Source organism: Nocardia sp. NPDC046763 (assembly GCF_040645495.1).
Lineage (GTDB): Bacteria > Actinomycetota > Actinomycetes > Mycobacteriales > Mycobacteriaceae > Nocardia.
The window spans coordinates 1-57671 of record NZ_JBEYYI010000011.1 but is presented as its reverse complement, the minus strand read 5'-3'; the positions used below and the strand labels follow the sequence as shown (position 1 = coordinate 57671).

Genomic DNA, 57671 nt, shown 5'->3' with positions numbered 1-57671 from the left:
GTGATCGAGTTGCGCAGGGCGAGCAGGTCGTCCAGCTGCTGCGAGGTGGCCCCGTCGAGCGCCGGGTCGGCCGGGGTGGCCATGGCCTGGGAGGGCGGCAGGGCCAGCGCGGAGACGAGCGTGACCAGCAGCAGCAGGATTCGGGTGACCGTGCGCAAAACCCCTCCATCGGAACGAGACGTGCAGATCGAACCTAACAGCCGATTCCTGTCCCAGACAATCCTTTCGCCGCGCCGATTACCTGCGTAAGCTGCGCGGCATGATCGCGACCAAGTCGCCGCAGCAGCGCATCGCGGAATTGCTCCTCCCCGAATCTACCGTCGTCCACGGATACCTCGATGTGCTCGGGGCGGAGACGCCGCCGGCCAAGGGCATCGGTCAGGCGGCCATGCGGGTGCCGCTGATCTCCCGCGTCTACGAACCCATCTGGCGCGAGTTCTTCCGGCTCGCCATGGGACGCAATGCGGTCGGCGTGCGCCGGGAGAAACAGCGGGCGGTGGACTCGCTCGGGATTACCGAGGGCGCGCTGGTGCTCGATGTCGGTTGCGGGCCGGGGCTGTTCACCAGGGCTTTCGGTCGGGCGGCGGGGGATTCGGGCCTGGCCGTCGGGCTCGATGCCTCGGAGTCCATGCTGGCGGAGGCGGCGCGCACCAATGCGGTTGGACCGGTTGGTTTTGTGCGTGGCGATGCGGGCCACCTGCCCTTCGCCGACGGCGCCTTCGACGCCGTGGCCTGCTTCTTCGCGCTGCACTTCTTTCCCGACGCCGAGGGCGCCCGGGCCGAGATCGCCCGGGTGGCCAGGCCGGGCGGGCGGATCGCGGTGACCGCGCTGGCCCACCCGCCGATGCTCGACTTCCCACTCTTCCGCGGCGTGACCGGCATCGGGGGCGCGCGCAGCCTCGGCTACCACGTCGTGCCGGACGTCCTCACCGCCGCGGACTGCGAGGTGACCGTCCGGAAGTCTTCCGGCGCGGTGCAATTCGTGACGGCCGTCAAGCGCTGAGCCACATCCTGATCCTGAACTGTCAGGTCAGCCGAGCAGCGTTGGAATCAGGCTCGCCGCGAAATCGTGGATACGCTGCGGCGGAAAGACTTCGGGTGCGGCCAGCACCAGCCGTCCCGCCTCCCAGAACAGCGCGAACAGGGTGCGGGCGGTGAGCTCCACATCCACCGCCGCCCGCCGCTCGGCCGGAACCGCCTCGCGCACGAAGGTTTCCAGCGCCGCGATGAACGCCTGCCGCCCCCGCTCCAGCCGGCGCCGGAAGGTCGGAGTGCTCGAATCGACCAGCTGGAAAACCGCCCGCCACCGATCCGGCGCGGCCTGCACCGCGGTGAGGAAGCGTTCGAGGCTCTCGGTGGCGGCGCGGCCCGGATCCCCGGCGGATGCCAGTGGCACCGCGGTTGCCAGCTCCGCGAGGGCCGCGGTCTCCTCGCGGTCCAGGGAGGCGCGCAGCAGCGCATCGGAATCCTCGAACAGGCCGTAGATGACCGGCCGGCTGACCCCGGCCGCGCGGGCCACGGAGTCGATGGACACCTTGTGAATGCCCTCCTCGACAATGACCCGCAGCACCGCGTCGAGGAGCTGCTCCCGTCGCTGCTCGGGTGCCATCCGCGGTGCGTAGGCCCGGTTTCGGCGCTCGGCCACGGTTCACCTCTCTGCTTCGGAGCTGCCTTGACATCTGGATCTGCCGCGCAAATACTACAGTCACTGTAGTTACAGTTACTGTAGCTTTTGTCGGCCCGGCGGACCTCTAGGCGGTATCCATGACCACAGCGCACTCCCCGTCCACTCCCGGGTTCTTCGCCGGGCTGCTGGATCCGGCGAATCGGGCCGATCCGTATCCGCTGTACGACCGCATGCGCGAGCACGGGCCGGTGCGGCTCGGGGGTGGGCCGGTGGTGGTGCTGACGTCGTATCGGGATTGTGCGGCGGTGCTGCGGCATTCGGGGGCGGTGGTGGAGCGGCGGCATGCGTCGTTGCCGCTGGGGCCGACGCCGACCTACGATCTCGCGGGGGAACGGGCCGGGGAGTTGCTGGGGACCATGTCGTTCCTGTTCCGGGACGCGCCCGATCACACGCGGTTGCGGCGGCTGGTGGCCAAGGCGTTCACGCCGGCGGTGGTGCGGGGGATGGCGCCGCGGATCACCGCGATCGCGGACGCCGCCCTCGATCGGGCCGCCGAGCGTGGGCGGCTGGATGTGGTGGCGGATCTCGCGTATCCGCTGCCGATCACGGTGATCTGCGAACTGCTCGGGGTGCCGATCGAGGACGAACCGCGGCTGCGGGAGTGGTCGTCCATGCTGGCTCGCACCCTCGACCCGGTGTCGGGGACCGCCACCTCCGGCCGGCCCGACCCGGTCGAACTGGTGCGGGCCAACAACGAATTGCACTCCTACTTCGAACAATTGGCGCGCGAGCGGCGTCGGCGGCCCGGGGGCGATCTGCTGTCCGCGCTCATCGCCGCCGAGGACTCCGGCGACGCGCTGTCCCACGAGGAGCTCATCGCGACCTGCGGGCTGCTGCTGATCGCCGGGCACGAGACCACGGTGAACCTCATCGCCAATGCCACCCTGGCGCTGCTCGGCCACCGTCATCACCTGGCCATTCTGTGCACCGCAGGGGCTTTCGCGGGGCCGGTGATCGAGGAGACCCTGCGCTACGACCCGCCGGTGCAACTGGTTCCGCGCATCGCTCGCGACCCGATTGCCCTGCCGGGCATCGAGATCGCGGCCGGCGACATGATCGCCATGCTGCTCGCCGCCGCCAACCGCGATCCGGAGGTCTTCGCGAATCCGGGCCGCTTCGACCCGGCCCGCGAGAACCGGCACCTGGCCTTCGGTCTCGGCCAGCACTTCTGCCTGGGCGCTCCGCTGGCCCGGCTGGAGGCCGATATAGCCCTCACCCGATTCGCGCGGCGCGTGCGCGAACCCGGGCTCGACTGCGAGCGTCCGCTGTACCGGGAACATGTCACGCTACGCGGACCCGCCGCGATCCCGTTGTCCTACACCGAGATTCTGCCCGCTAGCGGCGATTCATGAGCGCGCTGAGGGCAGCGGTGTCCGTGGTGCGGGAACCGCCCGCGAAGGCCAGTCCGGCCAGCGAGCGTTCGGCCGCCTCGGCATGGCCCGCGCCGCAGGCGTCGGTCACCACGATGGGCAGGTAACCCAGGTCGGTGGCGTGGCGCACCGTGGGTTCGATGCCGACCTCCATGGCGATGCCTGCCACCGCGAACGCGCCGATCCCCAAGTCCCGCAGGGCGATATCGAGCGGCGTCCCGGCGAATGCCGACATGGCGATCTTGTCGAAGACGACCTCGTCGGGACCCGGGGACAGCTCGGGCACCAACTGGTACTGCGGCGAGCCCTGCGCGAAGGCGGCCCGCACCTCGGCCGGATCGTCCACGTGCTGCCACTCCATGGCGGTGCGCAACTGCGAAATCCCCGCCGCGGCTGGAGGAATCGACATGTGCCGGGTGTAGAAGACGCGGAAACCGTTCGCCCGCGCCGCATCCCGCAACTGCACGCAGGACTTCACAATGCTCTCGCCGTCGGGCAGCTGCCCCACGATGCCGGCCTGCATGTCGTAGATCAGCAGCGCCATCCGCTCCGGATGGCAGGCGTCCTCGACGGTCTGCGGAATGGTCAGGCCGTAGGCTTGTCGCATGACGGCCTCACCGGGTGCGGTCGTAGGGTTCCGCGACATCCACCGAGGCGTCCATCAGCGCCTCGATCGGCAGCGGGGCCGTGACCGGCACATACGTCCACTCCAGGAACCCCTTCTTGGTGAGTGGGAAGTCGTTCACGTACCGCTGCGCCTCCTCGACGCTGTCGACCTCGAACACGATGACCACCCCCGGCTCGTCGGCGCGGGCATAGTTCTCCCGCACAATGCCCGCCTTCCACAGCCGCCACACATTGGCGACCTCCTCGGGCAGATACGGGGTAATGGTCTCCAGCGTGACGCCGGGCTTGAATCGATCGAATGTAATGACCTTCATGAGAATTCATGAAAGTCCGATGATTACAGTGTTACAAGAACGCACTTTTCGGTAAGTACCGGAGGCGAGATGCCAGCGAAGCGCTACCACTGCCCGGTCGAGGTGACCGTCGATCTGATCGGGGGGAAATGGAAGGCGGTCATTCTGGCGCACCTCAAGGAGGGGGTGCGGCGGTATGGGGAGTTGCGGCGGCTCATGCCGGACACCAGCGAGAAGATGCTGGTTCAGCAGTTGCGGGAGCTGGAATCCGATGGGCTGGTGCGGCGCACGGTGTTTCCCGCTGTCCCGCCGCAGGTGGAGTACGACCTCACCGACGAGGGGTGGACTCTGGTCCCGGTGCTGACCGCGCTCTACGAGTGGGGTGAGAAGCGGAGCGCGCGAACGGGTCTCGTCATCGAGACGCCGTGACGCGCCCCGCGTCCGGGTTCGTCAGGCGGCGCGGTCGGTGCGCTCCGTGTGGTCCGGTCCGATTCCGTCCGCCTCGCACTGCGCCCGGTGCATGGCGCACCGGTACTTCGGTCCCGGCTTGATGAAGGCGGGGTCCAGCCGCTGGGCGAAGGTGAGGTTGTCACGCCGCCAGCAATCGATGCACACCGGCTCGTTCATGGCGTCCTCCTCGGGTCATCGCTCGCGAAAGGTATGCGCGAGAGGGATTCCCATCTCTGGCCTGATTCGGATATACCCTCGGCCACTCTTCTATAACGGATGCGGCCAAATAGCCGACCGGTCGGTTGTATATCCGCGGTCGGGGGAGTGCCGGAGGCACGCGATCAGGCCGCCCAGGATGACCGCGTACACGATGACATAGCAGTTCAGCAGGATCTGCGAGATCGGCCAGGATGGCGGGAACAGGAACCAGCCGACCACCACCCAGCGATCGGTCCAGTGGTAGGCCCACGCGCCGGTGGTCAGGTACAGGAAACCGGCCGCCGACCACCAACGCGGTTCGGACGCGGCACGGTTGATCAGGTAGACGAACAGCGGCAGGAACCAGACCCAGTGGTGGTTCCAGGAGAACGGGGAGACCGCGCACGAGGTCAAGCCCGCGGTGGTCACGGTGAGCAGCTTCTCGCCGCGGTTGTAGAGCGCCGCCGCGAGCAGCAGGCCGCCGACCGCGACCGGGACGGCGATCAGCAGCCACAGCCACTGCGGCACTTGATGGCCCGAGAGATGGGCGATCGCGCCCCGCAGCGACTGATTGGCCGGTTGAGTGTCGGGGGCGATGCGGTCCGACTGGAAGAACGTCTTGGTCCAGTACTGCTTCGAATCGGATGGGAGGACGGCGCCGGCGACCAGGATCGTCATGACGAAGGTGGTCGCGGCCACCACGGCCGCCCGCCACTGCCGCAGCACCAGGAACTGCGCCACGAAATACAGCGGCACCAGTTTGATGCCCGCGGCCAGCCCGACACCCACGCCGCGCAATCGGCTGCCCTCCGGGCGCGAGAAATCCCAGAGGATCAACGCCATCAGGACGAGATTGATCTGGCCGTAGTAGAGAGTGGTGCGCACCGGCTCCAGGAACATGCCCGTCGCCGCCAGCAGGGCGCTGATCCCGGCGAGCCGCCAGGTGAGGCGGTGGCCGAGTACGCGCCAGCACAGCAGGACACAGCCGTAGAGCACGCAAATGTTCAGTGCCAGCCAAGAATTCGTGACGTAGCCCCATGGCACCATCAGGATCGGCAGGAACATCAGCGTGGAGAACGGCGTGTAGGTGTAGGACAGGCCGCGATGTGTCGTCTCGGTGTAGAGCGGATGGTCGTGGTAGATCTTCCACGCGCCGTCCCGGTAGACGTGGACGTCGAAGCCGCCCGCCAGAAAACCCACCTGGTCCAGCCACGGATCCACCGTCATGAAGATCAGCACCAGCGACAGCACCGCGCCGAAGGCCAGTACGATCAGCGTCGTCCTGCGCCACGCCGGTGGTGGCCCACCGGAATCCGCAATGGCAGTACCGTCATTCGTTCTTGCACCGATCAACACCAAACCCACCTCGGATGTGCGATACACACTGCCGGGCTCGAGAAATGCTGAACACGAACGCTTCAGCCCGCCCGCCTCGACGCTGCCGGCCATCGGCCGGCCGATCCGCGCTCTGCGTAGCGCGAATTCGGATTCTCAGCACCCTACCGCCCAAAGCGGGCGGTGCGGTCACATGCCCGACCGTGTGGTCTGTAGTGATAGGCGGCGCGCATTGGCGATGATGGCGTCGGCCAGCGCCTGCTCCGGATCCGCCAGGCGGGTGCGGCGGTGCATGAGAACGAAATCCAGTTCCCCCAATTCGGGCAGCCGGGGGTCGGTGAGCGGGACCAGCCCATCGGGCAGCACACCCGCCGCGTGCGCGATCACCCCGAGTCCGGCCAGAGCAGCCGCCCGCAGTCCGAGCAGGCTGTCGCTGACGCAGGCGACCCGGCAGGTGCGGCCCGCGTGCTCGAGCGCGCGCAACGCCTGCTGCCGCGTCAGACTCGGCTCCGGATAGGTGACGAACGGCACAGGATCTTCGAATTCCGTTGTGGCCGAAGGCCCCGCCCACACCAGACGGTCCCGCCACAGCAGCGTGCCGCGCCGCTCGCCCGGCAGCCGCTTGCCGAAGACCAGGTCGAGTTCGCCCGCGGCCATGCGAGATTTGAGGGTCTCGCTCAGGCCGACGGTGAGCTCGAGATCCACGCCGGGATGGGTGCGCTGGAACTCCACCAGGATGTCGGGGAGCGCGTGGGCCATCAGATCGTCGGACGCGCCCAGGCGGACCAGGCCGGTGAGGGCGGAACCGGAGAAGTAGGCCTGGGCCTGGGCTTGCGCGGCGAGGATGGCGCGGGCGAAGCCGATCATGGCCGCGCCGTCGGCCGTGAGCGCCAGATTTCGGGTGTCGCGGCGGAACAGCTCCCGCCCGGCGGCCTGTTCCAGCCGGGCGATATGACCGCTCACGGTGGACTGGCGCAGGCCCAGCTGACGGCCCGCGGCGGTGAAGCCGCCGGCCCGCTCCACGGCCAGGAAGGTGCGCAGCAACTCGGGTTCGAACATGCCGGTAATTATCACGTATCTCGATGAGAGATATCGGATCGAACGACTATCGCGATCAGCATCCACGCTCCTACCGTCGAAACGTGCAGCTCCTCGCCAAACTCCGCATCGACTCCTTCATGCTGGGAATCCTGGCCGCCGTCGCGCTGGCCGCCCTGCTGCCCGCGCGCGGCGAAGCGGCCGAGGTACTGGACTGGGCCACCAAGATCGCCATCGCGGTGCTGTTCCTGCTCTACGGCGCCCGCCTGGAACCCCGCGAGGCCCTGGCCGGACTGCGGCACTGGCGACTCCACTCCGGAGTGCTGGCAGCCACTTTTGTGATCTTCCCGCTGCTGGGCCTGGCCCTGCGGGTGCTGGTGCCGAGCGTGCTCACCCCGGACCTCTACACCGGCGTGCTGTTCCTGTGCCTGGTGCCCTCGACGGTGCAGTCCTCCATCGCCTTCACCTCGATGGCCCGGGGCAACGTGGCCGGCGCGGTGGTGAGCGCCTCGCTGTCGAATCTGATCGGCGTCTTCGCGACCCCGCTGCTCGTGATGGCTTGCATGAATACGACGGCGGGCGTGCATGTTTCACCGTCGGCGGTGCTCGCCATCGTGGTCCAGCTACTGCTGCCGTTCCTGGCCGGGCAGCTGCTGCGCCCCCGCCTGGGCTGGGTGCTCGGCCATCCGGCCGCCACTAGGACGGTGGATCGCGGCTCGGTCTACCTCGTCGTCTACGCGGCGTTCAGTGCCGGTGTGACAGCTGGCATCTGGCACGATCTGCCGGCCCGCGTGCTGGTGTCCACGGTGCTGGTCCTCGCGGCCCTGCTGGCCACCGTGCTGGCCGTCACCTCACTGGGTGGCCGCCTGCTCGGCTTCTCCCACGCGGACCGCATCGTGCTGACCTTCTGCGGCTCCAAGAAGAGCCTCGCCACCGGCCTGCCCATGGCCTCGGTGCTCTTCGCGGGGCATCCGGTCGGCCTGATCGTGTTGCCGCTCATGATCTTCCACCAGATCCAGCTCTTCACCTGCGCGGCCCTGGCTCAGCGTTATGCCCGCCGGGCGGACCCGGTGGCAGCCGAGTTGCCCAGCGGTGCAGTGGAACCGGTGTGAGCGGTCAGTGCGCCTCGTTCACCGGCGTGCGGGTTCTGCTCGCACCCCAGTGATTGAAGACCAGATTGAGCACGAAGACCACGATCACGGCCGAGGTGATCGGGCTGCCCGCGATCATCTGGAAGTCGGCCGGGAACTTGGTGTAGATGTTCGGGGCCACCGCCGGCAGCAGCGCCACCGACAGCGTGACCGCGATGATCAGCATATTGCTGGTGCCCTCGAACTGGACCTTGTGCAGCACCCGCAGCCCGACCGCGGTGACCATGGCGAACATGACCGTGGCGGCGCCGCCGATCACCGGACCCGGCAGCGCCGCGACCACACTGCCGACCTTGGGCACCAGCCCCAGCGCCACCAGCATGCCGCCGCAGGCCGCGACCACCCAGCGGCTGCGCACGCCGGTCAGCCCGACCAGGCCGACATTCTCGGCGAAGGCGGTGTCGGGGAAGGAGTTCATGAATCCGGCCAGCACCGCGGAGAGTCCGTCGGCGGCCAGGCCGCGTCCCAGATCCGCGGGCTCGAGCTGCTTGTCGACCATTTCGGCGACGGCGACCATATCGGCGGTGGACTCGGTGAAGGTCACCAGCATGACCACGCACATGGAGATGATCGCGCCGAGATGGAACTCGGGTGCCCCGAAGATGAACGGCCGCGAGATCGCGAACCAGCCCGAGGACCCGACCGCCGACATGTCGACCAGATGCATGGGCACCGCCACCAGCGTGCCGATCACGACACTGATCAGCACGGCCAGCTGGGCGATCAGCCCGCGGGCGAACCGGTGGATCACCACGATCAGCGCGATCACCAGCCCGGCCAGCGCGATATGCGAAACCTGGCCGTAGTCGGCCGCTTTCGGGTCATCGCCGGCGATCAGCCCGGCGTCCGCCCCGATCAGCGACAGCCCGATCACACAGATCACGCAGCCCGACACCAGCGGCGGGAAGAACCGCACCACCTTGGCGAAGAAGCGGGCGATGACCAGACCGAACACGCCCGACACGAGGATCGCGCCGTAGACGGTGGGCAGCCCGGCCTCGCCGCCGCCGAACTGCTGCGCGATCAGGATCATGGGCGAGACCACGGTGAAGGTCGCGCCCGCGACGACCGGTAGCCGGACACCGAGGATCCGGCCGATGCCGACCGACTGGATGATGGTGACGATGCCGGAGACCAGCAGATCGGCATTCACCAGCAGGCCGATGGTGTGGGCCGGTAGTTTCAGCGCTCCGCCGACGAGCAGCGGCACCGCGACCGCGCCCGCGTACATGATCGCCAGGTGCTGCAGGCCCAGCAGCGCCAATCGTGGGGGCGGCGGGATTTCGTCGACCGGATGCCGGGGCCCGACGACGCCGATATCGGGTTTACGGGAGGGGCGCGAAAAGCGCATTTGCATGATGCCTCCTGGAACACGTGAACAGCGGCCCGAACAGGCCGCGACCACGACCCGAATGATGGCGCAGGAAATACCTGTCCCGCAGCAGATTGTTCGATTGTCCAGCCGGTTCGGCGCGCCTCCCGGCCGCCTTCGTATTTTCCTACAGAATCCCACGGCCCGCGGCCGTTCGTGTTGACCGAATATCGTGCCGCGACGTAGGTTCGGGACCTCGTAACCCGTGGTCACAGGCAGGAGGCGACCGGATATCCACCAATTCCGACCTGCGTCGTCTCGCCCACCGGACGGTGTGGGTGCCCGGCCGCGTGGCGCACGGCTGCTGAGCCACGACTTTCTCGACGAGCGGAATTAATCCGCCGACACTGGATAGTGCACTCGACGTAGAAGGCAGCCTGCAATGGCAATTTTCATGACGGTGAACGGGAAAACCACGCCGATTTCTCCCGTCGCCACGCATACCTCCCTGCTGGACTTTCTCCGGGAGCTCGGGCTCACGGGGTGCAAGGAGGGTTGCGCGGAAGGCGAATGCGGCGCGTGTTCGGTGCTGGTGGCCCGGCCGGGAGTGGCCGAGCGGACCGAATGGGTGGCGATCAATGCCTGCCTGGTGCCCGCCGTCGCGCTGGACGGGCAGGAGATCGTCACCGCCGAGGGCCTGGGCGGCCCCGCGGAGCTGCATCCGGTGCAGCGCGAGATGGCGGTGCGCGGCGGCTCGCAATGCGGTTACTGCACACCGGGATTCGTGTGCAGCATGGCCGCGGAGTACTACCGGCCGGATCGGCGGGCGCTCGACGAGATCGCGCCCGACTGCGCGCACGCCGAGACCGGGCCCAATGGCTTCGATCTGCACGCGCTCAGCGGCAATCTGTGCCGGTGCACCGGCTACCGGCCCATCCGCGATGCCGCGTTCGCGGTCGGCGAGCCCGCGGCCGATGACGAACTGGCCCGGCGGCTCGCCTCCGACCCGCCGGAACCGGTGGCGACCGACTTCAGTTCCGGCGGGCGGCGTTTCGTCCGGCCCGCGACCCTCGTCGACGCGGTCCGGCTGCTGCGCGAGCACCCGGACGCCACGGTGGTGGCGGGCAGCACCGACCTGGGCGTCGAGGTGAACATCCGTGGACAGCGGGCGGATTACCTGCTGGCCGTCGATCAGCTGGCCGAACTGCGGGAGCTGACCATCGGCGCGGACCGGATCGAGCTGGGCGCGGCGCTCACCCTCACCGAGATCGAACGCCGCCTTGCCGGGCGGGTGCCGCTGCTGTCGGAGTTGTTCCCGCAGTTCGCCTCCCGGCTCATCCGCAATGCGGCCACCCTGGGCGGCAACCTCGGCACCGGCTCGCCGATCGGCGACGCTCCGCCGGTGCTGCTGGCGCTGGCGGCGTCGGTCGTGCTGGCCGATGCCGACGGTGAGCGCGAGGTCGCGCTGGCCGACTACTTCACCGGCTATCGGCGCTCGGTGCGGCGGCCGGACGAGCTCATCAAGAGCGTCCGGATTCCGTTGCCGCTGGTGCCGGTGACCGCCTTTCACAAGATCGCCAAGCGGCGCTTCGACGATATCTCCAGCGTCGCAGTGGCCTTCGCGCTCGACATCGAGGACGGTCTGGTGCGCACCGCGCGCATCGGGCTGGGCGGTGTGGCAGCCACCCCGGTGCGCGCCTACGACACCGAGGCGGCCCTCGTGGGCCGGCCCTGGACCGAGTCGACCGTGATCGAGGCCGCACAGGTGCTGCGGGACGAGGGCACGCCGCTCGACGATCACCGCGCCAGCGCGCGGTATCGCAGCGCCATGCTCGGGGAGAGCCTGCGCAAACTGTTCGCCGAGACCACCGAACCCGCGGGGATGCTGTCATGAGCCACCTGTCGCAACGACCCGACAATCCCGCGGTGGGTGTGGCGCTGCCGCACGAGAGCGCCGCTCTGCACGTCACCGGGGCCGCGCTCTACACCGACGACCTGGTGTACCGCACCAAGGATGTGCTGCACGCGTATCCGGTGCAGGTGCCGCACGCGCACGCGCGCATCACCGCCCTGCGCACCGCGCCCGCGCTGCGAGTGCCCGGCGTCGTACGGGTGCTCACCGCCGCGGACGTGCCCGGCATCAACGACGCGGGCGTCAAGCACGATGAGCCGCTGTTCCCCGACGAGGTCTGCTTCCACGGCCACGCCGTCTGCTGGGTGCTGGCCGAGACCCTCGAGGCTGCGCGGCTGGGCGCGGCGGCGGTCGAGGTGGAGCTGGAGCCGCTGCCCTCACTGATCACGATCGAGGAAGCCGTGGCGGCCGGCAGCTTCCAGGGTGCGCATCCCCAGGTACGGTGCGGCGACCTGGAATCCGGGTTCGCGGCCTCGGCGCACGTGTTCACCGGCGAAATCCACTTCTCCGACCAGGAGCACTTCTACCTCGAAACCCATGCCGCCCTCGCGTATGTCGACGAGGGTGGGCAGGTGTTCGTGCAGTCCAGCACCCAGCATCCGTCGGAGACCCAGGAGATCGTGGCCCATGTACTCGGGCTGCACAATCACGAGGTCACCGTGCAATGCCTGCGCATGGGCGGCGGATTCGGCGGCAAGGAGATGCAGCCGCACGGCTTCGCGGCCATCGCGGCGCTCGGCGCGACCATCACCGGGCGTCCGGTCCGGCTGCGGCTCAACCGAACCCAGGACCTGACCATGTCCGGCAAGCGGCACGGATTCCACGCACAGTGGCGGGTCGGATTCGACGCCGACGGGCACATCCAGGCGCTGGACACCACCCTGACCTCGGACGGCGGCTGGAGCCTGGACCTCTCGGAGCCGGTGCTGGCCCGCGCGCTCTGCCACATCGACAACCTGTACTGGATTCCCAACGGGCGCTTCACCGGTCGTATCGCCAAGACCAACAAGCCCTCCAATACCGCCTTCCGGGGCTTCGGCGGACCGCAGGGCATGCTCGTCATGGAGGACCTGCTGGGCCGGTGCGCGCCGCTGCTCGGCCTGGATCCGATGGAATTGCGCCGCCGCAACTTCTACCGCGCCGGGCAGTTCACGCCCTACGGGCAGCAGGTGCGCCACCCCGAGCGCATCACCGCCACCTGGAACCAGGTGCTCGAACGCGGTGAGATCGCCACGCGCACAAAGGAGATCGCGGCCTTCAATGCGGCGCATCCGCACGTGAAGCGCGGGCTGGCCGTCACCGGCGTCAAGTTCGGCATCTCGTTCAACATGACGGCCTTCAACCAGGCCGGGGCGCTGGTGCTGATCTACAAGGACGGGTCGGTGCTGATCAATCACGGCGGCACCGAGATGGGGCAGGGCCTGCACACCAAGATGCTGCAGGTGGCGGCCACCACGCTGGGCATCCCGCTGGACAAGGTGCGGCTCGCGCCGACGCGAACGGACAAGGTGCCCAACACCTCCGCGACCGCGGCGAGTTCGGGGGCCGACCTGAACGGCGCGGCCGTCAAGAACGCCTGCGAGCAACTGCGGGACCGGCTGCTGCAGGTGGCGGCGGCCCGGCTGGGGGTCAATGCCTCCGACGTACGCATCGCCGACGGTGTCGCCCGTGCCCTGGGCCCCGGTGACGCGGTCGTCGAATGGAACGACCTGTGCCGGACGGCCTACCTGCAGCGAGTTCAGTTGTCGGCGGCCGGTTTCTATCGCACCGAGGGCCTGCACTGGGATGCGAAGACCATGCACGGCTCGCCGTTCAAGTATTTCGCCTACGGCACCGCCGCCGCCGAGGTGGAGGTGGACGGCTTCACCGGCGCGTACCGCATCCGCCGCGTCGACATCGTTCACGATGTCGGTGACAGCCTGTCGCCGCTCATCGATATCGGCCAGATCGAGGGCGGTTTCGTGCAGGGCGCGGGCTGGCTGACGCTCGAGGACATCCGCTGGGACACCGGTGACGGACCCGGCCGCGGGCGACTGCTCACCCAGGCGGCGAGCACCTACAAGTTGCCCAGCTTCTCGGAGATGCCCGAGGTCTTCAATGTCACCCTGCTGCAGCACGCGCACGAGGAGGGCGTGGTGTACGGGTCCAAGGCGGTGGGGGAGCCGCCGCTCATGCTGGCGTTCTCGGTGCGCGAGGCGCTGCGCCGGGCCGCCGCGGCCTTCGGACCGGACGGGGTGAGCGTCGAGCTGGGCGCGCCCGCCACACCGGAGGCGGTGTACTGGGCCCTCGACGCGGTCCGGCGCACCCGCGAATTCGCGACCGAGGAAAGCGTTTCCGCCGGTGCGTGACATGACCTGGGTGACCGCGGTCGCGCGACTGCGCGACCGACGGGAGCCCGGCGTCCTGGTGACGGTGGCGTCCGTACGCGGCCACGCGCCGCGCCGGGCGGGCGCGAAAATGGTGGTGGGACAGTCCGATATCTGGGGTTCGATCGGTGGCGGCAATGTCGAGGCCGTCGCCGTCGAGCGCGCCCGCGAACTGATCTCGCAACCGCACGCCGAACCCGAGCTGATGGAATTCGCCCTCAACGACAAGGTTGTCGGTCAGCACGGCGTCCAGTGCTGCGGCGGCACGGTGACCGTCCTGCTCGAGCCGCTGCCGGTGCACCCGTCCGTGGCCATTTTCGGTGTCGGTCATGTCGGGCTGGAACTGGCCCGCATCCTGGCCCGCCAGGATCTCGACCTGCATCTGATCGACTCCCGGCCCGAGGTGCTCACCGGGGAACGGCTCGCGCCGCTGGACGACGCCATCGCCCGGATCCATACCCATCACACGCCGTTGCTGCCCGAGCAGGTCCTCGACCGGCTGCCGCCCGGCACCCACATCCTGATCATGACCCACGATCACGCCGAGGACGCCGCCCTCTGCGATGCCGCGCTGCGCGCCGACGACCTCGGCACCATCGGCCTGATCGGATCCCCGGCCAAGTGGGCGCGGTTCAGGAAGCGGCTCACCACCGAGGGCGGCCATTCGCCGGAAGCCCTGGGCCGCATCAAGACTCCCATCGGGCTGGCCGATATCACCGGGAAGGAACCGGCTGTCATCGCGGTGAGCGTCGCGGCGGATCTGTTGCACACCTTCGAACTCGGAGCGCGCACCACCGACTGACGCCGCGGCCGGCGCGGCGCGGGAACCTCGGGCACGCGATCAGTGCTCCGGGGGCGCGGTGGTGACGTCGTCGTTGTGGGCTCCGGGGTCAGTGCGTCGCCGCCAGCTCCACGCTGTGGGTACCGGCGCGGCGACCCGAGAACACGCAGTCGGCCAGGGACAGGCCGCTCACGTACGAGTTCGAGCACACTCCGACCGCGGCCCGGCCCGCCGCGAACAGACCCGGGATGGCTGCGCCCGATTCGGTGCGGACCGCGCCGGTCTCCTCGTCCACCAGCAGCCCGCCCAGGGTGAGCATGGGCATCGGGTAGGTCAGTCGGGACTTGAACGAGATGTCCAGCAGCGCAAAGGGTCCCGTGTGCAGCGGGCGGCGGATGTCGTCGGGCTTGCCCATGGGGTCGGGCAGCTGCTGCTCGATGGCGCGATTGTGCGCATCCACGGTCTTGCGCAGGGCCGCGGGATCGATACCGGCCCGGGCCGCGACCTCCTCGACGGTCCGGCCGGTCACACTGCCGAACCGCTGCAGCCGCTCGGCCTGCATGCGCTGGAACCAGACCGACTGCTTCCCGAGCTGGCGGCGCGCCTCGGCGGCCAGCGGGGCATCGACCAGCAGCCAGGCCCGATGTCCCGGACTGGCGGCGATGGCCGCGCCCAGAGCCGCGCCGTAGCGGGATTCGTCGATCATGCGCCGACCGTTGGCATCCACCGCGATCGAGCCGAAGTAGGCACTCGACGGTGCGATGAAACGCCAGGTGGACAGCACATCCATGCGACCGGTGGCCGCGCCGGCCTCCTGCGCCATGGTGATACCGCTGCCGTCGTCCCCGGCGGTGCCCAGCGGCAGTCCCTCGGCCCACGGATAGTCCGGCGCGTGCTCGGCGACCATCGCGCCGTTGGCGATGAAGCCGCCCGTGGTGAGGATGACCCCCGACCGCGCCCGAATGCGCACCGGCGTTCCGTAGCGCCGCTCGAGGCGGGCCAGCAGCGCTTGCACCGCCTTGCGCAGACCCTGGTGGTACACACCGGGTTTCGCCGAGATGCGGGCCAGCGCGGCGAATCTGCGCTGCACCGCCGCGGGCGCGGCGCTGATCGTGGTCGCCTGGATGCCGACCACCCGGCCGTCCTCGATCACGAGCCGCGTTGCCCGGGTACCGGTTTGGACCCGCACCCCGTGCTTCGCCGCCGACGCGGCGAGCGGCCCGAACAGCTTCTTGCCGGACACCCCACGTCCGTGCGCGCGATGCCCGCGCTGCCGCGGCCGTGCCAATTCCCGGAAGCCACCGGAGTTTTCGCTGCCCGAGTAGTACAGGTAGTAGTCGTCGGTGGGGTACGAGGTCTTGAAGGGGCACAGCGACGGCTGGAACGGCACCCCGTGCGCGGTCAGCCAATCGATCAGTGTGGGCGACTCCTCGCAGAACTTGCGCAGCGTCCGCTCGCTCACGGTGTCGCCGACCTCGGCGCGCAGATACGCGAGCATGTTCTCCACGTCGTCCTCGACCCCGGCCGCGCGCTGCACCCAGGTGCCGCCGCCCGCGTAGACGATTCCGCCGGAGAGCGCGGTCGCCCCGCCACCCAGGTAGCGGTCCAGGGCGAGTACGTCGGCGCCCGACTCCCGCGCGGCCAGTGCTGCCGCGACACCCGCGCCGCCGTACCCGACTACCACCACATCGGCCGAAGAGTCCCAGGTCCGCACCGTTGCGTCCACCTTCCCGAGCGAAGAAATCCCAGCGAGGTGAACTATAACGTGTTCTAGTTCGGTGTGCGGTTCACGGCGAGCCGGTCGCGGATGGCCGGAATGCCGGTTACCGTCGGACGGGTGGCCAGCAAGTCAGCCGCACCGGCGATCGAGGTGCCGGTCGGCGAATACACGGTGCGCGTGTCCAATCCGGATCGGGTGTACTTCCCCGAAACCGGGGCGACCAAGCTCGATCTGGTGCAGTACTACCTGAGCGTCGGCGACGGGATCGTCAACGCGCTGCGGGACCGGCCGTGCATGCTGCACCGCTTCCCGAAGGGCCTGCCCGGCGGCAAGGTCCACCAGAAACGCCTGCCCGGCGGTGCGCCGGACTGGATTCCGACTGTCCAGCTGTACTTCCCGCGCTACGGCCGCACCGCCGACGAACTCTGTGTCGAGAAGCTCGCCGACGTGATCTGGGCGGTGCAGATGTCGACGGTCGAGTTCCACCCCTGGAACTCGCGCCGCTTCGATACCGAACTCCCCGACGAATGGCGCATCGATCTCGACCCGATGCCGGACTGTCCGTGGTCGCGGGTGCAGCTGGTGGCCGGGGTGGTGCACGAGGTGCTCGACGAGCTGGGTGCGGTCGGCTGGCCGAAAACGTCCGGCGGCAAGGGATTACACGTCTACGTCCGCATCGCGCCCCGCTTCGGATTCCAGGAGGTGCGCCGGGCCGCGCTGGCCTTCGCCCGCGAGGTGGAGCGGCGCGGGCCCGCGGATGTCACCACCGCCTGGTGGCGCAAGGATCGCGATCCGGGCCAGCTGTTCGTGGACTACAACCAGAACGCCCGCGACCACACCATCGCGGCGGCGTACTCGGTGCGCGGCGTGCCCGAGGCTACGGTGTCGACTCCGGTGCGCTGGAACGAGATTCCCGAAGTGCACCCCGGCGACTTCACCATGAAGACCGTGCCCGCACGCTACGCCGAACTCGGCGACCTGCACGCGGGCATCGACGAGGCGGTGTTCGACATCGAACCGCTGCTGGAGTGGGCCGACCGCGACCAGATCGACGTCGACCTCGACGAGGATGGCGGCGACTAGAGCTCGTCGGTGGTGATCAGGCCGTCGCGAATGGCGCGCGCCACCAGGGCCGCCTTGGTCGGGGCCGAGCGTCCGACCGCCGCGTACTTGGCGCGGATGCGTTCCAGGTACGTGTTGACCGTGCCGACCGTGATGTAGAGCTGCTGGGCGACAAGGGCTTTGGACTCGGTCTGGAACCAGGCCAGCAGCACCTCGCGCTCCCGGCCGGACAGTCGCGGCCGGTCATCGCCGTCGGCGCTCATGGCCCGGGCCATGGTCGGGCTCAGGTACGGCCGCACCTCGGCGGCGGCGTGAAGGGCGGCGATGAGGTGTTCGCGCCCTTCGGTTTTCGACAGATAGGTGACCGCGCCGAGATCCAGGCAGTCCCGGACCAGGTGGGGTTCGGTGTACTGGGAATAGACCACCACCCGGTGACCACGCTCGCAGATCGTCCCCAGCGCGCTCAGATCCGGTGCGCGCTGGTCGAATTGGAGATCCAGCACGATGGCGTCCAGGTCGCCGCGGTCCGGACCGCCCGCGGCCAGGAAGGTCGCCGGATCCGGATGGTCGGCCGCCACCTCGATGCGCGGCTCGGCCGCGGCGCACCAGCCGCGCACGCCGTCGCGGATCAGCGGGTGGTCGTCGACTATGGCAATGCGGATCATCGGGCCCCTTCGGCCTGGAAACGGTGATGCAGTCGCGCCCACAGCAATTCGCCGGCGGTGACCACCTCGGTGTGCACCGCGCCGGCAGCGTCGAGCGCGGTGCCGGACAGCATGGACAGGCGGTCCAGCGTGTCGGCCGGGCAGTCGCCCAGCGCGCTGACGGTACAGCCCGCGGCGTCCGCGGTCACCACCACCCTGGCTCGGGAACGGCTGGCGTCCAGCATGATCCGGGTCGCCGCCACCAGATGGCCCCGGACCACATCGGGCAGGTCGCGGTCGGCGGGCCCGATGCCGCGACCGACATCGACGTCCGCCTCGACGGTCACCGCCACCCCGCGTCGCTCGGCGGCGTCGATACCGGTGCGCAGGTCGGACAGCAGCGGGTGGCCGAGACCGTCCTGCTGGGTGAACAGGCGGCGCAGGCGCGCGTACTCGGTGCGGGCGGCGGCCTGAACCGCCGGGTCCCCGGGATCCCGGGTGCCGTCGGCGAGACCCGCTAGCAGCGGGGTGAATTCGGTCAGCAGTTCGCGATAGCGGTGCAGGCACTCCTGCTCGGTCATGCGCCCGACCGCGTCGGCGGTGCGGTGCCGCAGTCGTTCCCGGTGCAGGGCGGCGGCCTGCCGGGTGGCTCGATCGAGGGTGGCGGCGAACCAGGCGGTCAGCATCTGCAGGAAGAAGATGGCCGCGGTGTGATACCCCAGCACCGTGAGGGTTTCGACGCCCGGCGCGCGGGCCAGCACCAGCGCGCACACCAGGACCCACCAGACGCTCAGCGCGGACAGCGACAGCCGCGGCGACAGCCGGAAGCCCAGCGCCACCACGGCCCAGCCGGACGCACCGATCGACCAGTTCGCGCCCGCCAGTACGGCATCCGGCGGCAGCAGGGCAATGAGCAGCAGCGAGGCGGCGATCGCCATGCCCATGAGCGTCAGCGTCACCGATTCGCGGCGGCGCGGCGCGAGCGCCGCCAGGGCACACGCCACGTTCACGGCGACCAGCAGCGCGTTCACCGCCGCCGGGGGCGTCGCCGCGGCGGTGGTGAGGGTCGATTGCAATAGGGTGTCGGCGACCGCGATGCCCACCATGCCGTACCCGAAACTGCGCCCGAGCCGGTCGATTCCGGAGGCGGCCGCCGGTGCGCCGAACGAATGATCCTCGGCGGCAACCGGTGCGGCGACCGGCCAGCGCAGCCGGACCTCGGTGCCGTGCCCGGGGGTGCCGGTGACCTCCGCGTCGCCGCCCACGGCCCGCAGTCGCTCGATTATCGAATGCCGGATGCCGTAGCGGTCCTCGCCGGGCGCGCCGTCGAATCCGATGCCGTCGTCGGTGATCAGCAGCGTCCCGGGCCCGGCGCTGATAACGACGTTCGAGGCGCGGGCGTGCCGGTCGATATTGGTGAGCGCCTCCCGCGCGGCCGCGGTCACCGTCCACGCCAGCGCCCGGCGGATCGGCAGCGGACCCGGTGCGAGCAGGGTGATCGGGGCCGAGCATTCGATGGTCAACTCGCGCAGCAATTCCGAGAGGTCGGCCGACGAATCATCGCCCGGCAGCGGGATTCCCGACTCCAGCACGGTGAGATCGCGCGCGGCCTGCCGGGCGATGCGCTCGCGATCGGCGGCCGCGCCCTGACCCACCATCAGCAGGGTGGCCGCGGCGGTGTCGTGCATGACCGCCCACTGCTCGTGCTCGTAGCGCCGCCGGGCCGCGGCGACCTCGCCGGCGATGCGGGAGTCGGCGGCCGCCGTTACGGTCTGGTCGTGCACGATGGCCGCGCGCAGCACCACCCGGCGCACCCCCACCGCGAGCAGCCACTCCACCAGCAGGTAGGCGACGGCCAGATCGGACAGGAAGCGCCACGGCGTGAGACCGGGCGTACCGCGATTGGCCCAGTAGAGCGCGGCGAGGACCAGCACGGTCACCGCCGCCGATATTCGCACCCGCTCAGCGATACCCACCGAGATCACCGTTGCCGCCACGACCTTCACATCGATGAGGTCTCCGGTGCCGACGCCGGACGCGGCCACACTGACCGTGCCCAGCAGGTAGATCGCCACCACCGCGACATCGGCCGCGGTCCACCACGGACCCAGGCGCCGCCCCCACAGCCGGCCGGTCGACCACATCGCCAGCAGCACGGTGAACGTCCGCCCCATGCCCGGGTCGGCGGCCCCGCCGGCCAGATGCACCACGGTGAGCAGCAGGCAGGCGGCGTGCCGGAACCGGATGGCCAGCCACGTCGCCTCCTGCGCGACCGCGGCGTGGGTCGGGTCGGCTTCGCGCAGCACCCGGTCACGGTACCGAACCGGATTCGAACCAGCATGGCATCTCCGCGGACGCCCCGGTGTCCGTCGAATATCCGACAGACAGACCCGTCGGGCTACGGAAAAGTGAACCGTGCAGTGGGGTGCGCGGGTCCGGCCCGCGCAGCGGCTGCGACCGCGGCCGTTGGCGGGCGGGGAGTCAACGGCCGCCCGGGTCAGCGACCCGGGCCGGTGCGCGCGGGGTGAGTACGCTTCCAAGTGGACGGACTTAGTGCCCGAGGTGACACGGCCGGCGCAGGAGGCGCGGGATGGAGTGGTTCATCGCACCGGAATACTGGTTCGCGCGGCAGGTGATCGAGCGCGGGATCGCGGCCGTCTATCTGATCGCCTTCGTGGCGGCGGCCCGGCAGTTCCCGGCGCTGACCGGGGAACATGGCATGCTGCCGGTGCCGCGGTTCGTGGCGCGGCGGCCGTTCCGGGTGGCGCCGAGCGTCTTTCAGCTGCACTACACCGACCGGTTCTTCGCAGCGGTGGCCTGGGGCGGAGCGGCGGTGTCGGCGGCCCTGGTGGCCGGGGTCGCGGATCTGCTGCCACTGTGGGCGGCCGTGGCGGTGTGGCTGCTGGTGTGGGTGCTGTATCTGTCGATCGTCAATGTGGGGCAGGTCTGGTATTCGTTCGGGTGGGAGTCGCTGCTGCTGGAGGCCGGTTTCCTGGTCGCGTTCCTCGGCAACGACCGGGTGGCGCCGCCGGTGCTGGTGGTGTGGCTGGCCAGGTGGCTGGTGTTCCGGGTGGAGTTCGGGGCGGGACTGATCAAACTGCGCGGTGATCGGTGCTGGCGGGATCTGACCTGCCTCTACTACCACCACGAGACCCAGCCCATGCCCGGCCCGCTGAGCTGGTTCTTCCACCGGCTGCCGAGACCACTGCACCGGATCGAGGCGGGGGCCAATCATGTGGCGCAATTGGTGGTGCCCTTCGGGCTCTTCGCTCCACAGCCGGTCGCGAGCGTGGCCGCCGGGATCGTCATCGTCACGCAGCTGTGGCTGGTGCTGTCGGGCAACTTCGCCTTCCTCAACTGGCTGGTCATCGTGCTCGCCTGGGCCGCCGTCTCCGATTCCGCCGTGGCAACGGTGTTTCCGATACCCGCGCCACCGGCACTGCCGGACTCGCCGCTCTGGTTCACGGTGCCGGTGTTCTTCTTCGCGGCCTGCACCGTGGTGCTCAGCTACCTGCCGGTCCGCAATATGCTGTCGAGCCATCAGCGAATGAACCAGTCCTACAATCCTTTCCACCTGATCAATACGTTCGGGGCGTTCGGCGTCGTCGACCGCGTCCGTTACGAGGTGGTCGTCGAGGGCACCGACGAAGTCGCGCTCACCGCCCACACCCACTGGCGCGAATACGAATTCAAGGGCAAGCCCGGCGACCCCCGTCGGCTGCCCCGCCAATGGGCCCCGTACCACCTGCGCCTGGACTGGCTCATGTGGTTCGCGGCCCACTCGTCCAGCTATGCCCGGCCGTGGTTCGACGGCTTACTCCAGCGCCTGCTGCGCAACGACCCCGCCACCGTGCGGCTGCTGCGCCGCAATCCCTTCCCGGACGTCCCGCCCCGTTATGTCCGTGCCCTGCTCTACGAGTACCGCTTCACCAGTCCTCGCGAGCTGCTGGAGACCCACGCCTGGTGGGTTCGCACCCTGGTCGGCGAATACGCGCCGCCGATGTTCTCACCGCGCATCTCGCGCGTGACCCGGACATAATGCGGCATGGGTTTCTTCAGGCCGCGCTGCCCGGTGCGGGAGGTGGAACGGTTCTGGGTCGAGGAGATGCTGTCCTGGTGCGCCACCCAATTCGGCACCAGGACGCTGCGCACCCCCGTCATCCTCCCGACCTCCGACTACTTCCCGGACACCTACTCGGGCGCCGAATCGCAGGCGCTCGCGGTCGTGGAGCGGCTGGTCCGGTACATGGGGGTGGGGCGGGATCGCATTGTCGTGGAACTCGATTCGGCCGGTGCGGCGCCGCCCGACCAGCTCATGCAGCTGGAGGGCGCGGCCCGCGGTGAGGCCGGGCACTACCGGCTGGAGCACGGGCAGGCGGTGGTGACGCTCGAGCTGGCGCGCCTGCGCTCACCGGTCACCCTGGTGGCGACCGTCGCCCACGAACTGGCCCACGAGCGGCTGCTCGGTGAGCAGCGGATCGCACCGGACCGGCACGACGGCGAACAACTCACCGATCTGGCCACGGTCTACCTCGGCCTCGGTGTCTTCAATGCCAATGCGGCCTTCCAGTTCTCGCAGAACAGCCGCGGTTGGCGCTCCCAACGCCTGGGCTACCTCTCCCAGCCCATGTACGGCTACGCCCTGGCCTGCTGGACGGTCATGCGCGGCGACCCGCGCCCCACGTGGGTGGCCCACCTCGACACCAACCCCCGTGTGTATATGAAGCAGTCCCTCAAATACCTGCGGGCGAACCCCGACGCCCTACCCGGCTGGCGCGCCGCGGCGTTCGAATCCTGAAGCCGGCCTTCGGATCCGGGATTCCGGATCCGAAGGCCGTGTGGCCGCGACTACGCGGTGCTGCTCGCGCTGCCGGTCTCCAGGTGACCGGCGAAGTGCCTGCGCCAGTTGGAGTTTCCGGAGAGGCTGAGCGTCAGGTCGTACCAGCCCTGGTCGAGCGGGGCGGTGATATCGCGTTTGGATCCCGCGTCGATCGTGATGGGGGAACCGCCGCTCACCTGGACCGTCAGTGCCGAACTGCCGGAATTGCCCACGGTGACAATGAAAGTGGGTTGGTCGGCGGTGCCGCCGACGGCGGCGGCGGCGGTGAGGGCCGCGGTGTCGGCGGTGCCCGCCGCCTCGACGAGGAACCCGTTGGGGGCGTGGATCGCGAAGTCGTAGGAGCCGCCGAGCTGGAATCGCTCCTGGGCGGTCCCACCCGGGGCCACCACGGTCTGGCGGATCGAATTGTCGTGGTAGGCAAAGGTCTGGAACGGCATGGCCACCCCGCCCTGGTTGCCGTACCGGGCCGTCGCGGCGTTGCCGGCCACCTCCACCCAGGCGACCGGCTGATAGGGCAGCGGTCGGGCCTTGGCGCGGCCCGCGTCCTGGACCGGCATCTGCTGTCCGGCGGGGGAGGGCGGGGTCGGCTTGGGCAGGTTCTTCTGACCGGCGGCCCGAGCGCGCTCGGCATTGGCGTCGGGCAGGGTGGGAATGCTGGTGTCGCGCTTGCCGAAATCGAAGCAGCTGGTGAGGTCGCCGCACACGGCGCGCCGCCAGGCCGAGATATTGGGTTCGGCGACGCCGGTCCACTGCTCCAGGAAGCGCAGCACCGAGGTGTGGTCGAACACTTGGGAATTCACGTAGCCACCACGGCTCCACGGTGAGATGACCAGCATCGGCACCCGAGGTCCCAGGCCGATCGGCGACTGCCCGCCCAGCAGCGCCCCGGCCCGGCTGATCAGGGTGTCCATGGTCGCCGAGCCCGAGGACAGCCCGAGCGTCGCCGAGCCGGAATTCAGGTCGGTGCCGGTGATCTCCAGCGACGGCAGGATCTCGTCGGGGGTGCCGGGAGGCGCGGTCGGCGGCACTACATGGTCGAAGAAGCCGTCGTTCTCGTCGTAGTTGACGAGCAGGACCGTCGACTCCCACAGTTTCGGGTTGTCCCACAGGGCCTGCAGGACGCGCTGGATGTAGGCGGCGCCGTCGGCGGGACGGTAGGCGGGGTGCTCGGAGTAGCCGGCCGGCGCGACCACCCAGGACACCTGCGGCAGGGTGCCGGCGGCGCAATCGGAAATGAACTGCTGCAGCACGTAATCGACATTGGTGCCGTCGGTTCCGGCCGGCGCGGGCGTCATGCCGGTGGTGGTCACCTTGGCGCGGTCGGCCAGCTGGCGGACCGCGGGATCGGACGAGGCCGCCGCGTCGTGATAGGCGCGGAACAGCCACAGCGGATTGTCGCCGAAGTCGGCGAGGAAGTCGCCGCCGCTGTGCGAGTCGGCGTACACCTGCCACGAGATCCCGGCCTGCTGCAGGCGTTCCGGATAGGTGGTCCAGGTGTACACGGGCCGGTAGTCCGGGGGATTGGACACGGCGGGGCCGCCCGCCCGGCCGGCGGCGTCGATGGTGCCGGTCCAGTGGAACAGGCGGTTCGGTGTGGTGGGTCCCTGGATCGAACAGAAGTAGTGGTCGCAGATGGTGAACGCGGAGGCCAGTGCGCGATGGAACGGAATGTCGGCCTCGGTGAAGTAGCCCATGGTCATCTTGGACTTGGCCGCGATCCAGGAGTGGTAGGCGCCGTCGGCCCACGCCATGTGCGTGGTGTTCCAGTCGTGCGCCAGATCGCCGAGATCCTGCCCGTCCACCCGGGTGGTGTCGACGTGCCAGGGCAGCAGGAATCCGGTGCTGCTGAAGGCATCCGGCTGATGGAACGCGTCCCGGTTGTCGCCGCCCGCCGACCCGCTGCTGCTCCCGCTGCCCGATCCGCTGGCCGATCCGCTGGCGCTTCCGGTGCCCGCCGACCCGCTGCCCAGATCGGTCCCGGGCCCGCCGGCGAGGGCGGTGTCCATGGCCGCCTGCAGGATCGGGTCGTAGCCGCCGGCGGGGAGCCGCAGGGCGCGCTTGTCACCGAAGCCCCGCACACCGCTCATGGTTCCGAAGTAGTGATCGAAGGATCGGTTCTCCTGCATGAGGATCACCACGTGCTGTACCTGATCCAGCGAACCCGAGCGCCCCGGTTCGGCCAGTGCCTCCGCCATGCCCTCCGGCAGCCCGGTCACTCCCGCCGCGCCCGCGGCCAGCATCGACCCAAGCACCGTCCGCCGATTCGCGGTACCGAACCCACGACCCATCGAGAATCTCCATTCAGCCTGTCAGCCAGCACGTCCGGCCCACACCCCGCCGAGTGTCGCGTACGGCACAGCGGCGCGGCAGACGCTACCGCCTGACTTCCCATTTCGCATCGTTGGCAATTGGTGTCCGACGGACATCAATTGGGTCGATAAACAACGACCGCTTTTGAATGCACCCGAAATTCTTGTTTCTGTTCTACCGCGTTGTGTTCTAGCGGATCCGAGCGAGTCGGCGCGAAAACTGCTGGCACAGATCGGAGTAGAGCCGAAGCACTGTCGTCCGCGCGGTCGACATGTCCGGCTCGCCGATCACAGATGCAGAGGCATCGTGCGGTCTGTGAAATCCGGCTCCTGTAAGGGCTTGACCAGGTCGGGGCGAGTGTCCCGGATCTTCGTGGCCACATCTACGAACGAACGCACCAGGGCACTCTCGCGCGCATCGCGCCAGCCGACCTCGACCTGGTTCGGGGCGGCGCCGGCGATCGGCACCAGCCGAATCCCGGGAAACGGCCGCCAGCGCGCGCAGGCCACGGTGATCACGATGCCCAGGCCCATGGGTACCTTGTACTGGGTCTCCAGCGCCGAAGCAGTGCGGTTCACGATCGTGGCGGGCCGGTCGTCGCGATAGACGTTCAACTCCCAGAAGGCGTTCCATTCCGGATCCGTGGAGGCCGCGCCGATTATCGTCTCGTCGACGAGTTCCCCGACGTGCACCTCGGCGCGATCCGCGAGCCGATGGCCGTCGGGAAGCATGACCATGAGCGGTTCGGTGAACAGGGTTTCGGGTTCTAGATGGTAGTCCACCGTGCTCGATTGACAAATTTGGCTTGTGAATTGTTCAGAAATTCGGATTTATTTCGGAATGATTGCGCGATAGGATTTTTCAGCGCTGGTTCCCGGGAGAAACGAAGGAATATGCGCAAGAATCCGAGGCGTATCACCGCTGCCGATCCGGCGCCGATCGGGGCGAGGATGACATGGACGGGCGATATCGGGGCGCTCATCACACGCGGTGTGATCCTGTTCCCGCACGAACCGCGATTCATGTTCGGGCCCAGTATCTTTCGCGAGACGGATGCGGCGGCCCTGGCTCGGACGACCGGGTGTCCGGTTCTCGCGCGGCGTCGCCGGCACAGACCGGCGGCGGAGCGTGACTTGACGGCGCAGCTGACATCCGCCTACCGGGAACTGCTGACCATCGGCATCCGGACGAACCGGATTCTGGTGGCGGGCCGGGCCACGCACGCGGACCTCGTGATGGCGCTGCTCGCGAACCTGCGGGAGGGCGGTCTCAGCCCGCCCGGGGCGACCGTGCTTCTCGCGCCGGATCAGCCCGGCTCGCCCGACGCCGGCCTCGAACACTTCCGCAGCGTGTCCGAGGCGGCGGCCTTCATTCGTACCTACCTGCATTCCCTCGGAAGCAGGGAACAGGAATCGAGTTGACAACTACGCCGACACCTCGGTGGCTCATGGTTATCGACCGGCGGGTGTTGGTCCGGTGATCACCTGGCGGTCATGCTGCAATGCCACCGTGGTCGGATGCGCATGGAGACGGAGGCGCGACCGGCCTGGCCGGTTCGCTGGTTCCACCTGGTGTGCGACCGGCTGGTCGCGTGGCTGCCCTTCGGACTGGGGCGGCTGGTAGCGCCGACCTTCATGGGCTACCTGCTGGTGAGCGGCTGCACCTTCGCGGTGGATCTGGTGGTTCTCACCGCCTTGCACGGGGCGCTCGGGCTGGCGCTGCCGATCGCGGTGACCGTGGCCTATTGCGCCGCATTCGGATTGAGCTACCTGCTCAATCGCACGCTCAACTTCGAATCGCACGCGGCGGTCGGACCGCAGGTCGCGGTTTATGTCGTTGTGGTCGCGGTCAATTACCTGGTGTTCATCCTCGGCGTGACCAGCGGTGTGGCCGCCCTCGGCCTCGACTACCGGATCGCCCGCGTCCTGGGCGGTCTCGGGGAAGGGCTGTTCATGTACGCGTCGATGCGGCTGCTCGTCTTCCGGACCGGGACGCTCGGACGGTAACCGAACCGGCCGGGCGGCATCCGCGAGGACACGCGAGCCCGCGGGCGGGAACTTCGGCCATGGAGATCAGGTCCTCGGACCCTGATGGCGGCGGGGCGCTCGGTGTGATCGTCATATTCGACGCGGTCGGCGAGTGTGTCCGGCCCGGGGTTCGAGGAGCTGAGAGCAATGGACATGAACACCATGGATATGCAGTCGCCGATGATGCAGATGTGCTGCGCGATCATGATGTGGCTGCACCAGCAGGGCCTGACGCCCGGAATGGTCATGTGAGCTACCGGCCGACGACGGGGCCGGGATGGACTGGCATGTAGGTATGGCTTACCTTGGCAGCCGTGAGTGTTGCCGAGGCTGTGCCGAATCTGCTGATCTGCCTGCGGGAGGGCCTGGAGGCGGGGCTCGTGGTGACCATCCTGCTGGCCGCCGTGCGCCGGCTGTCCACCCCGGACCGCCCGGCCTCGACCGCGCCGGTCTGGCTGGGCGTACTCGGCGCGGTCTCGGTGGCGGGAAGTTTTGCCGCCGTGCTGACGTATTCGACTGCCGCACTGACCAGTTCGGCCCGGGCCGCGGTCGCCGGTGTGCTGAGCGTGATGGCCGTGGCCCTGGTCACCGCGATGATCTTCTGGATGCGCCGGACCGGAGCCTCGCTGTCGGGACAGCTGCGCGGCGAAGTCGCGCGGGCCGCGGGACTGGGCGCGGGCGTGCTCGCGGTGACGGCGTTCCTGGCCGTCGGGCGCGAGGGCCTGGAGACCACGCTGTTCGTGTGGACGGCCATCAAGGCGGCCGGATCGACGGCGGCCCCGCTGGTCGGCGCGGCCCTCGGACTGGGTATCGCGATCGCGCTGTGCTGGCTGCTGTTCCGGCGTGCCGTGCGGCTGAACCTCGGCGTCTTCTTCAACCGGACCGCCGTGCTGCTCATCGTGATCGCGGCGGGTGTGCTCGCCTACGGCCTCGGTGATCTGCAGGAGGCGGGCTGGCTGCCGGGCGCACGCTGGATCGCGTTCGACCTGACCGCGCGCATCGACCCGAACTCGTGGTGGGTCTCGATCATCACCGGCATCACCAACCTGTCGCCGAAGATGACGGTGCTGCAGGTGGTGGCGTGGATCGCCTACCTGGCCACCGTGATTCCGCTGTTCGTCAGGGCGGGTCGCACCCTCGTGACCGAGGCCGAGCCGGCGGCGGCGAAGCCGGAAGCCGAGCCCACCGAGAAGAAGCCGGAAACCGTGCCCGCGCACGCGGATTGGTGGGAGCGGATCGCCGGTCCGCGTCCGGTGCTGGTCGGCGCGACCCTGGTGCTGGTCCCGGTGCTGGCGGCCGGCACCGCCATCGCCCTGCTGCCCTCGGGCGGTTCGAACACCACGCACACGGTCACCGTGACCGCGGATGCGTGTGCGCCGGAATGGACCTCGGCGCACACCGGCACCCAGACCATCGCGGTGCACAACACGTCCGGCAAGTCCGGCGAGATCGATCTGGTCGACGCGGACGGAGCGGTGGCCGGTGAGATCGAGAACATCGGTCCCGGCACCACCGCCGAGCTGACCGCGACCCTGAATCCGGGCAGCTACACCATCGTCTGCCTGATGTCGGGCCGCCCGTCGCTGTCCTCGCCGCGCGTGCAGGCCACCGGTCCGCAGACCGACGCGCCCCCGGCCTTCAAACCCGCGCGCGCCAGCGAACTGCACGGGCCGAACGAGGCGTACCAGGCGTATGTGCGGGGCGTGCTGACCCGTCTGACCGGTGCCGTCGGCACGGTCGGCCGGGATCTGCGGGCACACAATATCCCCGCCGCGCAGACCGATTGGCTGCTCGCGCTGCAGGAGTGGGAGCGGGTCGGCGCGTCGTACAACAGCTTCGGCGAGGCGGGGACCGCTGTCGACGGGCTGCCAGGCGGTCTGCCGGACGGAGCAAACGATCCGGGATTCACCGGTCTGCACCGCCTCGAGTACGGCCTCTGGCACGGCCAGGGCCCGGATCAGCTGCTGCCCGTGGTCGACAAGCTCACCGCGGATATCGCCGCGATCGGGGACAAGCTGACCAGCACCGATATCGCCGGTGATCCGGCCACCCTGCCGGTCCGTGCTCACGAGATCCTGGAAGACGCACTGCGCGACCACCTTTCGGGCCTGGACGATCAGGGTGCGGGCGCGGCCTATCCGGCGACGCTGGCCGATGTCGAGGTCACCCGCACCGTCCTGGATCAACTCGCCGTCCCGCTGGACGAGCGCGACCCGCAGCTGCGCCCCGATCTCGGGACCAAGCTGGACCGGCTGCGCGCCGCCCTGCTGGCCACCCAGGACAACGGCCGCTGGCGCGCGCCCGCACAGACGCCGCAGGCGGCCCGGCAGGCGGTGCTCGCCGCGATCGGCGCGGCCCTGGAAGCGCTGGACCGGGTGCCGCGGCTGCTGGAAACCAAAGCGAACTGACTCTCTACGAAGGACCGAGGCCATCACCATGACTGTCAGCCGCCGCCGCTTCCTCTCCGGCGCCGCCGCGGGCGCCGCCGGAACCGCCCTGACCGCCGGCGTTCTCGCCGAGGGCGCCCGCGTGGATGCCGCCGCGGCCGGGCAGGCCACGACCACACCGGCCTACCCGTTCCACGGCGCACATCAGGCGGGCATTCTCACCCCGGCTCCGGCCGATCGCCAGAACGCCTCCTGCTTCGCCGCGTTCGACGTGACCGCCGCCAACCGCGCCGAACTCGCCGACCTGATGCGGACGCTCACCGAACGCGCCCGCGTTCTCACCGCCGGTGGCCCGCCGCCGGATCTGGGCCCGAGTCACCCGCCCGCCGACAGCGCCGTCCTCGGCCCCGACATTCCGGCCGACGGGCTGACCGTCACCACCGGTGTCGGTGCGAGCCTGTTCGACCAGCGCTACGGGCTGGCGTCCCAGAAGCCCGCGCACCTGACGCCGATGCGGATCTTCCCCGACGACTCCCCGGAAGCGGTCTGGATGCACGGTGATCTGCTGCTGCAGCTGTGCGCCCACAACCAGGACACCATTCACCACGCCATCCGCGATCTCACCCGCCACACCCGCGGCGGGATCCAATTGCGCTGGAAGATACAGGGTTACAACTCCCCGCCGCGGCCGTCCGGCACCGGCCGCAATCTGCTCGGCTTCAAGGACGGCACCGCCAACCCGACCGGCTCCGACGCCGCCGCCCTGATCTGGGCCGACAGCCCGCAGGAGCCGGCGTGGACTCGGGGCGGCACCTACCAGGTGGTCCGCCTCATCCGCATGCTGGTGGAGTTCTGGGACCGCGTCTCGATCGCGGAGCAGGAGAACATGTTCGGCCGCCGCCGCGAATCCGGCGCACCCCTGGACGGCACCAAGGAATTCGACGTACCCAACTACGCCGCCGATCCCGACGCCACCGTCACCCCCGCCACCGCCCACATCCGCCTGGCCAATCCCCGCACCCCCGACACCGCCGGCCAGCAGCTGCTGCGCCGCTCCTACAACTACGACCTCGGGGTCGACCCGAACGGCAATCTCGCCACCGGGCACATCTTCACCTGCTTCCAGCAGGACATCCAGCGCCAGTTCGAGGCCATCCAGACCCGTTTGGCCGGAGAGCCTTTGACCGATTACGTCCAGCCCTTCGGCGGCGGCTACTTCTTCGTCCTCCCCGGCGTCACCGATACCAAGGACTGGTACGCCCGCACCCTGCTGAGCTGATGCGGCGTCGCCCGAGCCGGGTCAGACGGTCAGCACGGTATGGATTCGGTTGCCGGGGTCGATGGTTCGGCGCAGCGCGGCCAGGCGCGGGTAGTTCTGTCCGTAGTAGCGGCTGAGGGGATCGCCGGGTTCGAGGTAGTTGGCATAGGCGCCCACCGAGACCGGTGCGAAGAGCTGGTGGGCGGCGGTGACCCAGGCCTGGGCGGTGTCGTGCGGGATCGGTTGGTAGGCACCCCATTCGACGAGGGCGGCGTGGTTGCGCCAGGGGAAGGCGGTGGCGGTGGGCGCGGTATCACGGATCGCGCCGTCGAGGGTGTTGATCTGCACCCAGCCGGTGCCGCCCGCGCGCGAGAAGATCGTCAGTGCTTCGATGATGCGGGCGATGGCGTCAGGGGTGAGCTCGGAGACGACGTCGGAACCGTTGGTGAAACTCGCCCGCGGTGAGGTGGGGCTGCCGCCCGCCAGATACATGATGGTGTCCATGTGATCGAGGGTCTGGGTGTCGATGGTCGACGGTTGCAGACCGATCGCATCCGTCAGCGCGGCCGCGGCCTGCCCGCCGGACCCGGCCGGGCAGACCAGCTGCATCCAGCAGTCCAGGCTGCCGTTGCCGTCGGCGTCGACGCTCACATCGGCCCACTGGGAGCGGTCCGCGGACTGCAGCCAGGTGGACCAGCCGGCGATCACCTGCGCCGCGCTTTCGCCGGGAAAGGTCAGGCGCACCAGGTCTTTCGATGTCGCGGGACAGGTGTCGAAGGTCAGCGAGGTGACCACGCCGAACAGCGGGCCGCCGCCGCGCAGCGCCCAGAGCAGATCCGGGCGGGAGGTCTCCGAGACTTCGGCGATGGTGCCGTCGGGCAGCACGAGCGTCGCCCCGGCGAGCCGGTCGCAGGTGACACCGTAGGCACGGGATTCGAAGCCGAGGCCGCCGCCGAGGGCGAGTCCGCTGATGCCGACGTCCGGGCACATACCGGTCGGGATGGTCAGATCCGACCGGTCGAGCTCGCTGTAGACGTCGTACAGAGTGTGACCCGGCCCCACAACGGCCTGTCCCGCATCGACACTCACGCCGGTGAGCTGCCGGACGTCGATGATCATCGCGCCGGTCGTCGTCGACACCCCCGCATAGGAGTGCCCGCCGGACCGAGCGGCCACGGGCAGGCGGTATTCGGCCGCGAAACTCATGGCGGAGACGACATCGGCGGTAGACGCGACCTGCACCACGGCGCTGGGTGTCTCGCTGTCGAAGCGGGTGTTGAAGACCTGCTTGGCCGTCTCGTAGCCGGTATCGCCGACCCGGACGACGCGGCCGCGGACGAGCCGCTCCAGCCTGCTCCAATTCGGTTTGGCCGCACCGGGTCCGGAGGCGATCGAGACGGGATCGGCATCGGACAGGCCGGTGAATCCCCACCCGGCCAAGGCGATTCCCAGTGCGCCACACAGAAATGTGCCTCGCGAGAAGCTGGCATCCGTCGCCCGTACGGATCTCACTCTGCGCATGTGCCCTCCAGGCTCGGTGCTAGCCGGAAAACCATGGCGGGCAACAGATGCACGCCTGCCCGGGACGTCAACTATGTGTGGTTTGCCGCAATTTCCTGCGGATGATCAACAGCCGCCAGGTAATTGTGCCGACCACCCGGGTGGCGAGGCATGAGTTCGACCTACGCCTAAGACAACTCACAGGCAACCGTGACCGAATTGCTTGCGTGTCGCTCTAGGTCGTGAACTTCGAGGAGCAGTGGCCTCGGAGTGGGAGCAGTGGCCTCAGAGATAGGCCCCGCAGCTGGGCCATGCGCCTGGGCCCTGGTGGGCGAGGATTTGTTCCGCGATGCGGATCTGCTCCTCGCGACTGGCGTCGGCGGGATTCCCCCTGCCGCCGTACGCATTCCAGGTGCCCTGGGTGAATTGCAGGCCACCGTAGTAGCCGTTGCCGGTATTGGCCCCCCAATCCCCGCCCGCCTCGCACTGGACGACGGCATCCCAGTCGTGCCACCCGGCGGCGAGTGCGGTGGCGGCCGGCCCGCAGGTCAAGGCCGTAATTCCAACCGCGAGAGCAAGAACGTGCGTAGGTCTTCGAAACGAGCGCTGTCCGATCATGGCGCATCTCCGCCCTGGTAGCCGAACTCGCAGGAAAGACAACCACCCGATAGTAGCTGAAAATTTGCTAAGGATCGATAATTTTACTTCTACCAGGTCATGAGATGGTTTGCAGATGGAAGTCGGCGGGGTCGGGCTCGGACAGCATGGATTCCATGGTGGCGCGGTCGAACGGCAGCAGGTCGATGCTGCCGCCCTCGGTGAAGTACCAGGAGTTGCAGCCGGTGTTCCAGACCGTGGGGCCCATGGCCGCGGAGACCTCGGTCTCGAACCGGTCGGTGGCGTCCGCGGTGACCTCGACGGTGTCGAATTCGCCTGCGCTCCAGCGCTGGATCCACCGGGTGATGTAGCGGGCCGTCACCTCGGCGGCATGGTGCAGTGGAATGGAACCGGTGGGGGAGTGGGGGCCCAGGACCGTGAAGAAGTTGGGGAAGCCGGGAATCGCGGTCATCCGGTAGGCGCGCGGGCCCTTCGCCCAGGCGTCGTCGATCGAGATGTCGTCGCGGCCGGTCAGATTCATCGGCCGCATGTAGTCGTGGGCGCGGAAGCCAGTGGCGAGGACGATCAGGTCGAGCTCGCGGTGGCGGCCGTCGGCGGTACGGATACCGGTCGGGGTCACCTCCTCGATGGCCGTGGTGACCAGCTCGGCGTTGCGGGCGCGCAGAGCGCGATAGTAGGTGCCGGACAACACCTGCCGCTTGCACAGCGGCTCGTAGTCGGGCGTGAGCTGTTCGCGCAGCTCCGGCTGGAAGATCTGCGCGCGCAAGCTCAGCCGGGCGTACTCCTGGACCGCCCGTCGCCGCCAGCTCGGCCGGGTCACCACGTCGGTGAACAGCTTGGCCCCCGTCATGCCTGCCCGGTAGAGCGCGCGATTCACCTGCGGCAGCCGGTTCAGCATCGCGCCGACGATCGCGGGCTGCGGGATCTGCATCGGAGCCCAGATCACCCACTGCGGGCTGCGCACGAAGTGCGTGACGTGCTCGGCCTCCGGTTGCAGCGCCGAAACCACCTGCACGCCGGTCGAACCCGTCCCGATGACCGCGATCCGCCGCCCGGCGGTCGCCACGCTGTCGTCCCAGCGTGCGGTGTGCAGCACCTCGCCGGTGAACTCGGATAGTCCGGGCAGATCCGGCACCGCCGGATGATGCAGCACGCCGGTGGCCGCGATGACGAAGTCGGCCTCGTACCGGCTCCCGTCGCCGGTCTCGACAAGCCACCCGGATCCGGTGAAGGTCGCCGCCACCACCTCGGAATTCGGCCGCAGATACGGCCGCAGCCCGTACTGCTCGGCCACATCGACGAGATACCGCTGGATCTCGGGCCCGGGCGCGAAGATGTGCGACCAGTCCGGCTTCGGCGCGAACCCGAATTGGTACAGCTGAGAGGGCACGTCACAGGTCAGTCCGGGGTAGTGGTTCCAATGCCACACCCCGCCGATATCGGACCCCTTCTCCAGGATCACGAAGTCATGGAACCCATTGCGCTGCAACGTGATCGCACTCGCAATGCCGGATACTCCGGCCCCGATGATCACGATGCGAGGCCGCCGCGCCGCGCCCATCCCAACCTCCTTGTTGGATACCCCCAGAACTCAAATACTGACGGTATTTGAAGTTGGCGGGTATGTCAATCGGCGTAGGCGTCCTTGAACGCGGCGCGGGGAACCTTGAATTCCGGGCGGAACCGACAGGGCGGCACTGCGATGAGTCACAGCGCCACCAACACGGCGATCCGATTGACCACCTCCTGGAACATCCGACGGCGGGTCCGGTCCGGTCGCAGTTCGGAACCGGAACCCGCCTCCGGAACGGGTCAGTTGGTCTTGTGGGGCGCGGACGAGCCGGTGCTCAGCAGGTTCTTCAGCGCCGCGAGGATGGTGTCCAGCGCGGGGTTGCCCAGGGAAGCCATTGTTTTCTCCTTCGATCCGTAATTGTTCGGAGTGCTTGTGCGCTCGTCGAAAACGTTATGGCACAAGGAGTTCGAAGAGAAATCACTGTTCCCGATCGATTGACAACGGCGAATTGTTGTTCGTCACGGCAGGATTCGGCCGAATTCCACTGTGGCAAGGGGGCGGGTCGCGCGCAATACCGCTATTATCCGTTCGAGTTCGGCCACCCGCCTGCGGAGTTTCTTGTTCTCCTTGGCCATTGCCGTGTAAAGGCTCTCCTCGGCCGCGCCGGTTGCGTTCTCGGCGCGGCCTTCCATGTGCTCCGCGTGGCGAATCCACAATCGCAGCGCCTCGTGATGGACACCGAGATCCGCTGCCATTCGTCGAAAAGTCGGTTTGGGATCCGATTCTCGGTAAAGTCGGATCGCGTGCGCCCGCAGCGCGTCCGGGTACTTCTTCGGTGGTGCCACGGGCGACTCCATTTCTCATCGATCCTGAGAAACGTTAGTTCACAACGGAACTACGGAGAAATCACCCTTTTCAGATGATTGACAGGTGCAGGTTGTCAATCAGAGGTGGGGCGGCACGGTGCAATCCGTGAAGTCGGGTTCCTGCAGCTGTGTGACCAGGTCCGGATGGGTGTCACGGATGCAGCGGGCGACCTCGACGAAGGAACGGACCAGCGCGGATTCCTGCGCGCCGCGCCAGCCGACGGCCACCTCATTGGGCGGGACGTCGGCGATGGGGAGCATGCGCACCCCTGGAAAAGGAATCCACCGGGCGCAGGCCACCGTGAGGACGACGCCGACGCCCGTCGCGACCTTGTGCAGCTCCTCGAGGAGTGAATTCGAGCGTGACACCACCCGCGCGGGGACCCCGCCGCGGTGGGCGCTCAACTCCCAGAACGCATTCCATACCGGATCGGTGGTAGCGGCCCCGAGCAGCGGCTCATCGAGCAGCTCGTGCGCGAAGACCTCGGTGCGCTCCGCCAGCCGATGGTTCGTCGGCAGCATCACCATCAGCGGTTCGGCGAACAATGTCTCGAACTGGACGCCGTCGTCGACGAACGGGCGGCGGGCGAAGGCGACGTCCACCGATCCGGTGGCCAGACCGGCCGACGGATCCTCGTAGGTGAACTGGCGCAACTCGACGGTGATGCCCGGATGGCGCTGGCGGAAGGTGGAGAGGATCGGCTCGGTCAGGGTCAGCGCCGCGCCCTCCAGCGCGCCCAGGACCAGTCGGTCCTGCTCGCCGCGATGCACCGAGCGGGCCCGCTCGACCGCGACGTCCAGGCCGGTCAGCGCGCCGCGGATATCCTGCAGGAACACCGCGCCGGCAGCGGTCAATTCGACGTTGCGGGTGGTCCGGGAGAACAACACCACGTCCATCGCGTGCTCGAGCTGTTTGATCTGGGTGCTCAATCCCTGTTGCGAGACATGCAATCGCTGCGCCGCACGAGTAAAACTCAGCTCCTCCGCTACTGCGATGAAGTATTGCAACTGACGGGTGTGGACTTCCATGGAGCGCAGTCTAGGTTGACGAACGTTCCGGGTAGAACCTTTTGCCGGAACAGTCTTCATGATTGACAATCTGGAGTTGTGAACAGTCCGCGAACTGTGATTTCTCTTCGCCTGTCCGGTGCCCTAGCGTTTTCAGCGGCGTTCGTCGTGACCGGAACAGAAAGTATCCGTCTCTGATTCCGATCCGGCAGCCGCGAAAAACGTGCGAGCCCCGCTTCCCTCCGGGCTCGTACCCGCCTCACGTGGTGCTGAGGCAATGTCGGCATCGCTGGCAACCGTAGCGAGGAGCCGGGGACGGCCAGCGGTGTCGACATCTTTCCCGATCGAAATCGTCCCCGGCGACAGGAAACGATGACGAATTGGAGCGCCTTGGTAGGCGCGCTTTACGAAGTGCAATACGGGGCCGCGCTGCGCTTCGGCGAGCCGGGGCTGTCCATGCCGCCCAATCCGCCCGCCTCCGAGGCCGCGATCACGGCGGCCGAGCGACGGCTGGGCGTGCGCTTCGATGCCGAGTTCCGTGAATTCCTGTTGGTTTGCAACGGATGGTCCCGGTTCGGGACGATCCAACTCTTCGGCATCGGTGATCTCGCCGCGGGTGAGAAATGGCGTCGGGATTCGGCGATCGCCGAGGCGTATTTCCGGACCGAGGCGTCGGGCGCGCTCGTCGTGCCCGACGGGTATCGCCGGGTGCTGGTCGGGAAAACCACTGTGGCACAGCGATTCATCGTGATGTTGTTCCCGGGCGAGCCGGCCGGCGGTGCGAGCGCCTGCTGGGACTGCATGGCTGGAATCGACCTCAAATACCCCGACTTCGGCGTCTGGGCCGAACATGAAGCGGCCGCGATCTCCTACGCTTTGAACGAGGAGATCGCGGACCGCAGATGTTTGCGTTGACCGCCATCGCATTCGGCGGTCCGGGTACTACTTGCTCGAGCCGAGACCGCCGAGCAGCGAAGTCAGGCTGCTACTGCCGGAGTCGGCGCCGCCGCCGGGCGTCCCGCCGACGGTGATCGATGGGCCCTTGGTGGAGAGCTGGGCGTTTATGCCGCCCATGTTCGTGTTGTACCCCATCCCGGTGGTCAGGCTGGTACCGGTGGCGCACGCGCCGACCTTGTATTGCGCGCTGAAGACAGGCGCGGTATTCCCGGGACCGACCTTGCCGACGACCTGCAATCCGGCCGCGACGAAGTCGGCCGCGATGAAAGTGGGCTTGATCTCGAGATAGGGCTCGGACTGATGGGCGCCGGCAGCGTCGGTCAGCTTGGCCGTACCGGGAACATAGGTGAGGCAATCGGGGTGGTAGTCCTTGAACCACCAGTACGTTTGATCCCCGGCCTGGAGGCGATAGAACGCCGTATCGACGGTGATGGTGTCACCCACCGCGGGCGTGACGTTGCTGACCGTGCGGGTGAATTGGGTGCCGCCGTCATTGAAGGTAACCGAGCCGGGATCGGCACTGGCGCCGCCGGCCCCGAACAGGGCCAACGCCCCGACTCCGATTACGGCGGCGGCACCCGCAGCAGTGTGTTTCATTGCTCGTCGTCCCATTGCGATTTCCCTTGTGTCATCTCGAATTGCACTCGACCGTGAGCGATTTCGCTCACGCCGGAAATGCTAGAAGTTGCTGGGATGCAAGAGAAATCACAATTTTCGGATTTTCTACAAAGAATTCATGTAGATACGTCGCGAATATCAGGCCAGGAGCTTCGCGCGCAGCGCGTCGATCGTGGCCTGGTCCAGGCCGAGTCCGTCACGCACGTACTTGTCGACGCTGCCGTAGAGCCGGTCGACCTCGTTGAAAGCCGCTTCCAGCCAGGACAATTGGACCGCCTTCGGGTCGCCGAGCTCGGCATTGCTTGCCAGGTAATCGGCATTGACCACATCGCGCGGCACACCGAGCAGGGTGAGCAGCACCGCGGTGGCCCAGCCGGTTCGGTCCTTGCCGGAGGTGCAGTGGTAAACCGTTGCGCCGCCGGTATTTCCGGCTATCGAGCGGAGCAGGGTGCCGAAGGCGACATCCGAGCCGTGGAAGTTGACCATGAACGGATAGTCAATCGACTGGACCATGTCCGACGACCCGTTGATCAGGCCGTCGATGACCGCGCGTCCCAGGGTGATCGGTGGGAGTTCATGGAAGGAGATGCCGCTGTCGAAGCTGATCACGTCGGCGACCTTGTATTGCGCGCCCGTCGGCACGCGATCGGGCGCGCTGCTGCGCTCGGAGCCACTGCGCAGGTCGACGTCCAGCGTCACGGTGGCGGCGCTCAGCTTGATCAGGTCGGTGTCGGTGAGCCCGGCGAGGCGGTTGGATCGGAAGGCCACGCCCGTACGCACGGTGTGTCCGTCGGTGGTGCGGTAGCCGCCGATATCGCGGAAGTTGGTGGCGCCGTCGAGTTTGATGGCGGTCGTGGTCGGCGCGGGCAGGGTCGACACCGGATCGTTCGCCCCCGAGGAGCCGGAGTCGGAGGAGCCGGACGAACCGAAACCTCCTGAGCCGGACGCGGATCCGGAGGCGATATCGGTGGGCGCCGCGGTGGCCGGGGACGCGCTCAGTACCGCGCCGAGCGCGATCATTCCGGTGAGCGCCACCGCCGCGGTGTCGGCCCGGAGGGTTCTGCGTGAAGACATGGGGGACCTGCTTACTGTGGGGGAGAAGAGAATTCGAGTCCGTCAGGACTGCTTGATGGAATAGGCGCCGACGGTGTTCCCGATCAGCTGCCAGCCGCCGTCCACCTGGGTCAGGGTGAGGTCGGAAACATTGGTGGACTGCACATTCGGTCGTTGCGAGCCCGGGTACCACGCCTCGAGACGTCCGGTGCCGGATCCGGCGAACCCATTCGCGGTGACCGACGCCAGGCTGCCGGGAACGGCACGGGGATAGGCGCGGGACAGTGGCCGGGTATATCCGGCGGGCTGACCGAGCGAAGCGTTCGACGGGCAGGCGACGCGGTTGAGATTGCCGGTCGGCTTGTTGGTGTTGCCGTCGCGAATCACATGCGGGTCACCGCAGGCCCCCTTCCAGGCCCACCACGCGCCGCCGACACGGTTGGCGTTCAACTGGTCCACGAACCGATCCACCTTGGGCGAGTCGGAGTCCGGATCGCCGAACCAGCCCCACTCGCCGCTCCACACCGGCACCTTGTACTTCGCGGCGGTATCGAGCGCCAGCTTGAAGCCCAGCTCGATCGACGGGAAGGCGTTGACAATATTGATGGACTCGCTGTACAGATGCGGCGAGAACACCGCCAGCGGATCAGTGATGTAGTGCGCCGGCGGTGTGGCGTCGATGCCGATGGCCGACCAGATCGCGCTGGGCTCGAAGATCGCCAGGTGCGGCAGGCTGCCGCGCTCGGCCTGCCGGATGGCCGCGATCACCCGCTGGTAGTACTTGCCGAGCTGGTCCGCCGCCGAGAACGGGTCGCGCAGACCGGGATTGGGCTCGTTGATCAGGTCGTAGCCGGCGATGGCGGGCTCGTCCTTGAACTCCGCGGCCAGCTTCGCCCAGGTGTTGACCAGATGGCCCTGAATGCCCTGGGTGTCGTCGTAGAAGTTCTGGAATGCACGCGCCACTGCGGGTGCGGATTCGCGGACGCCGCCGAAGTTGCAGGTGGTCCAGCCGTCGGTGAGCGTCGCCCAGGCGGGCGCGCCGTCCCAGCCGATGCCGGGTTTCATGAAAATGGGGCAACCTTGTCCCTTGGGTGTGCCCACGGCCTTGCCCCAGGCGTCCTGGTGCATGTCGAGCACCGTGTAGATGCCGTTCGACTTGGCGTCGTCGACGGCGGTGTGGATGCGGGCCAGGTAGGTCTGGTCGAACGCCCCGGGAGTAGGTTCGAGCGCTGACCACGCCAGATTCAGCCGCACCACATTGAAGCCGAGCGCCGCCATCTGCGCGAAATCGGTGCGGTCCAGCGGTTGCACGGTCGGCAGCGCAGGATCGTTCTGCGCATAGTCGTTGAGCTGGTTGACATTCGCGCCGCGCAGCAGCACCGTGCGTCCGGTGACATCGGTGATGGCGCCGTTCGAGACCGTGAGCTGAGGTAGGGTCCAGCCGCCCGGTTCCGCCGCCGCATTCGGCGCCTGCTGCGCTGCGATACCGGCGAACAAGAGTGCCGCCGCGGCGGCGGGGGCCAGAACTCGGCCTCGCAGTAGCATGTCGAACCTTTCCGTGGAGCGAAATCGCGAAGATTTCTCAGGGCGCTCCGTGCCGAGCTGCTGGAGCTGGGTCCGGGTGCGTGCACGGAAAACCTAGTGGCTCACCGGGGTCGAGCGGAAACAGTAGTTCTCGAACGATTGACAAGGACGCGTTGTGAATGAACCGCAAAATCAGATTTAAGTTCTCTTCCGTTGTGCTCTAGCGTTTCTCGGCGTGAGCGAAGGCTCGAATTCCACACCGGCTCACTGCTAATCAGTTCCGCGTTCCGCCGGAACTGCTGGAAGGAATCATGCGTAACACCCCCAAATTGGCTGCCGGAATTGCCGCGGCCGCATTGGCGATGTCGGGAGCGGGTATCGCCCTCGGCACCGCGACCGCCACCGCGGATCCGACACCCCCGTCCTCATCGTGCGTCCAGACTCAGCATGTCGATTACAACCCGGGCATCAGCAGCTTCTGGATCACCCACACCTACGACAAGACCGTCGAAGCCGCGACCGCCGCCGCCGGCACGCTGGTCACCTACAAGGTCGTGGTCGGAACCACCAGTATCGGCAATCCGTACGTCAACTCGATCACCGACTATCCGCCGCCGGGCTTCGACAAGCCGGTCAAGGCCACTGTCACCGCGTATCACTTCGGGCAGGGTGAGCAGCCCGCCGACGTGACTCCGGAGCCGAACAACGGTGGCTGGCGGGTCAGCAGCACCGGGTGGTTCGTCAATTCGGGCAACCCGGTCACCGCCGAGTTCACCTACAAGGTGCCGAGCTCCGTCACCGACGGCCAGCAGATTCTCAGCGGCGGCATCAGCGTCGGCGGCACCGTCGGCTCGGGCTCCGACCAGCCGGGCATGGGCGTGTGCTTCACCGCTCGCGGCGCGAATCCCGGTGAGGCCCTGCTGGGCAGCCTCGACCAGGGCGGCTTGGGCTCCTCGCAGAACCAGCTCAGCTCCACCGGCTCGGTCACCGACACCATCGCCAATGTGATCAAGCGCCTGATGGGCAGCTGACCAGCCGGTCCGATACTCCTGGACCGCGGCGTGTGCGCGGCCGCCGCGGCCCAGGACCCTTCTCACCACCGTTCCGAGGAGTCAGTCGTGTCGCCCAGGCGGACCATTGCGTCGCTCATCACGTCGTGCGTCGTCGCCGCAGCCCTGCTTTATGTCGCACCGAGTGCACTACAGGCTTCGCACGCCGATGTCGCCGCACATCTGGATCACATCGATCGCGCGGGACAGCGGCAGGAGATGTTCTATGTGTATTCGGCCGCCATGCAACGCACAATCCCGTTGCAGGTGCTCACGGCATCCGATTCGAGCGCGCCACGCCCGACGCTGTATCTGCTGAACGGCGCGAGCGGTGGCACCGATATCACCAACTGGTACAGCCGGACCGATATCGTGCCGTTCTTCTGGAACAAGAACGTGAATGTGGTGACTCCGGTCGGCGGCGAATTCTCCTATTACACCGACTGGCAGCAGGACGATCCGAAACTGGGACGCAATCGCTGGGAGACGTTCCTGACCCGGGAACTGCCGCCGATCATCGACGCGACCCTGCACACCTCCGGCGTCAATGCGATTGCGGGCGTATCCATGTCGGCCACCTCGGCACTGGACCTCGCCGCCGCCGCACCCACGGTGTATTCCGCGGTTGCGGCGTACAGCGGCTGCGCCTCCACCTCGGACCCCGCCGGCCGTGCCTACATCCGGTTGGTGCTGGCCCGCGGTGACGCGGACCCCAAGAACATGTGGGGCCCCGACGACGATCCGGCCTGGCGGGCCCACGACGCGATCCTCAACGCGGACAGCCTGCGTGGCAAGGCGATCTACCTCTCCAGCGGCACCGGTCTGCCCGGCCGGGCCGAGGCGATCAACGGTCAGCCCACGCCCGACCAGATCGTCACCAAGGCGGATCAGATGGTGCTCGGCGGCATGATCGAGGCCGCTACCAACTCGTGCACTCACCAGCTCGCCGATCGTCTGAGCGCACTGAACATCCCCGCCCAGGTCGACTTCCGGCCCACCGGAACCCACACCTGGGCCTACTGGCAGGACGACCTGCACAACTCCTGGCCCCTGCTCGCCGCCGCGCTCGGTACGGAGTAGCCCGAGGCCGGGCCCACGAACGCGAGCTGCCCAACCGGCTCGCCGCCCCCCAATGACGTGGGGCTACCGCGAAAATCGGCACCGCCCGGGACCGCCTCGAGCTCCGGACCGGCGGTGCCGACCCCACCAGCCTGAGCGCGACCCACCGCCGGAGCGCGATCCAGAAGCAGGAGAACATGAACACGACAATCGCCCACAGCACACGCCGGATCAGGTGGGTGACCCGATCGGTGGCCGCGGCGGCGGTAGCGATTGGGTGTGCGCTGGCCGCATCGGTCCTTCCCGCCACGGCCGTGGCCGATACCGTCTCGCCGTTGCATGTCGACGGTTCCCGCTTCGTCGACCAGTACGGACGGGTCGTCCTGCTGCACGGCGTCAACAGCGTCGGCAAGGAACCGCCCTACTTCGCGCCGGGAACCGTTCTCACGGCCCAGGACGCGGAGCTGCTGTCCCGGCACGGATTCAACACCGTGCGGCTCGGCGTCAACTTCGACGGGCTCATGCCCACTCGAGGCCTTGTCGACACCGCGTATCTGGATCGAGTCGCCGGCGTCGTGGATACCTTGGCGCAGTACGGAATCCACACCGTACTCGACAATCACCAGGACGGGCTCTCGAAGGTCTGGGGCGGCAATGGTTTCCCCGAATGGGCCATCCACTCCCGACCCGGGGCCGGTGAACCCAACCTCGGCTTTCCCCTGTTCTACCTGATGCCCAGCATGAATGCGGGCTGGGATGAGGTCTGGAACAACACCTACGGTGTCCTCGACTATCTCGGGCAGGCGCTCGGCGCGCTCGCGGACAAGATGAACGGCCATTCCGGCGCGCTCGGCATCGAACTGCTGAACGAGCCCTGGCCAGGGTCGGCATTCCTGTCCTGTTTTCCCAACGGCTGTTCGGGCTTCGACGTCAAATATCAAGCGGCCATGCAGAAGCTGACCGATGCGGTCCGCGGCCGCAACGGTGACCTCACGGTGCTGTGGGAACCCAATGTCACCTGGAACGAGACCATGCCCACCAATCTGGGCAAGAATCCGCCGATCAGCGCGCCCGGCATCGCCTTCGCCCCGCACGACTACTGCATTCCCAGTCAGATGGCCATCTACAACGGCCTGCCCACGTTCCTGCGCGGCCTGTGCCCGCTGCAGCAGGGCAAGACCTGGGGCAATATCGACGCCTTCACCCGCCGCACTGAAATCCCCACGCTGGTCACCGAATTCGGCGACGGCGACGCCACCGTGCTGAGCAATACGCTGATCAACGCCGACGACCGGTTCATCGGCTGGCAGTACTGGCAGTACGCCGCGGGGACCGATCCGTTCGCCGGCGACATCGGCAACCAGTTGGTGCGCACCTACCCGCAGGCCACCTCGGGCACCCCGGGTCGGATGATCTTCGACGCCGCCACCGGCGACTTCGCCTACCGCTACACCCCGCGTGCCACCGGTAAGCCGACCGAGATCTACATCTCGGATCTCCACTACCCCAACGGTTATCAGGTTCGGGTCGACGGCGGCACGGTGACCTCACCCGCCGGCGCGCGAGTGGTGACCGTGGAGGCGAACGCCTCGACACCGGTGACGGTGTACATCAACCGGCCCGGATCGAAGGGTGCGACGGTGCCCGACAGCCCGGCCGGCACCGGGTCCGCGTCGGGGTCGGCCTCGGGCTCCGCGTCGGGTTCGGGCTCAGGTTCCGGTTCGTGAGCAGATTCCTGCACCTGCCGATAGCCGGTCACCCACAATTCGGTTGATCGGCTTTTTCGGCTGAAGATTGACGCCGGCTGCGGCGGGGCTCAATCCATTCATGGGCGGTGTGAAGGACTTCCACACTCCGGTAGGCGCAAATTGCCGGTTTGTTCGGCTGATGTCGAAACCCTGCTTCCCGGATGAGGTTTCGGGAAATCACTTGTTCTTGCCGATTGATGAAGCCGGGGTTGTCAATGGCCGGGTGCCGGGCGCGGGTACTGCGCCCCAGCAGTGGAAACGACTCGTGTAGATCCCGGCCGAGTTGCCCGAACGCAGAAAAGTGGTGCCGAGTCGGTGTGGAACGACTCGGCACCACTGGGTCGATGCGCCCGGGCGGGATTACGCCTTGGTGCCGGCGGAACCGCTGAACAGCTTCTTGACCAGCTCCGAAACAAGAGCGTCGACAACGAGATTGGCCAAGGAACCCATTTTTTCTCCTTCATGTGTTTCCGGCTGAGCTTTCGCTCGCCGCGAGAAACGTTATGACACAGAAGGAAAGAATTGAAATCAAATTTCATGGATGATCGACAACAGGGAATTGTGGATCATGGAAGTGGCGTCACCCGGCGAGATCGGGCAGGCGCCGAAGGGTCAGGACGACATCGCGGTGGCGGTGCGGGCGGGTTGCCGATCGCGGCAGCGCGGCGCCTGGAGCCGGGCCAGCAGGCCGGGATTCGCATTGCGGACCCGGCGCGCGACATCGATGAAGGAACGCACGAGGGCGTTTTCGTGTCCGGCGCGCCAGCTCACCGCGACCTCGTTCGGGGCCGCGTCGATCACGGGTACGAGCCGCACGCCGGGGAACTTGATCCAGGCCGCGCAGGGCACGGTCATCGCGATGGCCGCTCCCGTGGCCACCTGGTGCAATTCCTCCAGCAGAGTCTTCGCGCGGCAGGCCACCTGCGCCGGGCGTCCGCCGCGGTGGGAGTCCAGCTGCCAGAAGGCATTCCACACCGGGTCGGAGGCGGCCGAGGAGAGGATCGGCTCGTCCAGCAGTTCCTCCGCCGCGACCTCGGTGCGGTCGGCCAGGCGATGATTCGCCGGCAGCATCACCATCAGCGGTTGCCGGAACAGCGGCTCGAATCCCAAACCGGTGTCCTGGAACGGTCGCCGCACGATGGCGACATCCACCTGTCCGCTCGCCAGGCCCGCCGACGGCGTCTCGTACGTGAAGTGGGTCAACTCGACAGTGACCTCGGGATGGCGCTCCCGGAACGCGGCCAGAATCGGCTCGGTCAGGGTCAGCGCCGCTCCCTCGAGGCAGCCCAGCACCAGCCGATCGTGTTCACCGCGATGCGCGGCGCGGGCCTCTTCGAGCCCGAAAGCCAAGCTGGACAAGGCCTCTCGGACGTGTCGAAGGAACGCACACCCGGCCGCGGTCAGCTCCACCTGCCGGGTGGTGCGCGAGAACAGCGTGACGTCCATATCGTGCTCGAGCTGCTTGATCTGCATGCTCAGACCCTGCTGCGAGACGTGGAGCCGCTGGGCGGCACGGGTGAAACTCAACTCCTCCGCTACCGCGATGAAGTATTGCAACTGCCGAGAATGAACTTCCACGCGGGCAGTCTAGGCTGGTCAAACGTCCTAAATGAGTCATTCCGCCAACTCTGCGCTGAACAGTCAGCAATTTTGCAGCAGTCATACGGGTCGGAGCCCGGTGCCCGTAGTTGCCGAGCGCTACAGGCGACGGCCTGGGCCTGCAGGGCCAGACCATCGAACAGCTGATCACAAGCTGATCCAGTAGCCGCCCGGCGGCGGGCTGTCAGGAGTCGCCGGCGTCCAGCTGATGAAGTCGGCCCCGGGACCGGACGATCGGCAGATGGTGCTGCATCTGCCAGTTCTCCATGGTCAGTGCGTACAGCCCGCCCCGGACCCGCAGGCGCGATTGCATATCGAGCGGCAGCGTGTAGGTCACCGCCCCGGCTTCCCACATCTGCCGGAAGTCGGGGAATCGCACCAGCCGTTCGTGATATTCCAGCGCCCACGAGGTGCGGCCATAGCGCCCCATGAATCCTCGATGGGTGGCGACGCCGATCCCCACCTGGTCTTTCCAGTTGATCATGATTTCCCGTGCCTCGTCGGTGAACGACCACTCGAGCATGTACATCCCCGGCCGATGCGTGGGGAAGGTGTCGTAGTAGGCCTGATTCGCCGTGATCAGCCGGCGCTGCGGCCCGTAGAAGGACACGAGATCGGCTGCCGCCTCGGTCATTTCGGTGGCCATGATCGGTGTCACCGCGGTCTCGAACACCTCGAACTCGGGGATCTCCAGGGCCGGGCCGATTCCGGCGATGGACGGGTAGGGCGAGGCGTAGCCGGCCAGATCGCAGATATAGCGCCACTCGTCATCGCTGGCCTGATAGGTCGTCGCCAGCACCCGCAGGATCCCGACGTCGACGTGTCCGACCTCGTCGCGCTCGACTTTGGTCAGGTAGCTAGCGGTGATATGCGCTTCGGCCGCGGCCTTCTCCCTGCTGAACTTCCGCGCCGCGGGAAGCTCGCCGGTCGCGTGCCTGTGGACCTCTGCGCGCTTGCGCAAGAACGTAAGATGCTGCCCCAACGACTGTTTCGTGGGTTCGTTCACCACTCTCGGGGGATCCTCTCTGAGTACTGCATGCAACGGGATTGTATATACGGGCCGGGGATGTTCGGTTCGGGTCGTGCCGCACCCGCCCTGATACATTCCGAAACATGGGGTACGAGATCGGCTCTCCGGCAGACAATTTGGCGACGGAGGTCATCGAACTGACCGATAACTTCTTCGATGACCCGCACACGGTGTACGACCAGCTGCGGGGCAGGGGAGCGGTACATCGGGTCCGCCTGCCGGATTCCGGACTCGGATGGTTGATCACCGATTACGAGGTCGCCAAGGCCGCTTTCACCGATCCCGCCATCAGCAAGGTCCTCAAGTCCCCCGGCGCCAAGGCCACGGTCGCGGCGGAGGGCGGCGACCGGCATCTCGGCGGCAGCATGTTCGCGGACATGATGGTCTTCTACGACCCGCCGGAGCACACCCGCCTGCGCGGCCTGGTCAACCGGGCCTTCAGCGGACGGGCCATGGCCGCGCTGTCGCCGCGGATCAGCGAACTCTCCGACGAGCTGCTCGCCGACTTGGCTTCCGACCGTGGCGAAGTCGTGGATCTGCTGGAACGCTTCGCCGTCCCGCTCGGCATGTCGGTGATCTGCGAACTACTCGGTGTCCCCAGCGCGGACCGCGACGCCTTCCAACGCTGGTCCACCTCGCTGTTGTCCAGCGAGCAAAGCAACGAGGCCCGCGCCACCGCGGTCATGGAATTCGTCCGCTACATCGACCAGCTTGTCCGCACCAAGGACGCAACCCCCGGCCAGGACCTGCTCTCCGAACTCATCGCAGCCCGGGCGGACGACGACCGCCTCAGCCACCGCGAACTGATCAGCATGGTCTTCCTGCTCCTCGTCGCCGGCTTCGAAACCACGGTCAACCTGATCGGCAACGGCGTCGCAATCTTCCTGGCCGACAAGGACCTGCAGAAGGCCCTGCTGTCCGACCCGGACCGGATCCCCGCCTTCATCGAGGAGGTCCTCCGCTTCGAAGCCCCCGCCACCGAAGCAACCTTCCGCTACACCACCGCACCCACCGTCCTCGGCGGCATCGAAATCCCCCAGGACCAACTCATCCTGATCTCCATGGCAGCCGCCGACCGCGACCCCACCCAATTCCCCGACCCCCACCGCTTCGACCCCGACCGCTCCCCCAACCACATAGCCTTCGGCCACGGCATCCACCGCTGCGTCGGCGCCCCCCTCGCCCGCACCGAAAGCGCCATCGCGATCACCCGCCTCCTATCCACCTACCCCAACCTCGAACTCGCCCCCGACACGGAACTCCATTGGCGCAAAAGCCTCATCGTCAGAGGCCTCACCGCCCTCCCCGTCCAGCTGCCATAACCCCGCGGCCAGGCTTGGCATTCGCCGCTCCCGCGAGTTCACCGGGTTCCGGCGACTCAGCGCGTCTTGACCGGCAGGATCGCCAGGGCGCCCAGGGCCGCGATCGCCGCGACGATCGGATAGAGCGCCCCGTAGCCCCCGAAGGCGGTGACGATCGCGGCGGCGGTCATCGGAGCGATGACGTTCGGGAGGGTGGCGGCGATATTGAGGATGCCGAGATCGGTTGCGGCACTGTCCTCCCGGGGCAGCACCTGGGTGACCAGCGCCTGATCGACGGCGAGGAAGGTGCCGAATCCTATGGTGAGCACGACGATCGAGCAGATCATGCCGCCCCGGGTCGGGGAGATGACCGGGATCAGGGCCGACCCGGCGATGATCAGGCCGCCGACGAGGACGATCGGCTTGCGGCGGCCGATGCGGTCGGAGAGCGGTCCGGAGATGCTGATGGCGAGCAGGAAGCCGGGCAGGCTCGAAACGCTGAGCACCGGGGCCAGATGCGTGGCGTCGTGGACGCTGAGCCCGATGTAGTCCTCGAGGATGTAGAGCTGGTAGGTCAGCACCATGTAGTAGCCGCCGCAGATGAGGAAGCGGCCGAGGAAGACCCATGAGAAATCGGGGTGCTGAACCGGATTGATCCACAACGATCGCAGAAACGAACCGATGGAGAGCTCGGGCCTGCTCACACCTCGATTGTCGCGATCGGGATTGAGAACGAGAAACGCCACCGCGATCACCAGCAGGGCGGTCGCCGCCACCACATAACCGAGCGGGATTCGAGTCGCGAAACTTGCGCCGAACGCGGGCGCGAGAATACCGGCGGTAATGGTGCCGAGGCCGGCGAGTGCGGAATAGCGGCCGCGGCGGTCCACGGGTACGCGGTCGGGCTGTATGGCCGTCAGTGGCCCCTGGAACGCATTGAAGCCGACGTGCGAAGTGATCGCGGCGACCAGCAGCATCGCCACCGACCCGGAGGAGCCGGCGGCGACCAGGCCCACACAGCCGACCAGCGCGCCCACCATCATCCAGGGCGTCCGGGCTCCCCACCGGGTTCGGGTGCGATCGGAGAGGAGGCCGATGAGCGGCTGGGCCACCATTGACGCGGCGGCGATCGCGACATGGACCATGGCGAGCTTCTCGACCTTGTTCAGGGGGTCGAAGCCCTGCACCTGCAGTGCCGCGAAGTAACCCACGATGCCGTAGGAGAACTGCGGGACGGCGCTGGCCAGCGGCACGGTCGCGAACAGGCGGCGCAACCCCGGCGACTTCGGCTCCTCCTCGACAGTGTGCGGTGACGGGGTTGCCGTGGTGGGAGACGTGCTTTCGGCGGCGGAGGGCGGTGAAGTCATCGAAGTCCTTGTATCTGGGGACGATTGACACGCTATGACATTAGTGCCATGGAACGCCCTACTCAACTAGTGGAATACTAAGAAGTTCCGAAGGGAGTGCTGTCAGATCGGCGCTTCTGCTCGACGATCGGGCAACTGTGGAGACCGGCAATTCCGCGCCATTGCTGACGGTTCCGGTGGGTATTTTTGATGCAATTCCAAAGAATTGCATCGTATATTGCTGAAAATGATTGGTCGTGCCCCTGTTCGTGCTGGTCAGGGCCTTTTTGTGTGGTTTTCTGCAGTGTTGCGAGGCTGGTTGGAAACCTGGATGTGAATAATCCGAAAACCCGGTATTCGACCCGTTGTATTTCGACGCCCCGGGGCGTCGGCGCATCCGGATCAGCGTCCGTCCGCCACGGCCGAGCCGCCGAGCTGGGCCATGATCTGCTCGGGGGTGGCTCCGAATCGGGCTGCCTGCGCGAGACCGATCCGTTCGCCATGATCCCGAGCCTGGAGTATCCCGGGATGCCATGCGCGGTCAGGGAGTAGTCGGCGTCGCGACAGTGGTCCGTGGGTCGGCTCGTTGACCGTGGCGAGCGGTGGTGCCATAGTGTGCGTATTCAACTAGTGGAATGGCGTTCGGTCTGAAAGGGGGAGTCGGGTGAAGTTGGAGTTGCTGCTGCTCGGCATCCTTGGCATCCGGCCATCCACCGGATATGTCCTGAAGAAGTTCTTCGATGAGAACGGACGTTTCCTGCGTCCGAATACCCAGATGAGTCAGGTGTATCGGGCGCTGGCCAAGATGACCGAGCAGGGGTGGGTGCGCTACGAGGTGGACCCGCGACCTGGGCCGCAGGACGCCAAGACGTACTACGTGACCCCGGAGGGCATGACGGTCTTCCTCGATTGGCTGACAGGTCCCTACATTCCGGCGCCGACGATCATGGAACCGGATTTCCGATCGCGCATCAGCTTTGCGGGATTCATGTCCGAGGAGCAGCTCCTCAAGCTCCTCGATGTCGAGCTGGCCGCCCGGTATGAGCAGGTTGCACGGTTCCGCGACCGGGACCGAACCCTCGAGCACACCTCGGCCTTCCCCTTCGACCAGGAGCTGGCGACCGCGATCGGAAATCGCCTGCATGAATTCGGGGGTGCCGAAGCGGACCGCTACATCGAGCAGCTCGAACGTCTGCGGGCGGACCTGCTGAACGGCCGGGTCCGCTCCGGCGGCGAACCGCCTGCGCTGCACAGCGTTCGGTAAGGCCCTCGGCATCGCCTGCGATCTGCACTTCCGTTTCGAGGCGGGAGATCTCGATATCGCGACCATCGGGAACGACTGTCCCTGGGTGGGATCGGCAGGCTCAGCAGGTCGCAGATGGTCGGTGGGTAGTCGATGTTGTACGGCAGCGCGTCGCAGCGGCGGCGCTCGGTGCGGTCGGTGACGCCCGGCCAATACACGACCATCGGCAGCCGGTGGACCGGCTCGTTGGCCAGCCCGTGCTCGGCGTAGGAGCCCTGCTCACCGAATGATTCGCTATGGTCGGCGCTGACGATGATGGCGATGTCCTCGGTCGGGCCGAGCTCCGCGATGGCGGCGCGGAGTCGTCCGAAGTGGGGGTCCCAGAACATGATTCCGCCGTCGAAGCCATTGATGAGGTGCTCGAAGTCGGCGCGGTCGGCAATCTGGTCGGGCATGTTGTGCGGGACCCGGCTCTTGCGGGCGACCGTTCCATAGTGCAGGTCGCGAGCGGTGCGTGGCATGCATTCCAATAGTTGAGTATCATTTGCTATGACACTTGTGACATAGTGCGTCGATGAAACCGCAGGCAGGCCGCCGTCGGCCGTGACCAGAGTCCGAAAGGTGAAAGAGCCCGATGAATCCAGCCGATCACGCCCACGGTGCCTCTCGGCCGACCTGCTGCCCGCCGTCGCGTTCGAGCTCGGACAGCCCGCCGGAGACGTTCGTCCCGGCGGTCACGCGCGGGCGATTGGACGCCACCGGCATGATCGCGCTGCCGGGCGGGGAATTCCTGATGGGCACCGCCGACGCGGTCGGCTATCCGGGCGATGGTGAAGGCCCGGTGCGGCCCGTCCGGCTGTCCCCGTTCCTGATCGACGCGTGTGCGGTGACCAATGACGAATTCGCCGAGTTCATCGCGGACACCGGCTACCGCACCGACGCCGATCGGCTCGGCTGGTCCTATGTCTTCGCCGGGTTCCTGCCCGCCGCGCTGCGCCGCGACGCCCCGCGCCCGGAGCGCACCCCGTGGTGGTGCGGCGTGAGCGGCGCGCAATGGGATCGGCCCGAAGGCCCCGGTAGCGATCTGGACGGCCGCGGCCGCCATCCGGTCGTCCACGTGTCCTGGAACGACGCGCACGCCTACGCCACCTGGGCGGGCAAGCGGCTGCCCACCGAAGCGGAGTGGGAGTACGCCGCTCGCGGCGGCCTGGCTGGAGCCCGCTACCCCTGGGGCGACGACCTCGATCCCGGTGGCGAATACCGGTGCAATATCTGGCGCGGCAGCTTCCCGGTCAAGAACACCGCCGCCGACGGCTACCGCGGCACCGCGCCGGTAGATGCCTTCGAGCCCAATGGATTCGGGCTCTACAACACCTGCGGCAACGTGTGGGAGTGGTGCGCCGACTGGTGGACCACCGGCCACCGGCCCGGCCTCACCATCGACCCGTCCGGCCCGAACACCGGAGACAGCAAGGTGATTCGCGGCGGCTCGCACATGTGCCACGACTCCTATTGCTTCCGCTATCGGGTCGCGGCCCGCTCGGCCAATACCCCTGACAGCTCCACGGGCCATGCCGGATTCCGTTGCGTGGCAAGCCCGGACGCGACGGTCGAAACGCTGCCGCACCGTCTTCTCCCGTTACACCCTGCAGACTAGCTAGGAGACTGCTGTGAAAGCCATCATGGTGATGTTCGACAGCCTGAACCGGCGCATGCTGCCGCCGTACGGGTGTGATTGGACGCACGCGCCCAACTTCGCCCGGCTCGCCGAACGTGCGGTCACTTTCGACAACGCCTGGGCCGGGTCCATGCCGTGCATGCCGGCCCGCCGCGAGATCCACACCGGCCGCTACAACTTCCTGCACCGGAGCTGGGGTCCGCTGGAGCCGTTCGACGATTCCATGCCGGAACTGTTGAAGCAGAACGGGGTTCATACCCATCTGGCCAGCGATCATCCGCACTACTGGGAGGACGGCGGCGCGACCTATCACGGCCGCTACAGCACGTGGGAGTTCTTCCGCGGGCAGGAGGGCGATCCGTGGAAGGGGCAGGTCGCATTTCCGGAGATGCCGGTCGAGGATCTGAAGACCATGCGGACGACGGCCTATGTGCAGGACTGGGTGAACCGCAGTCACATGCCGACCGAGGCGGAGCATTCGCAGACGCTGACCTTCGACGCCGGTCTCGAGTTCATCCGCACCAATGCCGCCGCCGACCGCTGGTTCGTGCAGATCGAGACCTTCGATCCGCACGAGCCGTTCTTCAGCCACAAGAACTACAAGGACCTCTACCCGCACGACTACGATGGCCCGCACTTCGACTGGCCCGACTACAAGCGCGTCACCGAGACCGAAGACGAGGCGCAGCACGCTCGGTACGAATACGCGGCGCTGCTGTCGATGTGCGATCACTCGCTGGGCCGGGTGCTCGACATGATGGACGAGCTGAACCTGTGGGACGACACCATGCTGATCGTCAACACCGACCACGGTTTCCTGCTCGGCGAACGCGGCTGGTGGGGAAAGTCGGTGCAGCCCTGGTACAACGAGCTGGTGCATCTGCCGTTGTTCGCGTGGGATCCGCGCACCCGGGCCATGGGGGAACGGCGGCAGGCGCTGGTGCAGACCATCGATCTGGCTCCCACTCTGCTCGACTTCTTCGGCGTCCAGATCCCCGCCGACACGCAGGGTGCGCCATTGCCGGTCGCCGCGGACACCGAGATACGCGCCGGCGCGCTGTTCGGAATGTTCGGTGGGCACGTCAATGTCACCGATGGCCGCTATGTGTACATGCGTGCGAATTCGACACCGGACAACGTTCCGCTGCAGGAACATACGTTGATGCCCACACACATGCGCTGGCGCTTCTCGCCCGCCGAGCTGGCCGATCTGGAGCTGGCCGAGCCATTCGGGTTCACCAAGGGCGTTCGCACCCTGCGCATGTCCGGACACAGTCTGGTCAACTCGTATATGCACGGCACACTCCTGTTCGACCTGTCGGCCGATCCGCAACAGCTGAACCCCTTGGCGGACGACGAGATCGAACTGCGCATGGCGCAGCTCATGGTCGACCTGATGCGTGCCAATGAGGCGCCGCCGAGCCAGTTCCAGCGCCTCGGCCTGCCTGAGCACGGGCCGGTCGGGCCCGAGCATCTGCTGGCGCGCGCCCAGCGTGACCAAGCCCTGATCGCTATGGAGCAGCTGCCCCCGCGCGACGAATTCCCCACGGGCAGGCTGTCTCTGGATTCGCCGCTGTACGTGCTCATGTCGGATCCGGCGGCGCTCGAGCTGGTGCGCAAGCATCTTCCCGCCCTCGCCGAATCGGAGTTCCTGCAGATGCTCGGGCCGCTGTCGCTGTACAACTTCGCCGCCATGGCGGCCGGTATCGCCTCGGTGGAGACGTTGCGCAATTTTGCCGCGGACCTCGCGACCGTCTGATCGATGCCGCACGCTGGCAGGGGTGGCGCTGCTTACGGCAGCCCACCAGGGTCCTACGGGCTGGTCGGTTTCGTTGGTGAGTTTCCTCACGGCTGCCGGTTCGTTGTTGGGGGACACAGATTTACAGCCGGTCATCCGGATGCCATCCGGGTGTCACCGCCGTGGCACGGTTCACGGGTGAAATGGTTCTCGCACTCGGTGCCGGTCGACGAGCCTCCAATCGTTCGGTGTCCGCATTCGACGCGAATCCTCCGTTCATGCCTCGCGTCGGCCACGGGAACCCGCGGACGCCTCTGGCGCCGGGTGCACCCCTCGTCGCGCGCCCGGAGGTTCCGATGTTCGAATCGTGTTGTTCCCCTCACGAATCGGCCCATGTGCTGAGGTCGCGCTATGGACTCCCGGTGGAGATGTACGCCGACCGCCCGCTGCTCACCGTCGGCGCGGCGGTCGAGGCGCTGGCACTGCCCGAATCACTGGGCGGCCGGGTCCGCCTGCGGCTGTCCTGGCTGCCGTCCACGCCCGTGGTCGCCGACCCCCGCGACCGCTTCTGGACCTTCCTTGTCGCACCGCCCCTCCCGTATCACCCCGTACCCCAGCGACTTCGAACCTTCTTGCAGGAGAACGGCGTAACCATGCCGGACCGCGGCAGCCACATCATGCTGCCGACCTCCGACCATGAGCTGGGTTGGCACTGGGCGAGCGAGCCGGAGCGGGGCCGGCTCGGATTACCGCACCGAGCAGTGGTGCTGGCCGCCATCCGGCTGTCAATCCTCCAGGGACCCGACCGGGTCCCGGCTTGAACGTCGGACACAGTGGGCGGGGGAGAGTCGCCAACGGTGAGCCTGTATGCGCATCGAGGTGCACTCGGCAGCCTCGGCATGCCGATGATCGGCCGATAGCTGTGCCGATGATCCGCCGAAATCGCTGTCGATGATCTGCCGCCAAGCTAGTTGATGATCGGGACGGTTACCGACTGCGCTCTGGATCCCGATGTCAGCGGCATACGCACCGACGTGGTGCTAGCCGGGGATGTAAGCAGCCGAGGAGTCGGGGTAGGCGCGCCACGCCCATGACAGCGAGTCCAGCAGATTGCGTTTCAACGTTCGCGCATCCCGAGTGTCGCTGGGACGTTGAACAAGGGCCTCGCGAATCATCTGCACGAACCGCCAGCGGGTGACGCCGAAGGCGACGAGTAGCTCGCCGGCGCTGGCGCCGCCCGACGGGGCCCGTCGGATGGCGAACTCGACCACGGATCTCGCGTCCGTGTCGAGCGATTTGTTCGCCGCCAGAAACTCGCAGTACGTCATCGATGAACGAACCCATCCCGGGTCGTGGGTGGTGTGTGTCGCGGGGGAAGTCACCGGCTGTGGGCTGCTCGGATCATTCGCGGGCGGGGTGGCGCCGTGCGGGGGCCGGGGATCGGTGGTGTCGATGGTGAAAACCGGGAACCGGTCCTCGGGCGGGTCGGGTTCGTATCGGACACGGATCGGCTGGTCGGATGGTGGTGGGAGCTCGCCGTCGATCGTGGAGTAGATCCAGGGGCCGTCGTCGAGTTCGACGATGGCGACCGTCGACTGCTCCCAGGTCCCGGTGTTCGATGGGTGGTGCGCCACTTTCCAGGACACGATCGACCCGGTGCCGGAGGAGGGCACCCAGTCCAGAGTGGTGGATCGGCACGATGAGCAGGTGTTGGTCATCGGCGCGGCCAACGTCGCGCAGTTGGTGCAACGCCGGATCATCAAGGTCGCACCGCCGTCGCGCCCGGAGGGGCCGTTGTTGTGTTGTGGGTTCTCCGGCTTGTGGTCGAACATCGGAATCCTCGCCAGTTCTTGCCTGCGCTGTCACCGTCGAGCCTGCGTCACGGACTGCCCTGCCCGCGACGGCAGAACTACCCATGACATACCTATTTTTGCCGCCCCCGACCCACAGAAGCGCCGGTCGACCAGGGCCGGGAGGCGCAAATCCGTCCGACACGACGCGACGCGTCTGCAGGATAGGAGCCGCAGGCATTCACCTTCCGGATGGGTCCGCTGCGTGCATGGCCGACTCGGCTGGATGGCGTGCGGTTCAGCGCCTGAGCGCAGACAGTGCCGCGGCGACGTCGCGGATTGTGGATTTCACGTAGGTCGCGGTGCCGATCGCTCGAATGCGGTCAGGGGCCCACAGGTGTCGCAGCCCGGCCCGGGTGGGGCGCCTCGCGGCTGGTTTGTCAGGCCGTCCAGGTCGAGGTCCAGGCAGCGCAGGTGTAGTTCGATCATGCGTCCAGGAGTCGCGGTGGACGGGTTTGTCGCCGACGTGCTCGGCGAATGGCGGTGCCGGGGTGCCGGGAAGACCCCTGGGCAGGACTCGCGTGAGTGACCGATTCGGCAGAGCGATGCCGCCGGGTGAAGGGGGGGTTTGACCCGGCGACATCGACATCATCGGCGGCCGGCAGCGTTCGAGCTGCGACTGGCCACCATCTCGTGGGCCAACGCTGCTTGGGGGTGTGCAGGTCGGCCCCGACCGAACCCTACGGGTGCCCCCCGCGTTGAGCAAATTAGCCAAGATGATTGAAACCTGCTGGCCCGCAACGTGGCACAGCACATGCTCGATGCAGCGTCAGCAGTGATCGAGCCGGCGCCGCAGTACAGCTGGAAATCGTCGAGCGCCGGTCGAGAGCGACGAAGCTGTGCACGTTCGAAACGAGAGGCCGCCTGTCACAAGATCACGTACCACACGGTTCGTAAGTGTCGCCTACATGTCCGCCTGTGATTGAGTGTTGGAGTGGGAGACGAACTTTCAGCCTTCGACAGTCGTCGCGACGCTGGTGCGAGTCGTAAGCGCCCCGTGAGCCTAGGCGGCCGCATCGACAATCTCGGCACCTATCGATTCTTATGCCCTACGGTTGGTTGCCGGTGGTTTCGCGACGAGAACACCACCCAGAGCAATCCGCGTTGGCGGGAGCTGGTCGAGGCCGCGATCGACGACCACCTCGCTGCCAGGCATCCGCATTGGGTCCATCCAGAATACAACTAGATCGAACGCGTTGATGTGCAGACCATGCGCGTCGTATCTCGAGCAACGTGACCCGCGCCAGGCGGGAAGTGGTGCATTGCACAGCATTTCGGCTCGCCACTGCCGGAGGGGCATGGGTCGTGGATCGCGCGAAAAGTGAACTTGACTAGGGTGGGCACGGTGACCTTCAATCCAGATCTGTGGAATGTCGTCCCGGGATTTGAGAACCTCACCGACATCACGTACCACCGGCACATCGAGCAGGGCACGGTGCGGATCGCCTTCGATCGCCCCGAGGTACGCAATGCCTTCCGGCCGCACACCGTCGACGAGTTGTATCGCGCCCTCGACCATGCCCGGATGAGCCCCGACGTCGGTGCGGTGCTGCTCACCGGGAACGGCCCCAGTCCCAGGGACGGCGGCTGGGCCTTCTGCTCCGG

General features: G+C 67.6%; 50 protein-coding genes (1 of these 50 running past the window's edge). 24 read left to right on the top strand and 26 right to left on the bottom strand.

The features are described 5' to 3' along the window. Window positions 1–158, bottom strand: the beginning of a protein-coding gene (locus tag ABZ909_RS19485; RefSeq protein ID WP_357001343.1) for a DUF1460 domain-containing protein. The gene continues 649 nt to the left of window position 1, outside the view; only the first 158 of its 807 coding nucleotides appear in the window; its start codon is at window positions 156–158; its stop codon lies beyond the left edge, outside the window. A 101-nt stretch (window positions 159–259) separates the two neighbouring features. Between ABZ909_RS19485 and ABZ909_RS19480 the strand changes: the two genes are divergently transcribed. Beyond that, entirely contained in the window at window positions 260–1003 is a 744-nt protein-coding gene (locus ABZ909_RS19480; protein ID WP_357001341.1) for a methyltransferase domain-containing protein, read from the top strand. 27 nt (window positions 1004–1030) lie between these two features. Here ABZ909_RS19480 and ABZ909_RS19475 read toward each other — a convergent pair whose 3' ends face one another. Then, window positions 1031–1609, bottom strand: coding sequence for a TetR/AcrR family transcriptional regulator (locus ABZ909_RS19475; RefSeq protein WP_357001339.1), 579 nt, complete (start codon window positions 1607–1609; stop codon window positions 1031–1033). Between the two features lie 155 nt (window positions 1610–1764). On the opposite strand from ABZ909_RS19475, the gene ABZ909_RS19470 reads away from it, so the two are divergent. Next, a complete protein-coding gene (locus ABZ909_RS19470) occupies window positions 1765–3039 on the top strand; it encodes a cytochrome P450 (protein WP_357001335.1) in 1275 nt (424 codons plus the stop codon). On the opposite strand, the gene ABZ909_RS19465 is transcribed toward ABZ909_RS19470, so the two are convergent. Together ABZ909_RS19465 and ABZ909_RS19460 are read right to left on the bottom strand one after the other, a co-directional pair. Next, the gene (locus ABZ909_RS19465) at window positions 3023–3664 is read right to left on the bottom strand and encodes a cysteine hydrolase (protein ID WP_357001333.1); all 642 of its coding nucleotides are present in this window, start codon (window positions 3662–3664) and stop codon (window positions 3023–3025) included. The two genes, ABZ909_RS19470 and ABZ909_RS19465, sit on opposite strands and share 17 nt — an antisense overlap. 7 nt (window positions 3665–3671) lie before the next feature. Then, complete coding sequence (locus ABZ909_RS19460) at window positions 3672–3998, bottom strand: hypothetical protein (RefSeq protein ID WP_213557582.1); 327 nt, start codon at window positions 3996–3998, stop codon at window positions 3672–3674. Between the two features lie 69 nt (window positions 3999–4067). Here ABZ909_RS19460 and ABZ909_RS19455 point away from each other — a divergent pair, with 69 nt between their 5' ends. Beyond that, window positions 4068–4406 carry a helix-turn-helix domain-containing protein gene (locus ABZ909_RS19455; protein ID WP_357001329.1) on the top strand — a complete coding sequence of 113 codons (339 nt, stop codon included), beginning with the start codon at window positions 4068–4070 and terminating at the stop codon, window positions 4404–4406. Between the two features lie 21 nt (window positions 4407–4427). On the opposite strand, the gene ABZ909_RS19450 is transcribed toward ABZ909_RS19455, so the two are convergent. From ABZ909_RS19450 to ABZ909_RS19440, 3 genes are all read right to left on the bottom strand, one after another. After that, window positions 4428–4604 (bottom strand): hypothetical protein, encoded by a 177-nt coding sequence (locus tag ABZ909_RS19450; protein ID WP_357001326.1) that lies wholly within the window; start codon window positions 4602–4604, stop codon window positions 4428–4430. Between the two features lie 90 nt (window positions 4605–4694). Continuing rightward, window positions 4695–5981, bottom strand: a complete 1287-nt coding sequence (locus ABZ909_RS19445) for a glycosyltransferase 87 family protein (RefSeq protein ID WP_357001324.1) — start codon at window positions 5979–5981, stop codon at window positions 4695–4697. 168 nt (window positions 5982–6149) lie between these two features. Continuing rightward, a complete protein-coding gene (locus tag ABZ909_RS19440) occupies window positions 6150–7019 on the bottom strand; it encodes a LysR family transcriptional regulator (protein WP_357001322.1) in 870 nt (289 codons plus the stop codon). An 83-nt stretch (window positions 7020–7102) separates the two neighbouring features. Between ABZ909_RS19440 and ABZ909_RS19435 the strand changes: the two genes are divergently transcribed. Further along, a complete protein-coding gene (locus ABZ909_RS19435; protein WP_357001320.1) occupies window positions 7103–8110 on the top strand; it encodes a bile acid:sodium symporter family protein in 1008 nt (335 codons plus the stop codon). Window positions 8111–8114: 4 nt separating this feature from the next. Here ABZ909_RS19435 and ABZ909_RS19430 read toward each other — a convergent pair whose 3' ends face one another. Next, a complete protein-coding gene (locus ABZ909_RS19430; RefSeq protein ID WP_357001317.1) occupies window positions 8115–9506 on the bottom strand; it encodes a nucleobase:cation symporter-2 family protein in 1392 nt (463 codons plus the stop codon). Window positions 9507–9903: 397 nt separating this feature from the next. On the opposite strand from ABZ909_RS19430, the gene ABZ909_RS19425 reads away from it, so the two are divergent. From ABZ909_RS19425 to xdhC, 3 genes are read left to right on the top strand one after another with little or no spacing between them, the layout of a single operon-like run. Continuing rightward, window positions 9904–11355: an FAD binding domain-containing protein gene (locus ABZ909_RS19425; protein WP_357001315.1), complete on the top strand. Its 1452-nt coding sequence runs from the start codon at window positions 9904–9906 to the stop codon at window positions 11353–11355. Then, window positions 11352–13721 (top strand): xanthine dehydrogenase molybdopterin binding subunit, encoded by a 2370-nt coding sequence (gene xdhB / locus ABZ909_RS19420; RefSeq protein WP_357001313.1) that lies wholly within the window; start codon window positions 11352–11354, stop codon window positions 13719–13721. Before ABZ909_RS19425 ends, xdhB begins: the two co-directional genes overlap by 4 nt. 1 nt (window position 13722) lies before the next feature. Further along, entirely contained in the window at window positions 13723–14541 is an 819-nt protein-coding gene (xdhC, locus tag ABZ909_RS19415; RefSeq protein ID WP_357001310.1) for a xanthine dehydrogenase accessory protein XdhC, read from the top strand. 88 nt (window positions 14542–14629) lie between these two features. On the opposite strand, the gene ABZ909_RS19410 is transcribed toward xdhC, so the two are convergent. Next, a complete protein-coding gene (locus tag ABZ909_RS19410) occupies window positions 14630–16234 on the bottom strand; it encodes an FAD-binding protein (protein WP_357001307.1) in 1605 nt (534 codons plus the stop codon). A gap of 123 nt (window positions 16235–16357) precedes the next feature. Here ABZ909_RS19410 and ligD point away from each other — a divergent pair, with 123 nt between their 5' ends. Further along, window positions 16358–17323: a non-homologous end-joining DNA ligase gene (gene ligD, locus ABZ909_RS19405; RefSeq protein ID WP_357001304.1), complete on the top strand. Its 966-nt coding sequence runs from the start codon at window positions 16358–16360 to the stop codon at window positions 17321–17323. Here the strand turns inward: ligD and ABZ909_RS19400 are convergent. Both ABZ909_RS19400 and ABZ909_RS19395 read right to left on the bottom strand, forming a co-directional pair. Continuing rightward, window positions 17320–17967 (bottom strand): response regulator transcription factor, encoded by a 648-nt coding sequence (locus ABZ909_RS19400; protein WP_357001301.1) that lies wholly within the window; start codon window positions 17965–17967, stop codon window positions 17320–17322. The two genes, ligD and ABZ909_RS19400, sit on opposite strands and share 4 nt — an antisense overlap. Next, on the bottom strand, window positions 17964–20252 hold the full coding sequence (locus ABZ909_RS19395) for a hypothetical protein (RefSeq protein ID WP_357001299.1): 2289 nt from the start codon (window positions 20250–20252) through the stop codon (window positions 17964–17966). Before ABZ909_RS19395 ends, ABZ909_RS19400 begins: the two co-directional genes overlap by 4 nt. A gap of 284 nt (window positions 20253–20536) precedes the next feature. On the opposite strand from ABZ909_RS19395, the gene ABZ909_RS19390 reads away from it, so the two are divergent. Next, window positions 20537–21985 (top strand): lipase maturation factor family protein, encoded by a 1449-nt coding sequence (locus ABZ909_RS19390; protein WP_357001296.1) that lies wholly within the window; start codon window positions 20537–20539, stop codon window positions 21983–21985. 6 nt (window positions 21986–21991) lie between these two features. After that, a complete protein-coding gene (locus tag ABZ909_RS19385) occupies window positions 21992–22744 on the top strand; it encodes a hypothetical protein (protein WP_357001294.1) in 753 nt (250 codons plus the stop codon). A gap of 50 nt (window positions 22745–22794) precedes the next feature. Here ABZ909_RS19385 and ABZ909_RS19380 read toward each other — a convergent pair whose 3' ends face one another. Further along, entirely contained in the window at window positions 22795–25074 is a 2280-nt protein-coding gene (locus ABZ909_RS19380) for a phosphocholine-specific phospholipase C (protein WP_357001292.1), read from the bottom strand. A gap of 309 nt (window positions 25075–25383) precedes the next feature. After that, entirely contained in the window at window positions 25384–25878 is a 495-nt protein-coding gene (locus ABZ909_RS19375) for a LysR substrate-binding domain-containing protein (RefSeq protein WP_357001290.1), read from the bottom strand. Between the two features lie 351 nt (window positions 25879–26229). Between ABZ909_RS19375 and ABZ909_RS19370 the strand changes: the two genes are divergently transcribed. The 4 genes from ABZ909_RS19370 to efeB all read left to right on the top strand — a co-directional run bounded on the left by ABZ909_RS19370 (window position 26230) and on the right by efeB (window position 30789). Continuing rightward, complete coding sequence (locus ABZ909_RS19370; RefSeq protein ID WP_357001288.1) at window positions 26230–26517, top strand: hypothetical protein; 288 nt, start codon at window positions 26230–26232, stop codon at window positions 26515–26517. A 96-nt stretch (window positions 26518–26613) separates the two neighbouring features. After that, window positions 26614–27102 carry a GtrA family protein gene (locus ABZ909_RS19365; protein WP_357001285.1) on the top strand — a complete coding sequence of 163 codons (489 nt, stop codon included), beginning with the start codon at window positions 26614–26616 and terminating at the stop codon, window positions 27100–27102. A gap of 335 nt (window positions 27103–27437) precedes the next feature. Further along, complete coding sequence (efeU, locus tag ABZ909_RS19360) at window positions 27438–29531, top strand: iron uptake transporter permease EfeU (RefSeq protein WP_357001282.1); 2094 nt, start codon at window positions 27438–27440, stop codon at window positions 29529–29531. A gap of 28 nt (window positions 29532–29559) precedes the next feature. Next, entirely contained in the window at window positions 29560–30789 is a 1230-nt protein-coding gene (gene efeB / locus ABZ909_RS19355; protein WP_357001279.1) for an iron uptake transporter deferrochelatase/peroxidase subunit, read from the top strand. A gap of 21 nt (window positions 30790–30810) precedes the next feature. Here efeB and ABZ909_RS19350 read toward each other — a convergent pair whose 3' ends face one another. The 5 genes from ABZ909_RS19350 to ABZ909_RS19330 all read right to left on the bottom strand — a co-directional run bounded on the left by ABZ909_RS19350 (window position 30811) and on the right by ABZ909_RS19330 (window position 36294). After that, complete coding sequence (locus ABZ909_RS19350) at window positions 30811–32208, bottom strand: FAD-binding oxidoreductase (protein WP_357001276.1); 1398 nt, start codon at window positions 32206–32208, stop codon at window positions 30811–30813. Between the two features lie 345 nt (window positions 32209–32553). Then, a complete protein-coding gene (locus tag ABZ909_RS19345) occupies window positions 32554–32886 on the bottom strand; it encodes a transglycosylase family protein (RefSeq protein WP_357001273.1) in 333 nt (110 codons plus the stop codon). Window positions 32887–32983: 97 nt separating this feature from the next. Beyond that, the gene (locus tag ABZ909_RS19340; protein ID WP_357001270.1) at window positions 32984–34447 is read right to left on the bottom strand and encodes an NAD(P)/FAD-dependent oxidoreductase; all 1464 of its coding nucleotides are present in this window, start codon (window positions 34445–34447) and stop codon (window positions 32984–32986) included. A 470-nt stretch (window positions 34448–34917) separates the two neighbouring features. Then, entirely contained in the window at window positions 34918–35256 is a 339-nt protein-coding gene (locus ABZ909_RS19335; protein WP_357001268.1) for a transposase, read from the bottom strand. An 87-nt stretch (window positions 35257–35343) separates the two neighbouring features. Continuing rightward, complete coding sequence (locus tag ABZ909_RS19330) at window positions 35344–36294, bottom strand: LysR substrate-binding domain-containing protein (protein WP_357001266.1); 951 nt, start codon at window positions 36292–36294, stop codon at window positions 35344–35346. A 351-nt stretch (window positions 36295–36645) separates the two neighbouring features. On the opposite strand from ABZ909_RS19330, the gene ABZ909_RS19325 reads away from it, so the two are divergent. Next, the gene (locus tag ABZ909_RS19325) at window positions 36646–37188 is read left to right on the top strand and encodes an SMI1/KNR4 family protein (RefSeq protein ID WP_357001263.1); all 543 of its coding nucleotides are present in this window, start codon (window positions 36646–36648) and stop codon (window positions 37186–37188) included. A 27-nt stretch (window positions 37189–37215) separates the two neighbouring features. On the opposite strand, the gene ABZ909_RS19320 is transcribed toward ABZ909_RS19325, so the two are convergent. The 3 genes from ABZ909_RS19320 to ABZ909_RS19310 all read right to left on the bottom strand — a co-directional run bounded on the left by ABZ909_RS19320 (window position 37216) and on the right by ABZ909_RS19310 (window position 40446). Then, entirely contained in the window at window positions 37216–37827 is a 612-nt protein-coding gene (locus tag ABZ909_RS19320; protein ID WP_357001260.1) for a hypothetical protein, read from the bottom strand. 159 nt (window positions 37828–37986) lie between these two features. Beyond that, window positions 37987–38922 carry a tyrosine-protein phosphatase gene (locus ABZ909_RS19315; protein WP_357001258.1) on the bottom strand — a complete coding sequence of 312 codons (936 nt, stop codon included), beginning with the start codon at window positions 38920–38922 and terminating at the stop codon, window positions 37987–37989. Window positions 38923–38964: 42 nt separating this feature from the next. Next, window positions 38965–40446, bottom strand: coding sequence for a cellulase family glycosylhydrolase (locus ABZ909_RS19310; protein WP_357001255.1), 1482 nt, complete (start codon window positions 40444–40446; stop codon window positions 38965–38967). 290 nt (window positions 40447–40736) lie between these two features. Here ABZ909_RS19310 and ABZ909_RS19305 point away from each other — a divergent pair, with 290 nt between their 5' ends. From ABZ909_RS19305 to ABZ909_RS19295, 3 genes are all read left to right on the top strand, one after another. Then, window positions 40737–41456, top strand: coding sequence for a hypothetical protein (locus tag ABZ909_RS19305; RefSeq protein WP_357001253.1), 720 nt, complete (start codon window positions 40737–40739; stop codon window positions 41454–41456). A gap of 144 nt (window positions 41457–41600) precedes the next feature. Then, window positions 41601–42554: an alpha/beta hydrolase family protein gene (locus ABZ909_RS19300; RefSeq protein WP_357001764.1), complete on the top strand. Its 954-nt coding sequence runs from the start codon at window positions 41601–41603 to the stop codon at window positions 42552–42554. 176 nt (window positions 42555–42730) lie between these two features. Then, entirely contained in the window at window positions 42731–44260 is a 1530-nt protein-coding gene (locus ABZ909_RS19295; RefSeq protein WP_357001250.1) for a cellulase family glycosylhydrolase, read from the top strand. Between the two features lie 633 nt (window positions 44261–44893). Here the strand turns inward: ABZ909_RS19295 and ABZ909_RS19290 are convergent. Next, entirely contained in the window at window positions 44894–45859 is a 966-nt protein-coding gene (locus ABZ909_RS19290; protein ID WP_357001248.1) for a LysR substrate-binding domain-containing protein, read from the bottom strand. Between the two features lie 205 nt (window positions 45860–46064). After that, complete coding sequence (locus ABZ909_RS19285; protein WP_357001245.1) at window positions 46065–46985, bottom strand: helix-turn-helix domain-containing protein; 921 nt, start codon at window positions 46983–46985, stop codon at window positions 46065–46067. A gap of 8 nt (window positions 46986–46993) precedes the next feature. Here ABZ909_RS19285 and ABZ909_RS19280 point away from each other — a divergent pair, with 8 nt between their 5' ends. Further along, entirely contained in the window at window positions 46994–48232 is a 1239-nt protein-coding gene (locus ABZ909_RS19280) for a cytochrome P450 (RefSeq protein WP_357001242.1), read from the top strand. Window positions 48233–48288: 56 nt separating this feature from the next. On the opposite strand, the gene ABZ909_RS19275 is transcribed toward ABZ909_RS19280, so the two are convergent. Beyond that, complete coding sequence (locus tag ABZ909_RS19275) at window positions 48289–49578, bottom strand: MFS transporter (RefSeq protein WP_357001239.1); 1290 nt, start codon at window positions 49576–49578, stop codon at window positions 48289–48291. 643 nt (window positions 49579–50221) lie between these two features. Here ABZ909_RS19275 and ABZ909_RS19270 point away from each other — a divergent pair. Then, entirely contained in the window at window positions 50222–50821 is a 600-nt protein-coding gene (locus ABZ909_RS19270) for a PadR family transcriptional regulator (RefSeq protein ID WP_357001236.1), read from the top strand. On the opposite strand, the gene ABZ909_RS19265 is transcribed toward ABZ909_RS19270, so the two are convergent. Then, entirely contained in the window at window positions 50728–51255 is a 528-nt protein-coding gene (locus tag ABZ909_RS19265) for a sulfatase-like hydrolase/transferase (RefSeq protein WP_357001762.1), read from the bottom strand. The two genes, ABZ909_RS19270 and ABZ909_RS19265, sit on opposite strands and share 94 nt — an antisense overlap. A 179-nt stretch (window positions 51256–51434) precedes the next feature. Between ABZ909_RS19265 and ABZ909_RS19260 the strand changes: the two genes are divergently transcribed. The 3 genes from ABZ909_RS19260 to ABZ909_RS19250 all read left to right on the top strand — a co-directional run bounded on the left by ABZ909_RS19260 (window position 51435) and on the right by ABZ909_RS19250 (window position 55037). After that, window positions 51435–52457 carry a formylglycine-generating enzyme family protein gene (locus ABZ909_RS19260; protein ID WP_357001233.1) on the top strand — a complete coding sequence of 341 codons (1023 nt, stop codon included), beginning with the start codon at window positions 51435–51437 and terminating at the stop codon, window positions 52455–52457. A gap of 13 nt (window positions 52458–52470) precedes the next feature. After that, window positions 52471–54237: a sulfatase-like hydrolase/transferase gene (locus tag ABZ909_RS19255; RefSeq protein WP_357001230.1), complete on the top strand. Its 1767-nt coding sequence runs from the start codon at window positions 52471–52473 to the stop codon at window positions 54235–54237. Between the two features lie 401 nt (window positions 54238–54638). Next, window positions 54639–55037 carry a hypothetical protein gene (locus ABZ909_RS19250; protein ID WP_357001227.1) on the top strand — a complete coding sequence of 133 codons (399 nt, stop codon included), beginning with the start codon at window positions 54639–54641 and terminating at the stop codon, window positions 55035–55037. 219 nt (window positions 55038–55256) lie between these two features. Here ABZ909_RS19250 and ABZ909_RS19245 read toward each other — a convergent pair whose 3' ends face one another. Then, the gene (locus tag ABZ909_RS19245; protein ID WP_357001225.1) at window positions 55257–56048 is read right to left on the bottom strand and encodes an OB-fold domain-containing protein; all 792 of its coding nucleotides are present in this window, start codon (window positions 56046–56048) and stop codon (window positions 55257–55259) included. Window positions 56049–57411: 1363 nt separating this feature from the next. On the opposite strand from ABZ909_RS19245, the gene ABZ909_RS19240 reads away from it, so the two are divergent. Then, on the top strand, window positions 57412–57671 hold a 260-nt coding region (locus tag ABZ909_RS19240), incomplete at its 3' end, for an enoyl-CoA hydratase-related protein (RefSeq protein ID WP_357001223.1).

Excerpts from the sequence above, each read along its gene's own strand:
- ABZ909_RS19480 (WP_357001341.1), top strand. The coding sequence starts at position 260 with ATGATCGCGACCAAGTCGCCGCAGCAGCGCATCGCGGAATTGCTCCTC.
- ABZ909_RS19475 (WP_357001339.1), bottom strand. The coding sequence starts at position 1,609 with ATGGCACCCGAGCAGCGACGGGAGCAGCTCCTCGACGCGGTGCTGCGG.
- ABZ909_RS19470 (WP_357001335.1), top strand. The coding sequence starts at position 1,765 with ATGACCACAGCGCACTCCCCGTCCACTCCCGGGTTCTTCGCCGGGCTG.
- ABZ909_RS19465 (WP_357001333.1), bottom strand. The coding sequence starts at position 3,664 with ATGCGACAAGCCTACGGCCTGACCATTCCGCAGACCGTCGAGGACGCC.
- ABZ909_RS19460 (WP_213557582.1), bottom strand. The coding sequence starts at position 3,998 with ATGAAGGTCATTACATTCGATCGATTCAAGCCCGGCGTCACGCTGGAG.
- ABZ909_RS19455 (WP_357001329.1), top strand. The coding sequence starts at position 4,068 with ATGCCAGCGAAGCGCTACCACTGCCCGGTCGAGGTGACCGTCGATCTG.
- ABZ909_RS19450 (WP_357001326.1), bottom strand. The coding sequence starts at position 4,604 with ATGAACGAGCCGGTGTGCATCGATTGCTGGCGGCGTGACAACCTCACC.
- ABZ909_RS19440 (WP_357001322.1), bottom strand. The coding sequence starts at position 7,019 with ATGTTCGAACCCGAGTTGCTGCGCACCTTCCTGGCCGTGGAGCGGGCC.
- ABZ909_RS19430 (WP_357001317.1), bottom strand. The coding sequence starts at position 9,506 with ATGCAAATGCGCTTTTCGCGCCCCTCCCGTAAACCCGATATCGGCGTC.
- ABZ909_RS19425 (WP_357001315.1), top strand. The coding sequence starts at position 9,904 with ATGGCAATTTTCATGACGGTGAACGGGAAAACCACGCCGATTTCTCCC.
- xdhB (WP_357001313.1), top strand. The coding sequence starts at position 11,352 with ATGAGCCACCTGTCGCAACGACCCGACAATCCCGCGGTGGGTGTGGCG.
- xdhC (WP_357001310.1), top strand. The coding sequence starts at position 13,723 with ATGACCTGGGTGACCGCGGTCGCGCGACTGCGCGACCGACGGGAGCCC.
- ABZ909_RS19400 (WP_357001301.1), bottom strand. The coding sequence starts at position 17,967 with ATGATCCGCATTGCCATAGTCGACGACCACCCGCTGATCCGCGACGGC.
- ABZ909_RS19390 (WP_357001296.1), top strand. The coding sequence starts at position 20,537 with ATGGAGTGGTTCATCGCACCGGAATACTGGTTCGCGCGGCAGGTGATC.
- ABZ909_RS19385 (WP_357001294.1), top strand. The coding sequence starts at position 21,992 with ATGGGTTTCTTCAGGCCGCGCTGCCCGGTGCGGGAGGTGGAACGGTTC.
- ABZ909_RS19380 (WP_357001292.1), bottom strand. The coding sequence starts at position 25,074 with ATGGGTCGTGGGTTCGGTACCGCGAATCGGCGGACGGTGCTTGGGTCG.
- ABZ909_RS19365 (WP_357001285.1), top strand. The coding sequence starts at position 26,614 with ATGCGCATGGAGACGGAGGCGCGACCGGCCTGGCCGGTTCGCTGGTTC.
- efeB (WP_357001279.1), top strand. The coding sequence starts at position 29,560 with ATGACTGTCAGCCGCCGCCGCTTCCTCTCCGGCGCCGCCGCGGGCGCC.
- ABZ909_RS19345 (WP_357001273.1), bottom strand. The coding sequence starts at position 32,886 with ATGATCGGACAGCGCTCGTTTCGAAGACCTACGCACGTTCTTGCTCTC.
- ABZ909_RS19340 (WP_357001270.1), bottom strand. The coding sequence starts at position 34,447 with ATGGGCGCGGCGCGGCGGCCTCGCATCGTGATCATCGGGGCCGGAGTA.
- ABZ909_RS19335 (WP_357001268.1), bottom strand. The coding sequence starts at position 35,256 with ATGGAGTCGCCCGTGGCACCACCGAAGAAGTACCCGGACGCGCTGCGG.
- ABZ909_RS19330 (WP_357001266.1), bottom strand. The coding sequence starts at position 36,294 with ATGGAAGTCCACACCCGTCAGTTGCAATACTTCATCGCAGTAGCGGAG.
- ABZ909_RS19325 (WP_357001263.1), top strand. The coding sequence starts at position 36,646 with ATGACGAATTGGAGCGCCTTGGTAGGCGCGCTTTACGAAGTGCAATAC.
- ABZ909_RS19320 (WP_357001260.1), bottom strand. The coding sequence starts at position 37,827 with ATGAAACACACTGCTGCGGGTGCCGCCGCCGTAATCGGAGTCGGGGCG.
- ABZ909_RS19315 (WP_357001258.1), bottom strand. The coding sequence starts at position 38,922 with ATGTCTTCACGCAGAACCCTCCGGGCCGACACCGCGGCGGTGGCGCTC.
- ABZ909_RS19310 (WP_357001255.1), bottom strand. The coding sequence starts at position 40,446 with ATGCTACTGCGAGGCCGAGTTCTGGCCCCCGCCGCCGCGGCGGCACTC.
- ABZ909_RS19305 (WP_357001253.1), top strand. The coding sequence starts at position 40,737 with ATGCGTAACACCCCCAAATTGGCTGCCGGAATTGCCGCGGCCGCATTG.
- ABZ909_RS19295 (WP_357001250.1), top strand. The coding sequence starts at position 42,731 with ATGAACACGACAATCGCCCACAGCACACGCCGGATCAGGTGGGTGACC.
- ABZ909_RS19285 (WP_357001245.1), bottom strand. The coding sequence starts at position 46,985 with ATGTATCAGGGCGGGTGCGGCACGACCCGAACCGAACATCCCCGGCCC.
- ABZ909_RS19280 (WP_357001242.1), top strand. The coding sequence starts at position 46,994 with ATGGGGTACGAGATCGGCTCTCCGGCAGACAATTTGGCGACGGAGGTC.
- ABZ909_RS19275 (WP_357001239.1), bottom strand. The coding sequence starts at position 49,578 with ATGACTTCACCGCCCTCCGCCGCCGAAAGCACGTCTCCCACCACGGCA.
- ABZ909_RS19265 (WP_357001762.1), bottom strand. The coding sequence starts at position 51,255 with ATGCCCGACCAGATTGCCGACCGCGCCGACTTCGAGCACCTCATCAAT.
- ABZ909_RS19260 (WP_357001233.1), top strand. The coding sequence starts at position 51,435 with ATGAATCCAGCCGATCACGCCCACGGTGCCTCTCGGCCGACCTGCTGC.
- ABZ909_RS19245 (WP_357001225.1), bottom strand. The coding sequence starts at position 56,048 with ATGTTCGACCACAAGCCGGAGAACCCACAACACAACAACGGCCCCTCC.